This window comes from Ruegeria sp. AL11 (assembly GCF_056540865.1).
The window spans coordinates 1-57,671 of the sequence record NZ_JBQFXO010000006.1 but is presented as its reverse complement, the minus strand read 5'-3'; the positions used below and the strand labels follow the sequence as shown (position 1 = coordinate 57,671).

Here is a 57,671-nt window from a genome sequence, read left to right as displayed (position 1 = left end):
CACGGGCGGATGCGGCAGATGGGCAACGTCGCTTGGTTGGCAGATGATCCGGACGTGATGGACAAGACCGCTGGGCCAGAGCGGGACGACTTTCGCGATGCGCTGAGCGGTGTTCTTGCAGAGACGCCGCGAATGCCCGTGGGCGGCGACGGCAAAGGCCTCTGGCTTGACGGGCTGAAGGTGCTGGATCTGACCAACGTTATTGCTGGGCCGACCATCGGGTCTACACTGGTGCGGTTCGGGGCGCAGGTCACACTGGTACAGCCTGTACGGCCTTCGGTGGATCCATGGAATGCGGTGGTGTTCGGGCTGCATGCGCAGCGAGGCAAGAAAAGCGTGTTGCTCGATCTGCACTCGGAACAGGGGCAAGAGGCGCTCTGGCGAATGGTGGCGCGGGCCGATGTGATAACCATGAACGGCACCGATCAACAACGTGATGCACTGGGCCTGAGCGAAGCGCGACTGAAGGAAATCAACCCGCGTCTCATTCTGGTGCAGCTTGATGCGTGGGGCGGACCGCGTCGGGGGCCGAAATCGGATCACCTTGGCTATGACGACCTCGCGCAAGCCGCGACAGGTGTGATGACCCGCTTTGGTGGTGGCCCTAAGACACCCGAGGAGCACGCTCATTTCGGTACGATCGACGCGCTGACCGGGCATTGTGCCTGCGTGGCTCTCGGAGCGGCGCTGGAACGGTTAAGGGTTACCAGCAAAGGTGGTGTTGCCCGCGCCTCACTGGCCGCTGCAGGTGAAATGATACAGGCGCAATTTATGTATGATTTCGAAGGGCGCCAAGCGTTCGACGAGCCTTCAGGACGCGAGGTGCGAGGTTGGGGGCCGTTCTATCGCTGTTATGCCGCCGCCGATGGCTGGATGTTCTTTGCTGCCCCGACAGAGCGGGAAGCGGCCCTTAAACGGGTGCCTGATCTGTCCGATCTCGTCGGAAAGGATGACACCGAGTTGGAAGCCGCCCTTGCCGAGCGGTTTGCGCAAAAACCGGTGACAGACTGGATGCGCGTCTTTGCCGCCGGCTCGGTGGGTATCACGCCTCTTGGTTCCCTCCATGACACGCGCGACGCAGGCCTGCAGTTCGAAAGCGACGGCTGGATCGACATATCCAAGGCGACTTTCCGCGCGGTGCGCCATAATCAGCATCCGATGGGGAGGTGGGTCGACCTTGTCGCGCCCAATGCGGTGCGGCCCGAGAACGCCTCGATCACGATCCCCGGACCTGCTCCGAAATACGGGCAGGACACGCGCGAAATCCTCGCACGGCTAGGCTATACGAACGAGGAAATCGAGCACATGATCGAAAGCAGCGCAGCTGCCGAAAGCTGGTCAGAGAAGTATTTGCCGGAGTAGACATATGACACAGGACCACCCCGGACCAGCGACCACGCCGCGCACACGTGCAAAGGCGCGCCATATCCTTGACAACTACTATGTCGGCCCGGCGCGTGACGAGGCGGTTCTGGAAATCTGGGGCTACACCCCCGAAATGAGCTATCCCCCCGGGGACCGCGTTGCACTGCACGTGTCCACTACGGCAGCGGAATGGGAGCTTGAGATCGGCCGCGACGGGCAGCTCTATGAGCCACTACTGACCAAGAGCGGCCTTCCGGGGGCGCATCATCCAACGCCCCGGGATTGCTCGGTCAAGGGCTGCGGCTGGCCCGAGACCTATGCCTTCACCATCCCCGATGATTGGGCACCCGGCGGTTATCTGGTCAAATTTCGCGCTCGGAAGGGCGATGATGTGGTTGAGGAACACCATGTCATTCTAATCAGAACCGCGCCAGATGCTGCGCCACCGCCCTATGTTCTGGTTTGTGCAACGGGCACCTGGCTAGCCTATAATTGCTGGGGCGGGTCCAATCACTATGAGGGTATCACAGGGCCGAATGACGATGCATTTTCACCCATCGTCTCCACACAGAGGCCATGGACACGCGGGTTCTGCAAACTGCCCGAGGGCGCACCGCGTGCGTTGCAGGAACAGCCGACCAAGCCCGGCGAGATGGTACGCTATCCCTACATGGAGTGGGCCTATGCCTATGGCTATTCCAAGAAATACGCTTCGGCGGGCTGGGCAAGCTACGAACGTCATTTCGCCCGTTGGGCCGAGGCTGAGGGATATGCATTCGACGTGGTCACACAGCACGATCTGCACCGCGACCCTGCTCTTCTGAACCGCTATGCCTGTGCCGTTTTCGTTGGCCACGATGAATACTGGAGCGCGGATATGCGCGACGCCGTCGATGCCTATGTCGAATCCGGAGGTCATGTCGCTCGGTTTGCCGGGAATTTCTTGTGGCAGACCCGGATCGAGGACGAAGGCCGCACTCAGGTTTGCTACAAATACATCGCAGATCAGGACCCTTTGATGGAGACTGATCACGAGCACCTTGTCTCGGGTGCGTTCGAGGTGAACCCAGTCAATCGTCCCGGCGCGTTGACCTTCGGTGTAAATGCCCTGCGCGGCGTCTATGCCGGACTTGGCAACTGTGTTGGCGGCGGTTCGGGCGGCTTTACGATTTACCGGTCCGATCATTGGGCCTTTGACGGCGCCGGGCTTGGCTATGGCGACGTGCTGGGCGCGCGATCGCGGATTTTCGGCTACGAGGTTGACGGGCTGGACTACCGTTTCGAGGATGGGTTGCCCTTTCCGACCTGCACGGATGGTGCCGTGCCGGAGATCAACATCCTCGCAATGGGGCTTGCAACCAATATCGAGGCCGATCACGGTATTTGGGGTGAAACGCTCTACATCGGGTCAGCGGATGCGGCGTTCAAAGCGCAGGTGCTCTTCGGAGAGGTCACGCCCGAAACCTTGGACGCCTGCAAACGCGGCAACGGAATGATCATCTCGTGGCCGCGTGGCAAGGGCGAGATATTCACCGCTGCGACCTGCGAATGGGTCGCGGGCCTGATCCGGCAGGACGACCAAGTCGAACAGATCACACGCAACGTCTTGAACAGGTTTGGCAAAGCGAGGGAACGCTCAGGGTAACTTCTGCGTCTTACTTGAAGCGGATCTCTGTTCAAACCACAGCATCGGTCAATACGGGCTCTGAGCGGACTCGCGGCGATGCAGCGGGTCGAGATTTAAACCAGCGCCGAAAGCAGAAGTTGAGAAAATCGAGGTGATCCGGCGATTTCATCGGCTTGGCCCAACGTGCTGAACTCTGTCTTCCAGAAGTTGCCCAAGCACAAACCGGGCTGACCAACTGCTTCTTGCCCAATTTGTCTAACGTTGCGGAACAGCCGAATGTCAGCATTTCTCTCAGTCAACCATCACGGCACGCACCATTGCAATAAACTTAAGTCAGCGTGGAATAAACGTCGGCAACTCGCTGAAATGTCCAAAAGCAGGCGATAGCCGCACATCCACCGGCTAGGCCCACTCGTAGGGACATCCACAAACTGGAGTTTACGCGCCGACACACTATCAAGGCAGGCCAGAGCGCAAGAATAATGGCGACCTGGCCAAGCTCGACGCCAAGATTGAAAGCAAGCAGGCTTTGCCAGATGTTTGGAGATGTGACCTGCAAGATCTTGTGCAACACAAAGCTAAACCCAAGCCCGTGCAAGAGGCCAATCAGCGTTGTCAGAAGCACCATCGTGACTTCAGAGCGCGCATTGTCCTTAAAACTCATAAACGCCGCGACGGCTGCAAATATGATAGAAAGCGCGATCCCAGTTTCGACGGCAGGAACAAACCACGCGCCCGATGGCACAAACCCGAAAAACCCCAGCGACAGCGTTACACTATGACCAACGGTAAAACCGGTTGCACGCAGCAATAGCGCCCTGAGGGTCTGCGCTCCAATGACCAAACACACAACAAACAAAACATGATCCAACCCTTCGAGGATATGTCGTATGCCTTCCCAGACGAAACTGAGGAATCCTCCATACCCCTTCTTCTGAATCACCAATGGTTCAGTCATCAGACCCCGAGATCGAAAAATCTGAGGTGTGTCTGACGCGTAGTCGAGAATGAGGTTGGCCGTTTGGTCCTGATCCGGCAAGCCGGGGTCCAGCACGTTGGCAATGCTGTACGATTGCACCGGGCCGATTGTGTCATAATACAGGAGGAGATCGACAACTGTGTCACCAACAAAAAGCGGTGGCGTGAGGGCCGTTTCGGTGTCTACTGCCAGTTGAGCCTCGGCTAAAGTTGCGAATCCGGGCTCATTTCCGACGCGATGCAAGCGAACGGTCTCAACTGTTCCTCTTAAGCGCCGATTGTCGACCAACAGATGTAGTCCACCTTCGGCGAATTGCCCCAGCCCATTAGGATCGCTCATGGCAGCCTGCAAGTCGACAAAGTGGACCAATTGGCCGTCGCTCATGGCATTGGTCGTGAATGGTGCAGCGTCCGGCAAGGCGTCACCATTCTGATCACCGACCTTATCTGCAACCAGATAAGGCATGGGCGTGCGCATGTAGATACGTAGACCGTCTTCGGAATGCTCGACATGCGAAATTCGAACGTTGAGGTTAAGCAAAAAATGCGCCGAGGCTGATAGCGTCAGTGACAAAAGCACACCGACAAAAAGAGCGCCTAAAGCAAAAACCTTTGGTCTTAAACGCTCATGCATTTGGATCGCGAGCCTCGATTACAGTTAATCCATCCAGCTTCCAATGGCCTGACTCAGGTATGACCTCCGCCAGCACCCGAAACGTAACGGCGCGCATATGGGCGTGCCCCCAATGACCGCCTTGTGCTTTCACTGTCCATTTGGCCAGAGTGCTAAATCCACCCGGTGTGAGGGTTGGGTTAATGCGCTCTAATTCCAGTTCGCTGATATCAGTAACCGTAGCAAGACTACCTCCTGGCGTTCGGATCGCGAGCCCACGTTCAACCTCTGTTGCGATGTCACCCAGAGACGCTTCCGACACAATATGTGCCAGCTCTGACTTTCTTGCGGCCGGCGAAACTTCCAGAGTCACCGTGCTCAAGTTATCGACCATTGAGCGCAGTATATCTTCCGCAACCTGCGGCTCAGGGGGCTCGGGCTTATTCCACGGTAATTCCAGCAAATATCCCGAAAATGCCAGGGTTGCCGAAGCAGCGACAATAACGGTTACGCAACTTACGAGCTTTGCAACTTTGCCCTTGCACAGCAGGAAAAAACCAAGTGAGGCGGCACTGATCACCCCGGAGATCAAAGTCATTGCCGGGTTCTGCCGTGTCTGCTGCTCAACTGGAATCTGAGTAACAGATGCTCTTTCGTATTGGAGCAAGTGGTTCTGCCAATGAAACTGAGGGTCTGCTGGTGTCACAGCTCCAAAGAATGGCCCGGCGATATCGTTTGAAATGGTCGCAACGCGGGAAATTTCCTCGTCAAACATATCCCATGTGACCGTTACCTGATCGGGAAGGTCCGACGAAGAGAAAGACAGGATGGCTCCGATAAACGCATTGTTCACAGACACTTGCTTTCCGGGCTGGACAACCTGAAAACCCTGCGATGTGAGCTCCAGAAGTTTTGCTGTAGCGTTTGACGGTTGCACTAATTTGCCATCAATTGACACCGGGTTACGAGAAGCCAAAAAGGACGCCGCCTGATTTACGATCAAGGCGCTATGCTGTGGCGAAAGCGTTTGCCCCACTTCGAAAGTTTCACCAATCCAAGGCGCCAGTTCACGCAAGCGGATCAACGTCTCATGCCGAACTTCACGGGGTTCGATGTAAAGAAAAGTGGAGGTCCCGTCCTGCGCTTTTCGATTCAGGCTTTCAGCAGAAAAGCGGCTATCCCACGGATCAGGCCAGTGAATCTTTAACTCTGCCGGCTTTGACAAGAAGCTGAAATCCGTGACCGGAACCTCACGGTCAAAAACCTGCATCCCGATAGTTACCAGTGGTTCGCCATCCCGCGATGGAGGCACTATAGTCAGCTCCTTGGGAACTGAGTTTTGAAACGGAAAGAACAGTTCGACGAAAAGAACACGCGGATCTTTGGGCGGGCTGGGAACAATTTGACCCGAGAAGGGATCGCGCTGACCTGCAAGCGGCGAGGCCCGGTCGATGCGCGTTCGGTATTCCACCTTTCTGATATCAGCGTTTAGGGCCCGTTCGCCGCTTCCAACAATCGACAGCGCCCGGCTTTCGGCTTGCGCATAAGCTTGATTGGTATCTTGTTCAGCCTCCAGCTCACCTCCGACGAAATCTGATGACCATCCTATTGGCAACATTTCCGCAAACAATGGAATATCTTCGACATAGATCTCAAGGTCGACGTAGACCCCATCATCTTTGACATGAAGGACAGCGATATTGGGGGCAACTTCTGAACCGTTTGTCAGAACGACATCCGCCGAAACGGCCTGTGCACTTGAGGCCATCAGGCCCAGCATCAGGAATAGTCGGTGCAGATACTGCCAAATCGGAATTTTGGTCACCCCTGAAGGTTAATTATCCGGCATTGGCGGTGGCGTGTAACCCTCCCATTTTCCCGCATTCACTTTGTCGGACGGCTCTTTTTCTTTTGAGCGCGGTGCATTGATGTATTCGTCGCTCACAGCTGGTGGCAGAGCATATTCGTCAACACTCGCTTCCCGAACAACGATCTGATCCTTAGTTACGTTTATCACCTGTAGATCTCGCGCCAACGTGAGCGGTCCATCGTATGTCGAACGGACACCTTCCAGGATTGCCTGAAAGTTTTCGGGCGAAAGAACAGAGTGATACCCTAGGGCCATGCGTGGCTTGACAGCGGACATAACTTTGCCGAAAGCCGCAGGTTCCGTATGAACGCGCGTAGCTACATAAGTCGCCTGTTTCATGTCCCAGCCAAAGTAAGGGGCTAGCGCATCCGGTGGTAGAAACGCCTCGTGAGAAGCGAGGTCCGCCCCTTTGGCATATTCTACATACCATTTGTTAGGGTATGTATCGCCACCAAAGACGTATTTCAGCCCATTCCATTCCAGAGAATAACTTACCGAGCCATCTAAGCTGTGGATAGCAGGCCAGGAACGGATAGTTACGTCGTTCTCCTGATAAACAATCTCGTTTTCCTGCATGTAATCGAATTCAGTGACTTCGAGCTTGGCGCCATCATCCGGCAGCGCCCCCGTACGTGTGGCCAAATCCCAAGCATAGGCTTTAGACATGCCCTCAACATAGGCTTTAGTGCCCAGTTCATCTTCTGATCCGGAAGGGCCGAAGATGCGGAGCGGGGTATATCTACCTGAAAGCCAACCCCCAACGTGGAGGCCCATGAAGTCTCCAACGTGATCAACATGCAAATGGCTGAAGAAGACCTTGTCGATCTTTGCGAAGTCCGGTCGCAGCGAGAATAGGTTTCCCGTTGCGCCAGTTCCTACGTCAAACAGAAAGACGTCCCCATTCCCAAGTTCTACATAAAACGAAATCGAAACGGCTGCCTTGGTTTGGTTTGGCATACCCGTCCCCAATGCCGTGATACGCATTTCATCCGCGCCAAGGATTTCAGTGTTGGGAAAGTATGACGCTGGATAAACACCATTTTCTATTGCAGAAGCAGTTCGACCAGTCGGCAGCGCATTTTGCGCGGAAGCGGTGCCAGCCAACGACAATCCCAAAGCCAATACTGCGCCAGTCGTGGAATTCATAATGCTTTTCATTGATCCCCCCATTTTCTGCATGGCGTTTCTGAGAGCACGATGTCGTGAACTTCCAGTTGCCCATAGACTTCTCTACGGTACGACCATAGACTACTCTATGTCAAATAATGAATGCTATAATCTGAATGTCAGAAACTGTCGCCCGAACCTCACCCAAAAACGCCGCGACCAAGGAAGACTGGATATTGCTTGCCTACAAAGTCCTCAACGAGGGTGGCGTTTCCGCGATAAAAGTCGTGCCAATGGCAAAGCGACTGAACCTGACAAGCGGTAGCTTCTACTGGCATTTCAAGAACGTCCGTGAGCTTTTGGATGAGGTTCTCAGATATTGGGAGCAGGAACTGACTGACAAAGTGATCGCACAGGCAAAGACATTTGGCGGTCCCCCGGAAGACCGCATTCTTCTTCTTATGAAAAAGGTCATAGAAGAGGACGCTGCCTTGCCGGATCACGCTGTCTCAGTGTGGGCGAATACCGATAACAAGGTGAAAGAATCGTATCAAAGAACCATCGGCAAACGGTTCCACTTCGCCGCCTGGATGTTTGAACAGGCCGGGTTTTCGAAAGAAGAAGCGAAAGCGCGCGGAAGATTGATGGTGACTTCGCTAATGGGAGACTCTTCGACCGGTCTGAAAGCGCGAGGCGATTGGGAAAAGGTTATAGAGCGGGAACATGCAATTCTTGTCGGAAAGAAGAAGATAGAATAAGAATATTGTCCGGCATTGTGAGTTTCCTCGTATTAGACCGCCAGTTGTTAATTGCCCTTTAGGAAGGTCAAACGCAACAGTGCCAAGAGCCGACATTCAGTCTGTGACCATCAAGGTCCGCGTCTTCCGCGACCCAAACGCTCGACACTCGCGCGGCACACGGCCGGATTTGAATTGCGCCGATTTGGCAGGCTTGAACGTCCGCTTTCGGGAAACCGCGCTGCATTGACGGGACATAGTCCATGATCTGACGGGCGCGCGGCCCCATAGTCCGCTGCGCCAGCATTAGGCTGCTTTGTCCGCGCCTCGGGCATAGCGGAGATTTCGAAAAAAGTCAGGTGCCGTTACAAGCTGCTGTCGAGGTTGGAGTCAGTTTAAAAGCCCTGACACCAGTAACCCGCATAGCAAGTGACTTGGCAGGTAGAAAACCGGCAATGCAATTTTTTTGATATTATTTATCGCTTATTTTGCTGTGGAACGTCACTGATCTTTGATTCAATTAGCAGCCGAAACCTCAACAAATCCTTGAATCACGTCATTCAATTCTGACCCAAACGTCAAGCACGACTAGACCAGCATTTAGGGTGGTCTGCATGGCATCAGCGCCCCGTATCAAAATTCCTGTCAATCGTTCTGCCACCGCCTGATTTCCGCAGCGATCAAAGCCGAGTCCTTGCGCAACCCATGCGTATCGGCCCACTGCTTCGCCTGCGCCCATTCAGCCATGGCAAGGTTGTATTTTCCATCCAGCCTGTGACTTGTGCCCCGCCACATACCAAGCTGCGCTTGTCCGACGATAAATGCTTTGCTGTAGTCTTCCATTTTGGACAGAGCGCTTTTTTCCAGACTGTTCCAGTCTTCGTACCGATCGGAAAACCCCGTTTCGCGTCCGCGCAGAAGCACTTCAAGCACGCTGGAAATACCGACAATTACACTGTGAGATGACGGTCGGCGCATCTTGTCCAGCACTTTCAGGGTTGCAACCGCGGCATCAAAACCTTCCGATTGGTTCCCGATGCGCGTAAGCGCCAGCGCCAGGGCGCCTACGGCAGAAATCTGGGCCGCCAAATCAACAGAGCCAGACATGCCGGACGTGGTTAAGCGCAGAATATCCACAGCTTCGCGCGGCCTCTCGATATGCAGAAGGCAAAGGGCCTTGCACCTCAGTGCCCAAACTTCCTGCTGGATATTGCCGGCATTCTGGGCCCTCAGCAGCAACAGATATGCGGTTTCTTCCAAGGCGCTGAGATTGCCTCGATAATACTGCGACCAGAAACGAATTCCCTGTGCGTTACACCATCGCAACTGATCCCCGGATTTCACGGCAAGAGCCTGCGCCATCTCAAGCCGTTCGTCGACCTTATCCCATTCGCAGAAGCCTAGCCGCCAAAGGGCATCCAAGGTACATACGTGTGCATGCAAAGACGGATCGTCCAGCTTAATCGCTACTTGTTCCGCGCGATTCATCAGCCTGGCATTCAGGGTCCGCCAACCCATCATGCCCAGACCAGCGGCGAGTTGGCAGTTGGACAACACGGTTTCTACCGAAATTCCCGTATTCTCTGAGCGGTTAACAGCGCCGAGAAGGTTGCACATTCCCTGGACGAAGCGCAGTTCGAAATAATCTACCGTTGCGGCCTGGTTCAGACAGCGCGCTATTTCGCCATCCCAATCCGACTTTTTTGATGTCACAACATAATTGCGGGACAGCGGCAAGTATTGACGCGCAACTATGCGAAGACCTCGTTCAACGAGGCAAAAGACAGTCGAGATTTTGGTATTCGGTATTTTTTCCCCGGCCGCATCCAGTGCTTGCCGGATCGCTTTGCCCTGGGCCTGTATATCTCCGCGACCATAATGTGCTTCCGCAAGTTGTCGGCGCCAACGAACCGATCTCAACTGGTCATTTTGCCTCCGGCCGCGTCGATGCGGTTTGTGTTCCAGACAAATTGAAATGAAGGATTCAACCTCGCGATAGGCTCCGGTACGCAGCGCATTTGTGGCAGCGATGTCTGCATATTTGACCGCATGATCTGCAAGCCCGGCCGCTTCAAAATGCTGGACCAAGGCGGCAAGGTTTCGACCTTCGGCATCGGGATGTTCGGCTTCAAGCCAAAGGGCAAGGGATCTATGCAGCGCTCGTCTGCGTTCACTTGGTATCGATTGGTAGACGACATCTCGGATTTGATCATGACGGAACTCGAACCCTCTGTTCTTCCTACGGCGTATTAACTGAGCGTCCGTCAAGTCATTGATGATATCGGTTGGTGCAAATCCCAGCAGAGCTTCGAGCGGCTTGATTGCGAAAGAGCGCCCAACTACGGAAGCGGCCTCCAGAGCGCTTCGCGATCTGTGATCCAATCGATCAACCCGTTCCCGAATGACCTTCTCGACTCCTTCGAAGAAGGCGAGATCGGTCAATGGCAGGATTGATTGCCAACACCCGTCGCGAATCGAAATCAGCCCTTGGTTCTTCAGCGTGAGCGTAATTTCTTCCACAAAAAGCGGATTGCCACCTGCCAGCTCCGCAATTCTCTGGGCGACATCGTCATGCGGAGGGACATCATCCAAGATTCGATCCATCAGCCTTTTGACCGAGACATCGTCAAGCTCTCTGACCTGGAGCGGGCGAAAATACCAGGCAAGATCATTTTCTTCCGAACCAAGCCCCGCATCGATTCTTTCCGCGCGTTTGTATAAAGCGTCGAGCTGCTTCGGCATTTCGCCAACGCGGACACACAGAACAACCAAAATTGAGTCCAGAGACCCAAAAATCCACTCCAGCAGCCGCCATGAAGCGGAGTCAAGCCACTGGCTGTCTTCCAGAACCAAGGTGAAGGGACGGGGAACCAAGAAGTTGATGACTTCGCCGACAAGGCGCATCGCCGCGTCGACTCTGTTTGCCCCTTTCAGATGAAGCGTACTTGCAGTTTCAGGCTGTTCAGCGGCCAAGAGATCACCCAACAGAGGCAAACGGTCAGCAAGATCAGAGGCATCGGGAATGCGGTCGCGGATTTCACTGTAAACCTCAAGTCCCGAATTGTCGTCATCCATCTTCAGAAGACCGGCCAACACCCTGCGCCACACAAGCATCGACGTGCGCCGATCATCCCGTTCGGCATGTGCAACAACGACTTCGCCTGTTTCAATGCTCACGTTGCGCGCAAATGCATTGATCAGTGTGGTTTTTCCAATGCCGGGTTCCCCAATTGCCGCGACCAGTCGCTTCGCTCCGGACTTGACCTCTTCATGAGCTTTCAAAAGCCAGGTCAACTCGTCCGCTCGCCCGATCAATCCGGTTTGACTGCGACTGGTAACTTGACGTTCAACCGGGCGAAAAACGGGAACAAGTTGCCCCAAACCGGCCAGTTGCAGCGCCTCGCTTTCCTGGAAGTTGAATTGATCCCGCGTCACTCTCTGAGTTTGGGAATCGCAATGGACACCATCCAGCGCCTTGTTCATCAGACGCGCCGCGCGGTTGACCGGCTGGCCAAAGAGGATGGGTTCCAAATGACGGGTATTGCCAACGATCTGATGCAGAACATCGCCTGTTGCCACGCCGATTGATGCCTTCAGTTCCAATCGGTGCGCGGCGTTTTCGATTGCAATTGCGAAATCGAGCGCCCGTTGGGGATCATCGCGATGAAAGGACCCGGTTTCTCCAAAAGCCGCAAGACAGGTCAGCCCATCCCTATCCATGATGAAGTCGGCCGTCGGACCGTCCCGATGATTGAGTTCGGACTGAATTTCGAGGCACAGCGTCTGCAGGGTTGGAAACACGTCCAAAATATCGGACGAGCGCAGATAGACGCGGATGAAGACCACGGTCATGGGACGAACTTCGGCCAGCGCTCTAAACGCACTCAGCGCATTTTCCAGCCCCGCCGCGTCCTGAGGTGCATCTTCCCGGAGTCGTTCTAGCAGATGGCATATCCTTGGGGGAAGGAACCCCTTTACCCATTCTTCGGACGGACCGCTGGCTATCTCTGCCGCGGTTGTTGCAGCGGCGTCTTGCATAACGCGGTCATTATTCGCCAGAGCGGCGCTTGCCTCGGCGGAGAGTTGTACCTGACGCGCGCCCGCGCGCCCAAGCGCGTCCGATGCCTGTGAACAGGCATTCCCGCCCGCGAGGAGCTGCCATTGGGGGTCACCGCTCACGGCCGCAATCCAGATATCTCCGCAGCCCAGACCTGCGTGAAATTCGGGCTGAACCGAGCTGTCACCGGTGTCGGTTCCGGCCTGAGGATTTCGACAAATGACCTCGGCGCATGCGGCGGCATCACGCACCGCCTGCGTCGGATTGCCGGGCGTGCTCAGCCAAAAGGCCAGAATAGAATCGCCGGTGAAGCGATAAACATCACCGCCGCGGGATACGATCTGTTCCACGCACAGGCTGTAAGGCTGGTCCAGCGTTTTCGGGATTTGCTCCATCCCTGACTGGCCTCGATGGGACAGGCTTTCGACTAGCGCCGTGTACCGCGACACGTCAATCAGCAATGCCGCACCGGATAACCTGGCGAAATTGGGTCTCGCCCCATCGGCGCCGTGAAGCTGTCGCAGAAGATGTAGTGGCAGTAAACCGCCAAGTGATTGCAATGAAACGTCCAAATCCGATCTCCGTGAGGTCGGGACACTGTTCAAACGCCAAACTGACCGGACAGTGCGCAGGCGACGCAACCTCTGATCCGGCTCGTTTGGGCACTCGCCTTATCGGGGATTGTCGCACATTTACCCCGAAAAACGAAAAGCGGGATTTACGGGCGGGTCTTCCCGTTAAACCCGCCACCCCGCCGGGCCTTGGGAAATTCACGCCAGAATATGCTAAAGTGACAATATTGAAGTGCCCTGGGGGGATGGCACGCATATTTGAACGTCGTCCGCCACATTCAGCCCCGGTGGTTCACCGATGGCGCGTTCCACGGCCCGGAGCGCCTGTCGAATGGTTTCCCCGCATTCGGGCCGGCTGGACCATTTGCCATGACTGATTTCGACTCTGTCTCACGCACCGCCTGGATTTCGCAAGGATTTGAAAGGCTGGTTGATCGTGTTCGCTCCAATCCCACCGACGTGCATTTCGATGTGCTGATCATCGGTAGCGGCTATGGCGGGGCCATGGCCGCGGCGGTTCTGGCCGGGCGCAAGATTGGGACTGACACCGCAAAGGTTGCGGTTCTGGAACGCGGGAACGAATATCTGCCCGGAGCGTTTCCGACCGGGCTGGGTGAACTGGCCAAACACGTTCGGCGGGACGGGAACCGGCAGGGGCTGTTCGACTTACGGCTCGGGCCTGAGGTTAACACGGTCGTCGCCAACGGCGTTGGCGGCGGGTCCCTGATCAATGCCGGCGTAATGGAGACGCCGAAGCCGGGCGTTTTCCAGAATGGCTGGCCTGCGGAAGTGTCCGACCTCACGACGCTGAAACCTTTCTATACCAGAGCCATGAAAAAGCTGGGCGCGCATGTGGACGGAGTGCCGAACAAAATCGACAACCACCCCGACGGAGTACCGCTCAAACACCAGGCGTTGGAAAATATCGCCCCGTATGCGACGTTCAGGTCGGCGGCAATAACCGTTGCCATGAAAGACCGCGTCAATTGTGCCGGTGTCAGGCTGAGTAAATGCCTGAAATGCGGGGATTGTGCGACGGGATGCAATTTCGGAGCCAAGGAATCGCTGGATCTGAGCTTGTTGGCGACTGCCCATCAGGCTGGCGCGGAAATATTCAGCGGCGCAACCGTGCTCTTCGTGTCGAAGGACGACACCAGTTGGGTAGTCAACACGGTTTACACCGACAAGAGCCTGCGGCTAAGGGATGGTGCGGTCGTGAAGATCCGGGCCGACAAGGTCATACTTGCGGCGGGGACGTTGGGGTCGAACGAAATTCTCGAACGCTCCGGCGAAGGCGGGTTGTCTGTTTCGGCCAAAAATATTGGGCAGGGATGCTCGACCAATGGCGACATGCTGGCGGTGGATTTTGCGACCGATACGGTTGTGAACAATGTGGCCGATGAAAGCGTGCAACCGTCTCAGCGCGCCATTGGTCCGACGATCACCGGCATCATCGATCTGCGGGATGCCAAGGGCATTCTGATCGAAGAAATTTCGGTCCCCGCGTCGTTGCGCTTAGCATTCAATGAGGTGTTCGGTTCTGTAAATGCCCTTCAGGCGTTGCAAGAAATTGATTGGTCGATCCATTCCGATGGATTTCCGACCGACGATGGGTACGCGGTTCCGCCGCCACACATCAAGAAAACCGCCGCGTTTGCCATTATGGGCGACGACGGGGCGCAGGGTTCGATTGAATTCAAGGTCGAATGGAATGACACCGAGGTCGATAGCACCGCCGTCATGAGATGGCCGGCCGATGCCGAACCAAAGATTTTTGAGAAGGAGATAACCGAATTATCCAAATTGACCACTGACACGGGAGGGCGGTTGATCGCAAATCCTGCCTGGCGGCCCCTGCCCAAAGATATGGATTTTCTGGTCGGGGATCAGACAGGCCCAGTTACAACCGTGCATCCGCTGGGCGGTCTGAACATGGCCGACAGCGGGGCACATGGTGTGGTCAACCATCTCGGGCAGGTCTTCAGGTCTGAAACTTCGAACAGCGTTTACGACGATCTTGTCGTTCTGGATGGTTCGATCGTGCCCACCGCGTTGGGGACAAACCCGGCACTAACAATTGCCGCACTGGCCATGCGCGCGTCCGAGGAACTGGCGGTGCAATGGTCGTTCGGGGCCAAACCTGACGTCGCGGCCGATACACAGCCTTTCGAGCGTCCGGTCTTTCGCGAGACAGACAGGGCGGCTGCAACGCAGCCGACCGAAGTCGAGGTGATCGAACGTCTTTCCGGACCCGTGGAGTTGACCCCTGCTGGAGGATCACCAGATCAGTACATTGCCGAGCTGACATTGCGGTTTAAGCCCAAACCGGTTCAGGACTTGAATCCGGGGGCTCAGGGGGATTGCACGCTTGTTCTTTCCGAGGACGAACTGGACCCGCTGACCCGAAGCGAAATCCGAATATTCCGGAAGGATGACTGGGAACCACTCAGCAAGATATGGAGCCCTCCTATATGGCGCGAGCGGGAGCTTGACGCCATGGCGATCCTTCGCGCGCCACTGACCGGCCACCTCAAAGTTCTGGAGCGCGAAAGCAGCTGGCCCACGGGGCGGATCTGGAGGGCGGGCAAGGCATGGTTGCTGAACCGGGGTTTGCGGGACATCTACCAGGCGACCTTCGAAGATCACACAGGCGGGTCCGGACCGGGGCTTCTCAGCCGGATCAAATCCGGGATCGCCATCGCCAGCAAGGCCGGTGAAGTCAGAAAACTAGTTTACAGATTAAAGATTGGTCCCGCAGTTTCGGGGTCCGAAATTCAACTTGGCGGCAATCGCATTCGAGGTATCAAGCGGTTCACATACAACCGTCGCGGCAACCCGTGGCGGCAATTGATGGAGGTGACCCTGGAAGACTTCCCGGCGCTCAACAGACGCGGACCGCGTGTCCTGAATCTGGATATGGCATATCTTGCGCGGATAGGCGTTCCGCTGTTCCGGATAACAAAGCAGTCGAATGCCATGACTGCGATTTCGGACATTACCGGATTTGTCGGCTATTTCTTACGTCTGCTGCTTGGCATTCATATCTGGAGTTTCCGGGCTCCGGATACGAATGATGACAGTAAGGTGATCGACTTCGCGCCGCCGGATCAGCTCAGGCTGTCAGAAGGTACAACCGTGAAGGCTGACGCGTTTTGCGACGGTGGCCAAATTGGCGCCGAGGTGCCGGATCTCGACAAATCGCTAGGTCCCATCCAGGGGAAGGTTCGGATCACCCGCTACCCCAATCCGAATGCCACAAGGCCGCCGGTGGTCATGTTCCACGGCTACAGCGCCGGCGGCACCACATTTGCGCATCACGCGGTCAATCCGAACTTTGCTAGCCACCTGTGGGAAAGCGGACGGGAGGTCCTGATCGCCGATCTTCGCACCAGCCCGTATTTTCGCGAAACAACGGCGACCAAACCCTGGAGTTTCGACCAGATCGCCGCGAAGGACGTTCATTATGTGATCAACAAGGCGGTCGAGGTCACCGGAGCCCAGAAAGTCGATGTGGTGGCGCATTGTATGGGGACGGTCGTGTGCAGTATGGCGATCCTGGGCTCGGCATCGGACCCGCCCGGCCCAAATGATCTGTTCAAAAAGGTCCGGCGCATGGCGTTCACCCAGGTTGGACCCCTTGTGGTGTTTTCCCCGATCAATATTCTGCGCGGCTTTATCATGAAATATTTGGTTGGGCTATTGCCTGACAACTACCAGTTTCGCCCTGACCCCCGGTCCCTGGCGGACGACATACTGGACCGCGTGCTGGCAACGTTGCCGTACCCCGTCGATGAGTTCGATATCGAAAACCCCGTGATCCCCTGGAAACGCACGCCTTGGACCAGAACGCGGCACCGGATGGATGCACTGTACGGACGCGACTTCAACGCAGCCAAGATGGACCCCGGAGTCCTGGAGTTTATAGACGAACATTTCGGAGCGCTGAGCATTCGGACCGTCAGTTCCACCCTACACTATGCCCGAAATGACATGATGACGGACTTTCGTGGTCGGAACAAATGGGTTTCGCGGAAAAATTTCGACACAACTTGGAGAGATATTCCGACCTTCAGCGTGCATGGTGGCGAAAACGGGCTGTCTGATCCCGTTACCGTCGACAGAATGGAAAAAATTCTGCATGACGCCGGGATTCAATATCTTATGCCGGAGATCGTCGAGCACGCAGGGCACCAGGACGCTCTGATCGGCGCGGACAGGTTGACCACATTTGAACATATCCGCACGTTCCTGGACCTGGACCTGCCGGTTCATGAGGGTGAACGCAACACCGATAAAGTGGCCCATACCCCCTGGATTGGGCCGGTTATGACCCTTGAGACTCCTGATGGCGCCACGACGCCGGGATATATTGCGCGGATCGGCGCAGCGCCATCGCACAGAAAACCTGAAAGCATTGTGTTGTTGCGAGTTCATTTAGCAGATGACCGGATATTGCGACCTGACACGCAAACCGATGATTGGGACGAAGACTATCTGCTGTTGTCGATGGTTGTGTACCCTGAACAGGAATTCGCGAACGACGGCTGGGCCGTTTTCGAAGTTCCCAAGCCGGAATTCATGCCGGGATTCAATTCTGAGAAACCGGGCAACGCCACATTGGTGTTGATCACTTATGACGAGGCCGATGTATTGGCGCCGGCTGCAGGCAGCCAATATTACTTTGTTCAGCGAGACGGCAATCGCCAGGATCACCTGTTCAAGTTCGGCCGTGACGGTAAGCCTACGCGCGCGGCACCGGAAGAATTCGATCTCGAACGGTTCGTTAACACCCGCAAGGCGGTCTCAAAGTCGCTGCTCCGCGGCGCCAGTCTAACAAGACCCACGGGCGAGACCTTCGGTTCGGGTCTCACCCTGCGTGGTCGGCGGGATGTGAACAGGGTTGCAGTTGATCCCAGGTCGGATACCGGCATGCGGGACGTGACGGTATCCGAGTTGGAGTTCGCGTCCAACCAGGCAGTTGGTGAAGCGGTGTTCGATCAGCTTCGGGATCATGACGATATTTTGCTAGACGGTGTCATTCCCGATTGGGAATTGCCCGACGGGAATGAGCAAACGCGCTTTGTGTTCGGGTCGTGTCAGTACCCGGCAGGGTTGCTGGACAAGCCGGTGGCCTACAATTCCTACGGGACGCTAGCGGAACGGCTGGCATGCTCCACCGCTCCACCGCGCTTCAGTCTTCTTGTCGGAGATCAGGTTTATGTCGATGCGACCGCCGGTCTGTTTGATCCGCGGGACATCAATGACCGCTATCGGACCCCCTACGAGAACTGGTTAAGAGCTCCTGCGGTACGCAAGACGCTCCGGTCAGCGCCGTCCTATATGCTGCTGGATGATCATGAAATCGTGGACAATTGGGAACCCAGGGCCGGAGTGAATGACAAACAATCGGATTGGTTCAAGGAAGCTATGTCTGCTTACAAAAAGTACCAACACGGATTGCATTGGAACCGTCAAGAATTCGAACATGGCAACGCGCGCTTCTTCCTGCTGAATACCCGAACCGATAGAACGCGGCGAGCTGTGGGTGGCCTGGCGAATGCAGACCTTGTCGATGGGCCGACGATGACAAAGCTCAAAGGCTGGATGGAACAAGGCAGCGGTGTCAAATTCATTGTGACGCCATCGATGTTTCTCCCAAGACATCGTCGCGCCATTCAGCGGGACACGCAACTGCGGCCCAAAAACCTCAGTGCCATTCACTCCGACGGATGGGACGGATATCTTGCGTCAATGCGAGAAATATTAGGCCATATCGCAAAAAAACAAATCAAAAACATAGTGTTCCTGTCTGGCGACGAACATCGTGCCTGCATGGCCACTGGCGAAATCCTCAACGCACAAGATCAGCAAGTGGCGCGGTTTGCATCTGTTCACACATCCGCGCTGTGGTCACCGTTTCCTTTCGCCAACTCCTTGGAGGAGGACACTGCCGATCTGGAAACGTTCACGTTCGATTTGGCGGGTGATCAGTTCTCCTGCGTTGTGAAAACTGAAAGGCCGGTGGCCGGTGACGGTCCGACATTCGTCTCCGTGCGTTCGTCGGGCAATGACTGGTTTGTTGATTGCGAATCCTCGGACGGATTGACAAGGACAATAGCCTGTTAGGTTCAGGACCCGTTGATTTCCGTTTGGTTGCGAGATTCACGGCTCAAGAAACGAGCGGTGAACATGTCTGATCTATTCTGGTTGAACGACGCGCAGATGGCGCGGCTTGCACCTTTCTTTCCAAAGCCCCATGGCAAGCCTCGTGTTGGCGACAAGCGCGTGCTGAGTGGAATTATCTTCATCAATCGCAATGGTTTACGGTGGCGCGTCGCGCCCAAAGGATACGGACCGCGCAAGACCTTGTACAATTGTTGGAAGCAATGGAGCGATATTAGTACCGCGGATTTACGATACGCCTAAGTCTTCATCGACCAACGCGCCAGGCAGTGTTGAGAACGCCCATTCTTCGTAGACCATTATGTGTTGCGCTAAGCTGAACTCCATCACAGACACCAGCTTGTTTCATGTTGGACAATAGATGTGAGCCCCTTTTGTGAACACGCCTAATCGGAAACAACATCTAACAGTTGATTGATCAGCCTAATGTGCAGAGGACTTTTAAGTCTGATTTCTGAAATCCGTTATTGGCGCAATGCCACGAGATCACACTCTATTGCGCATTGCGGCATTCGAGGACGGACTGTCAAATGGCATGCATTGCAATCACCGGATGTTCTGCGCCTTTGTATATAAGTATGAACATCACAGTATGGGTTTTATGTGAACCGCCATGATAGCGTCGCGATCCGTGGTATTAAATCTCAATTTTTCAGCATGTTATGCAGATTTTACGCAACATTGATGTCGCACGACGTCTCAAGTTGTAGTACATGTTAGTATAACTTTAGGCGGGTAAGTAGGAGGGTGTAGGCGGACCATGCAGCTTCGTTGCAGGCTGAACCGCCTATCCCGGAGGGTACGCCTGATCCATATGAGCTTTAATAGGTCAATTCTTTAGGCTGCGTTGGGCTCATTGCAGTCGTTCTCTACTCAGTACACCAATGGCCGCTCCGGCACGAGCGTGCTATTCCGCCGCAGCCGCAAGCGTCTCCCAAATATTTTCTATTTGTCTCACCCCACCTATCGTTCCATGATTTCACTGGGAAATAAGCCCGCCAGCTTTTTGGCTACAAAACCCACAACGGCCGCATTTCTTCAAGCCATCCCCCTCGTCGGTCGATTGTTGGAGATATTGAACTTCATTCCATCTAGCAACTCTTCCAGATCCGGACGTGCCGCAGGCCCGTTAGACACAATGACAATCTGCGTCGTGCCATCCGGAAGAATGAAAAACGATGCCGGCTCCGCAAAACGCCGATCCGTTTCGTTTGGCGAAATAGGATCGGTTACATAGACACCCAATTCCCTCATTTGATCTTCACTGAGATCATAAGCTAAATCAAACTCCCAGCCGAATTCATCCTGGTCCGCGAGAGATTTGTCGATCGGATCAGCGGAAGCGACCAGAACATCAATGCCTGCTTCTTCGAATTCTGGCAGCATCTTTTGCAATTTGTTGAGGTGTCGCTTGCAGCGAGGACAGTGCTTTCCGCGGTAGACGACGAAAAACTGATGTCGCTCACGCTTTCCGCCCACGGTCATTGTTCCGCCGCCGACTGTTGGTAGAGAGATATTTGCAATGGGGGTGCCCACAGCGGGTTTGTAGTTTTGCATTCGATTAGTCCTTTTTTAGGTTGGGGGTATTGTACGTCGATTTGAATTTAAAATTTGCCAAAATGACCGAAGTCTGCGGTGGTCTGCCCGATTTGTACTGCAGTCAGCGCTGTATGTGCGCCTGCTGTCACAACAACGGACGTTCGACAGTATTGGAGCAACGACCGAGTTGCGAACAGAGCAGCCATCAAGTTTTTCAGTACCCCTGCTTCACGCGTATTCAAGATGGTCAACCAAACGTCTGCCGCAAATGCTGTGTTCTAGTAGACAAAACCTATCGCGGACCTTGGAGGGCTTTCCAGATTTAAGCCATGGGCATGAAGCGCCTATCATATAAGATCGCCTAGGGACTTTCAGCTCGACGAAATTCGTTTCGTGTCTACCGGAAGAACAACCTAGGCTTGGAGTTAACGTTTCATGGAGCACAACTTGGAAAGACGCCTCGCTGCGATTGTGGCCATGGACATGGTCGGTTTTTCCCGTCTTTTGGGTTTAGATGAAGAAGGAACAATAGCGCGGCAACAACGTCTAAATTCCGAAATATTCGAGCCAATTATTGCTGGAAATAGTGGTCGCGTTTTTAAGAGTAGCGGGGACGGTCTATTTATCGAATTTCCCTCGGCAGTTAGCGCCGCACGAGCTTGCGTAGCGATTCAACAATCAGTATCGGAAGCCGAGAAGTCTATAGATCCCTCTAAACGCATTGCTTATCGGATAGGTTTGCATGTTGGTGACGTAATAGTCGACGGCGACGATTTGTATGGTGACGGAGTCAATATCGCTGCTCGGCTCGAAGCTTTGGCGGAACCTTCAACGATTGTTACTTCAGCAGACGCACATCGCCAGTTTGATGGTAAGTTTGAAGCGGATTTTGCACCAGCAGGATCCCGCACTTTAAAAAACATATCTGAACCTGTTCACATCCTCCAGTGGCCCCTTGACGCCGTTATTCCTGCGATGACTGTTTCCAAGCCGACTGTAGCAGTACTCCCTTTTGAAAATCGATCCTCTGATCCAGAAAACGAATTCATTGCCGATGGCATGGCGGAAGATATAATTACGGACTTAAGCCGTATGCCTTGGTTCAATGTGATTTCGCGAAATTCCACACAGGCCCATAAGGACAAAAGAATGGATTTGACGGCGACGATCAGAGATTTGGGTGTAGTGTATGTGCTGAAAGGCTCTATTCGAAAGTCTGGAGACCGAATTCGGGTCACTACTCAATTAATTGACTTGGCGACTGAAACACAGGTTTGGGCAAACCGCTACGACCGAGTATTCACTGACATCTTTGATATTCAGGACGAAATATCGAACGCGATAGTATCGGCGGTCGGGCCAGGATTTTTGAGTGCCGAAGCTAGGCGCGCCCGTGAAAAAGATCCGACGCAATTAGACGCCTGGGAATGTGTAATGAGAGGGCGACCTCTCGTCATGCGTTTGGGGCAGGCGGAAACAGCAGAAGCTCGACGCTATTTTGAACGGGCAGTTGAACTGTCCGGTGGTGCATTTGGCAACGCTGACCTGGCTCTCGCGCATTTTCTACAAGCATTCTACAGTTGGGCAGAACCCGGCGAGAATTCCGCCGCGGCGATGGTCGCAGCGGCAGATGCGGCGGTGCGAGCCGACAATCAAGATCCCATTGTTTTGGCGATCAAAGGATGGTCTTTGATGTTTGTAGGCCGCTGGGACGAGGCAGTTGACCTCTTTGATCGCGCCATTACGCTAGCGCCATCGTTTTCGACTGTATTGGGCTTCTGTGGAAGCGGATACTGCATAAGCGGCGCATACCAAAAGGGCCTGGATCTGGTTAAACGAGCAGAGACATTAAGTCCTCAGGACGTTTTTACACCGCTTTGGTTGATGGGCGTCTACTTTGCCCATTTTTGCTTAGAGGACTACGAAAGCGCAGAAAAGACGGTGCGTCGTGCACTGGCCTTGGCACCCGAAAACCCAACCTACAGAAGGCAGTTGGTGGCGACGCTACATCTTTCTGGTCGCATTGAGGAGAGAGACAAGGCGTTAGACGCCTACCTGGCAGTTGCGCCGGACGTCAGAGCAAGTGATGCAAGACGAATTCCTGGTCGAGACCGCAAACAAGTAGAGCGCTTTGTTCAAGTCTTGATCGCCGCAGGCGTTCCAGACTGAATTCTTCTGGAAGAATTTGCTAAGTGACAAATGTCCACGTTGGGTGCTGTCAGACGAATTCGAGCCAGTCTTTGTTTGCCGCGGAAACCGCTTACCTATCCGGAACAAAGTTGAGCCACTCGCCAAGAGAAGCGGCGCAGGTCAGCTTGAAGGTGTCTCGACTGGCTAGCGATCTTTCCTGGTTGAAGTGGTTGTAGACAGAGGAATGGACGGAGGCGAATTTCTGTAAACTTCGCATGCGCCTGAACCGTTGCATCGGGCGTTCACGCCGTCGGAAAGGAAGGTGTGAATTCTCGACGCGGTTGTTGAGCCACCTGCCCGTCTGCTGTTTTTTGGTAGCCCCAAGCTCTTTGTAAGCGGCACGATACGATGCGAAGCGATCCGTGACGACGTTTTCCGCTTTACCGTGTCGCTTCATCAATTTCTTGAGGAATTTCAGTGCTGCAGTTTTGTTTCGGCGTTTGGTGACAAGAGCTTCCAGTACCTCACCTTCGTGATCAACAGCCCGCCAAAGATAATGCCGCTTGCCATTCACCTTCACGAAAACCTCGTCAACGTGCCACTTCCATTTGGAGAAGGCGCGCAGTTGCTGAACACGCTTCCGTCTGATCTCAGCAGCAAACATCGGGCCGAACTTGTTCCACCAGTATCGGACGGTTTCGTGGCTCACATCGATGCCTCGCTCGTGAAGCAGATCTTCGATATTCCGAAGCGAGAGCGGGAAACGGATGTACAGCATCACTGCCAAGCGGAGGATCTCGGGACTATTTTAAAGTATCTGAAAAAGGCAGATCTGGTCATCGGAAAAAGCTACGCAACACCCCTGCCCGCCTCAAGACAAGTTCTTCTGACAAGACCCCCTGAACCGCTCAAGCAAGGTTCTTCTGACAAGGCACTTCTGATAAGACCAGATGGTCGCTGGCAGAAGCTTAGTAAAGACCCGCGACCTTTGCCCTCAGTTTTGTCAGTGATGCAACAGTGTCGATTGTGGGTGTTGCGATCCCGATCAGTTGCCCCAATTCCTGCACCGAAGTGACCAGTGCATCAATTTCCATTGGTCGGCTCAACTCCAAGTCCTGCCACATAGAGGTTTTGTGGGCGCCAACTGCTGCCCCTCCGTCAATACGTTTTTCAACATCTACCGGAAACCTGATCCCAAGTTTCTCGGCGATTTCCTGAGCCTCTAGCATCATTCCGCGCGCCACAGACCGTGTACCAGGATCAGTACACAGTACATCAAGTGTTGAGTGGGTAAGAGCGGAAATCGGGTTGAACGACAGATTACCCCACAACTTCAGCCAAATTTCGTCCCGAATTCTTGGTCTCACGGGCGCACGCAACCCAGCGGCGGATAGTGCCGCGGAAAACTTGGCAGCGCGGTCTGATTTGGAACCATCAGGCTCGCCCAAAGAAAAACGATTGCCTTCGACATGCTTGATAGTTCCCGGAGTAGCGACTTCTGCGGCTGGGTAGACGACACATCCAAGAACCCGATCTGGCCCGAAACCATTCCATTGCACGTTACCCGGGTCCACAGACCGCAACCTCTTCCCTTCATAGGGACCTTCCAGTTTGTGGAAGTACCACCAAGGCACCCCGTTCACACCACTTACTAGTGTTGTCTCGGATCCAATCAGCGGCTGCATTGTATCTACAACCGCTGGAACAGAGTGCGCTTTTAGCGTGATGAAGACATAATCTTGTGGGCCAAGATCGGCGGCATTGCCGGAGGCGCGTACCCGCACATTGATCGGGTCCCGCCCACCCTCAAGGAGAGTCAGCCCATTGTCCCGCATTGCAGTCAGATGGGCGCCACGCGCAATGACACTGACGTCGACGTCAGTCTGCGCAAGCTTCGCGGCAACGTAACCTCCGATAGCTCCGGCACCAAAGATGCAAACTTTCATGTGTCTAAGCCTTTGTCAGCCCCAGTTTAGCGGCCAGCCCAATCCGTTGTATCTTACCAGTCGCGCCTTTTGGAATCTCTTCGAGAATGACCACTGATGTCGGCACCTTGAATTTTGCGAGCCGTTCGCCGACAAAATCCCGGACCTCTGTACCCGCGATCGCCGCGCCCTCGGACAGTACCACCGCCGCCGCGATATCCTCGCCCAGTTTTTCGTGTGGGACGGCAAAACAAACTGCCTGAGCAACGTCCGGGTGGCTCAGAAGCACGGCATCGACTTCGAGCGGGCTGATTTTTTCTCCACCACGATTTATCAGCTCTTTAAGGCGTCCGGTCAGCCGCAGGTAATTCTCTTCGTCGAACGACCCTTGATCACCGGTACGAAACCAAAGCTTTCCATCCGCTTCAAAGAAATTGTCTGCATTTGCCTGCGGGTTGCTCTCGTATCCCGGTGTCACGTTCGGACCGCTGATAACGATTTCTCCGACATCCCGCGAAGCGATCAACACATCTTCCGTTTCGTGTGCAATCCTGACTTCGGGTCCTGCAGCTATTCCAACAGATCCGGGCTTTTGCTTTTGCGGAGGAAGCGGGTTGCAACACATTTGGTGCGCGGCCTCTGTCATGCCGTAGGCTTCGATGACGGGCGCACTAAATGTTGCAACCAACTCTTCCATAACTGGTGCGGGCAACGAAGCAGAGGAAGATCGAAGAAAGCGCAACCGCGATTGATCAATGATTGATTGGTTTCGTGCAGCTCGGGTCAGAATAGCTTGGTGCATCGTCGGGACTGCCGTATACCAAGTCGGATCAACTTCAGCGACCTGCGAAAAAAAGCTTAGAGCGTTGAACCCAGGGGCGCAGCTAATTTGCGATCCGGCGCCTAAAGAAGCCGCGACTGCTGCGATCAGCCCATGGATATGGAACAGCGGCATGATGCTTAGACAACGATCATTGATTGTCAGTGTCAAAGACGAAGCCACATTTCTCGCAGATGCGTAGATATTTGCCTGCGTCAGAGGGACGATCTTTGGGCGCGACGTCGTTCCCGAAGTGTGGAGTATCAGGGCGACATCATCTTCACGCGGCGCAGAGGTATCAGCGACTCCAATTGGGTCGCGGGACAAAATCGAAAACTGGCCGGCCTCTGGGAAGCTATCGGAAGACGCCCGCAATATAGCGATGCCGAGATCGGTTGCCGCTTTTACTGCAGGTCCGTCTTCGTTTTCACTTACAAGCAGTGCCTTAGCCCGCAGGTCCTTGAGGTAAAATACGTACTCTTCATAAGTGTAGGCAGGGTTCAGAGGTGCCGTCGTAGCCACTTGGGCAACGGATATGAAAGCCGTCGCCATCTCTGGACCGTTGGGCAAAACGATCGCAACTCGATCTCTACGACCTACTCCGATCTGATATAGATCCGCTTTGACCTTTGCGCAAAGCTCGCGGAGCCCATGGTAATTCAACCAAGACCGGCCAGGAGCACCGATAGCATTTGCAGTGCCGGAATGGGGAGCAATCAATTCAGCGACTAGATAGGGCATCCGGGATCCGTTCACAAAAGCATTGGCCTAACTCGCGGAGAGGGTTTGTTGTAGTACTTGCTAAGTTACGTTGACCGTTATGCTACCCAGTTTGTCGACGGCCAGAACCATAACATCGCCACGGCTCACAGGGCCAACGCCAGAAGGTGTTCCAGAAAGGATGACGTCTCCGGCAGCGAGCTCAAAGTAGTCGCTCAGGTAGGAGATCATCTCTGGGACCTTCCAGATCATCTGGTTCAAATCACCCTCTTGCCGAACGTCACCATTCACCGTCAAAGTAATTGGACCATGGTCGAGATGCCCAACTTCTGATGCCTTGTGAATAGGCCCGCATGGCGCAGAGCGTTCAAACGCTTTACCAATTTCCCAAGGACGGCCCATTTTTTTCATCTGCCCCTGCAGGTCGCGTCGGGTCATATCAAGCGAGAGACCATATCCAAAGACATGATCCAATGCATCGTCCACCGAGATATTCGTACCGCCGGACTTGAGCGCAATGAGCATTTCTGCTTCGTGGTGCACGTCGGAACTGTGCGGTGGGTACGGGAATTCACCCGAGGAATCCAGATTGTTAGGATTCTTCTGAAAGAAAAACGGAGGTTCCCGGTTAGGGTCATGACCCATTTCAATTGCATGTGCGGCGTAGTTTCGGCCGATGCAATAAACGCGACGCACTGGGAATGTGCCGCCCCCCGCTACGGGTATAGTATGCACCTGCGGCGCGGGAATGACATGACCGGACATCGCTTTCCTCCTCAGCGTATAGTTGCCAATGATCGGATTTCCAAACGGCCAGAGACCTTCCGATCGATGCTACGCCAGATACGATCAGACGCGGCTTCCTATGAAGTCATCGCCAAATTTGGGGTGAGTATGCAAGAGCTCCAACCTCGTTGCAGCCCGACCATTTCTAGAATTGGTTGGGCACTTATTCTACATCAGCCGTCAGATTGCATGCTTTTGGGTAGTACGCGCGAATAAACGGATTTCAGGTGATCCACCATGGCACTGGCGGCAAGTTCAGCGTCGCCCTTTGCAATGGCGGATACGATCGCATCATGCTCCCGAAAACTGGAGTAATTTTCAGCGGGCTTCAGGGTTTCGCGTGGTTGCCCCCAAACAATCGACCTACGGACCGAATTCAAAGTTTCGAAAAAGTATAGAAAAAGTTGGTTTCGAGTAGAGCGGGCTATGGCGTAGTGCAAATTGTTGTCCCACGCTTCGTAGGTGCGCCAGTCTTCTGCCGTGCGACATTTGTCAGCGCAAAGCCTCATTTGCTCACGGTCTGAACGAGTGGAATGGAGTGCCGCCAGCCGGCTAAGCTGCGGTTCGACCGTGAATCGCACCGACACAACCTGTTCAGGTTTAATTTGATTGCCCAAGTAAGTTACGTCGGTGAGGTTGAGAACCGGTCTGGAACCAACAAATGTTCCCCGCCCCACATGACGCCAGATCAGCCCCTGGGCCTCGAGTTCTGCCAACGCTCTTCGCAACTGATTGCGAGTTGTCCCAAGTTTTGAACACAGCTCACGTTCAGGTGGGAGCCTGTCGTTATGCCTGTATCCCGCATTGTTAATTAGGTCGCGTACGCGGTGCGCGAGTTCGGTTGGTGCGCTCATATCTCCACCCAATTTAGTGATTGGTTGATTGATTGAAACGCCAAGTCGGAAAAAACTCAAGAGCAAGAGGAAAGCAAGAAACGAGTCGCAGGACAGGTTCCGTGACCACGGCTTGACATAAGCACGAGGGAGGAGTGCCGAGTGCGGTTAGCAACTGTTTCCGTAGAGGGTCACGCCGTTTGCGTGGCAATACTTGAAGATGGCAGCAAGTTGGACATTTTGCGCGCAGCGCAAATGATTGGCAAAACGCTGAACGCCGGTTCAATGCAGCAATTGATCGCGGGTGGAGAAGATACGCTTGGAGTTTTGAGATCCCTCGTTTCATCGGCTGAAGCAGGTAGTCTAAAGGACGCACTGGTTTGGGATGACGCGCCGTTTCTGGCGCCAATTCCCAGTCCGAGTAAGAACGTGTTTTGTGTAGGGCGCAATTACGCTGAACACATTGCCGAGGGCGAACGGGCACAAAATCAAAAAATTGGTGTAACAGAGCATCCGGTTTTCTTCACAAAACCGCCAACCTCGATTGTGGCACCTGAGGCAAACATTCTGATTTTCCCATCGGTATCACAAGCCATCGACTACGAAGTGGAACTGGCAGTTGTGATTGGAAAACCGGGCCGAAACATAGCCAAGGCTGACGCATACGACCATGTATACGGCTATACGATCCTCAACGACATCACCGCACGCGACATTCAACGCCGACATGGTGGGCAGTATTTCAAAGGCAAAGGTTTAGATGGGTCTTGCCCATTGGGTCCCTGGATCGTGACTGCTGATGCGGTCAGCGATCCGCAGTCTTTGTCAATTGGAATAACCGTCAATGGCGAACAGCGCCAAAACGGAACTACGTCGGACATGATTTTCGACATTCCGACGCTGATCGCATCCCTATCAGAAGGCCTGACCCTAGAACCGGGCGACGTACTTGCGACCGGCACGCCGTCAGGCGTCGGATACGCAATGGACCCGCCTCAGTTCCTGAAAGACGGGGACACGGTGGTTTGTGAAATTTCAGAAATTGGCACGCTCAGGAATACCGTGCGCGCCGTGTAAGTGGCTCCTGCATCTCTGAAGCTGCTGGAAGCCAACCATGCAAGGGAGGAAGACTAAAATGATGAACAGAAGGACTTTCACAGCGTCCTTGCTTTCGGCAGTTCCGGTAGCGGGAGCAATGGGAACGAAAGGTTTTGCGCAGGACTTGCGTAAGATCACTTTTGTACAGCCGAGCCCATCGGCGATCAACTCATTTCCTGTTTTTGTCGCCATTGGAGAAGGTTACTTCGCAGACGAAGGTTTGGACGTGACCGTCGAGGCGATCAACGGTTCGGGAGCCGTGCTTCAAGCTTTGTCTGCAGGGCAAGCGCATTTCGGTCGCCCCGGACCTGGCCCCCTAATCGCAGCGCGATCGCGGGATGTGGACGCAGTACATATCTACAACGTTGCGGCACGCAGCAACTTCGGCATCGCCGTGCCAGAAGACTCTGACATCCAAAGTGTTGAAGAGCTTCGAGGTAAAGTTATCGGAACAGGTACGGCTGATGGCGCGGAAGTCGGCTTTGCACGCAATGTGATGACCGGAGCAGGCATGAAAGAGGGTGAAGACTTCACTTTCCTGACTGTCGGCGACGGTGGCCCGGCAACTGCGGCTTTCCTGAACGGTGAAATCGACGCATATTCCGCATCGACAGCTGACACGGCAATTCTGAACCAGCGCGGAATGGCAGTGCGCGACATTACGCCGGCAGAATTTGGGCGTTTCTTCGGGAACGGCATCGCTACTATGGCCGACACAATCGCCAATGATCGGGAACTGGTCGAGGCTTGGAGCCGCGCATTCGCTCGTGGCCATGCTTTTGCACTTGATGATGCCAACCGCGAAGCCGTGTTGAAGCACCTGGCCGACGGCAATCCGCAAGAAGGCGAAGACAAGGAGTTCCAGTCGGCACTGTTCGATGCCGTGCGTTCAAAAACCATAGCGGCGGATCCAAGCAATGGTCTGGGATGGTATCCCGCCGAAGTCTGGCAAGAATGGCAAGACGCGCTGGTCGCAGGCGGCGAAATTCCGGGACCACTTGATGACCTGAGCGCTGCGTGGACCAATGAGTTTGCTGCCATTGGCAACGAGGCTGTCAGTAAATGAACGCTGAAGTCACCCATGAGTTTTCCGGCGCGCCCTTTGGCACGCCGGTCTACGAGTTGACACACGTAAGCAAGACTTATGCGCGCAATCTAGTGGTCGCTCTCGAAGACATTAATCTGACGCTTCGGAAAGGAAGCTTCACATCTGTCATCGGGTCCAGCGGGTGCGGTAAGTCAACTCTGCTCAAGATCATGGCGGGTCTGATCCCGCCAACTAAAGGACGTGTGATCCTTCAGGGGTTGCCGGTCACTGGGACCCGCCGTGATATTGGTATGATGTTCCAGCAAGCGACACTTTTCCCATGGAAAACAGCTGTGGAAAACATTGTTCTGCCGATCGAGATCCGCGATGGAAAGGCAGCAGCCAAACAAGCCATGGCAAAGGCTCACGAACTTTTAGATGTCGTAGGCTTGAAAGGTTTTGAAAACGTATATCCGAACGAATTGTCGGGCGGGATGGCACAACGCGCGTCGATCTGTCGAATGCTGATAACCGAACCAGCCGTGCTTTTGTTGGACGAACCGTTCAGCGCTCTCGACGAGTTGTCGCGCGACATGATGAATATGGAGTTGCAGCGGATTTGCCGGGAACAGGAAGCGACCGCGTTTCTTGTGACGCACTCCATTCAAGAGGCGGTGATTTTGTCCGATGAAATCGTCGTGTTGAAGCCACGTCCAGGCAGGATTGCTGAAATTGTTGAAGTCGACCTGCCTCGCCCGCGCACGCTCGATATGATGACGACTCCTAAGTTCGGCGCTATTGTAGACTACATTCGCAGCCTCCTGGATAAGGGAGAAGAAATGTGAGCCAAGTTCAGGATTATTCGCCTTCCGTAAAGGACGCTGACCCCGCAGAAGACACCGTATGGGAGCAGAAAGTTCACTTTATCGACTCGGTTCCCCGTTGGATTGCGATGACGTTTGTTTTCGTCGTTTTCGTGGGCACTTGGCAGATTGTGACGAGCTTGGGGCTTGTATCGCCGATCATCCTGCCTACCCCGATGGAGACCCTTAGGGACATGATTTTCGTCGGACAAAACCTTTTGACCGGAGGTTACATGCTGGGTGCGCTTTGGATCACTTTCAAAGAGGTCATCTATGGCTTTGCCTTGGCGATCGCGATCGGTTTTTCGCTGGGCGTGCTAGTCGGGGAAACCGCATTTGGCGAAAAAGCAGTGATGCCTTACCTCGTGGCCATAGACACCATGCCAAAAGTCGCGTTCGCCCCGCTGTTTGTGGCGTGGCTGGGGTTCGGCATTGAATCCAAGGTGGCACTTGCCGCATTTATTGCGACATTCCCAATTGTGGTTGGAACAGCCGCTGGGCTTCACGCCGCCGACGAAAACGCGCGCATGTTGTTCAAGACGATGGGCGCGAGCCGGATGCAGACATTGATCAAGATGAAGCTGCCAACTGGCCTGCCGCAGATATTCACCGGTCTCAAGATCGGTGCAGTTGGCGTGATGGCAGGTGCAATTACAGGAGAGTTCCTGGGCGGCGGAAAGGGATTTGGTGAGCTGATCCGTGTTGCAGCCTCGCAGCTCAATACACCTCGGGTGTTCTCGTTGATCCTGTATCTCAGCCTCGTCGGCCTGGCCGTTTTTGCAACGGTGGTTTGGACACAGCGTAAACTAGTGTTCTGGCATAAAGAGCAGGTCGGCAGAGATGACTTCTGAACCTGTGAAAATACACTGCCAGGCCCTGCGCGAGTTTGTGGCGAGCGCGCTCGAAACGCGAGGTGTGCCAAAAGCGGACGCTGTTCAGGTGGCCTCGACGATGGTGGAGGCCGACATCTATGGTTACGGCACACACGGTGTATTTCGTCTGCGCCAGTACCTTGCCCGGTTGGCGGGCGGCGGTTCGAATCCTACGCCAAAAGTCTCGATAGAACATGAGACTGTCGCAACCGCTTTGATCGACGGAGATGACGGACTTGGTCATTTAGCTATGTCGGCGGCGCGAGATCTTGCAATACAAAAGGCGAGAGAGGTCGGCATTGGATGGGTCGGCGTTCGACGCGGCAACCATGCGGGACCACTCGCACTATACGTGCGTCCACAAGCCGAGGCTGGGATGCTTGGCATGGCCGCAGCGGTTGGCAGTGCGAACCACGTTCCGCCCTATGGCGGAAGCGACCTGCTTCTTGGCACCAATCCTATCGCTTTCTCTGCGCCTGCCGATGGCCCCGATCCATTCGTTTTTGATATGGCGACGACTGTCGCCGCGATGGGCAAGATCAAGACCCTGTTGCAGCAAGGTAAGCCTATGCCTGAGGGTTGGATGGTCGGGCGCGATGGAAACCCATTGACGGACCCTGCACGCAAGTCAGAAGGATTTCTTTTGCCGATCGGCGGTCCCAAAGGTTTCGGTCTTTCTGTAGCCATCGGATTGATGGCCGGGGTCTTGAACGGTGCGGCATTCGGCTCAGACGTGGTCAACTTCACCTCAGACACGACCTCATCCACAAACACAGGGCAATTCGTAATGGCGCTTAATCCGGCAGCGTTTGGGATGGAAAAAGACTTTGCTGCCAACGCGGCCCGCGTCTTTTCTGAAATGCGCGCATCAGCCCCACTGCCCGGTCATGACCCAGTGCGCTTGCCCGGAGACGGCAAAATGGCCGCAGCTGAAGCCCGTCGTAAAAACGGTGTAAGGCTTAACCCCGCTCTTTGTCGTGATCTCAACAAACTAGCCCTGGACTGTCGGCTGACACCCCCATTTCCAAGTCTCAGCACTGACTAGCGGCCGATCCGTGAAAAGTTTGCAAGCGCTTTGGAACAGAATTCAGCGAAACGCCTCATCCTCGGCCTCAAGCGCTTTCACAAGAGCAGAAAGCTTGTTCATCATGTGTAGCTTCATGGTTTTGCCAAGCCCATCTGCATCGCGAGCCTTAAGCAACTCCATCATGGCTTCATGTTCGCGAATTGCCTGCGCCCAGCGTTCGTCTGACAGATTGGCCACAAAACGCGCTCGGCGGACCCGCGCCGCCAACAGCTTGTGGTGGGTTTCAAGAATGTCGTTTCGCGCGCCACGTATCAGTGCCTGATGGATGTCCTGATTGGCTTTAAAATAGGCCTGTCGATCACGTGACCTATAGGCTTTCACCATATCGGCGTGGCGACGTTCAATCTGTTTAATTTCCGTGGAGTTCATGCTCTGACACGACAACTCTCCTGCCAGTTGCTCAAGCGTCGCAAGAACTGGAAACGTATTCTCCAATTCCTCTCGCGTGACACTGGCAACGCGCGCACCTCGGTTGGCTTGGAGTACCACAAAGCCTTCTGATGCAAGCACCTTTAGGGCTTCCCGCAATGGTGTCCTTGAGACCCCCAACGAGTCGCAGAGCTGTTTCTCGGGCACTTTCTCTCCCGGCTTCAGAACATCTTCGACAATCAGGTTGCGCAAGCGTTCGACCAGTTCTTCATGTAGTGTTGTGCGCTTGATGCCATCCGTTAGATTCATAACCACGTCCTAATCATCAAGTACCATTTCCAACAAGCGAGCGACATGCATGGGCTGCCGTCGAGTACCCTCAGTGATTTGGTGCCGGCATGATGTCCCATCTGCCACAACAATTGCATTTACGGGTGCCGCGTCCAAAGCTGGAAATAGGTCTAGCTTTGCCATCTCGATCGAGACATCGACAGTTTCCGGGGCATATCCAAACGCGCCAGCCATACCACAACAACTGCTTTCGATCATGTTAACCTGCGCCTCAGGAATACGCTTCAGGAGATTGAGCATAGGCGTGACGACGTCATGTGCCTTCTGATGACAATGTCCATGGACGTAGATCGGTCGATCTATCGGTTTCAAAGGCAAGCTCGGCTGTTCGACCAGAAATTCCTCAATTGTATGTGTGGCCTTCGCCAACATCTCCGTTTGCGGTCCCGGGCAAAGAGCCAAATACTCGTCCCGGAAAGTGAGGATAGAGGAAGGTTCAAGTCCGACTACAGGTATGCCTTTGGCAACCATATCTCGTGTCGCGTCAATCACGCGCTGAGCCTCGTGTCGCGCTTCTTCCATACAACCCACAGCCAACAAGGTACGCCCGCAATCCAACACTCTTTTAGTGCGGTTATCCCGTGCTACGGCGACACGCAGCCCTAGCGCACGCAGGACTCGGACCGCGGCGCGCAGATTGTCAGGCTCGAAACAACGGTTGAATACATCTGCAAACAGAAGAACCTGCGGATCACTATCTTGGGCCTCGTCATCTCGGAACGGAACGGAAGACCATTCTGGAAGATCACGTCGCGCGGCAATACCTGTCGGGCTTTCCAATAGCTTACGCAAGGGTCCAATTTTGTTTCGAATATTCATAAGCCACGCGACTTTTGCAGCTTTTGGTGCATATCTGGGCAGGTAAGCTATTAATTTATCTGCCAATGTTAGCCCATCTTTTTTACGTTTCGCTGACAGTACTTCGATCTTCATTTTCGCCATGTCGACGCCAGTCGGGCACTCCCGAGCGCACGCCTTACAGGATACGCAGTACTTCATCGCGTCCAACATTGCATCGGATTCTAAACCGCCCGGCAACTGCCCGCTGATCACGAAACGCAAAGTGTTTGCACGCCCACGTGTGGAATCAAGCTCGTTTCGGGTGGCACGGAAGGAAGGGCACATAACTCCGCCCTTGAGCTTGCGGCACGCACCGTTGTTATTGCACATCTCAACGGCACCCTGAAATCCTCCTCCGGTACCCGGCCAAGCTGACCAATCCAGCGCTGTTTCGAAATCCGGGACTGAATAGTTTTGGCTGTAGCGGAATAGACGGCGATCATCCATTGAGGGCGCATTCACAATCTTTCCAGGATTGAGCATCCCGATTGGGTCAAACCGGTTCTTAACCTCTTCAAAGGCGGAAATAATACGCTGACCAAACATTTTTTCATGAAATTCAGAACGCACGATCCCGTCACCGTGTTCACCTGAATGAGAACCCTTGTATCGCTTAACCAGATCAAATGTTTCTTTTGCAATCGCCCGCATTGTGCTGACGTCTTTGTCCTGCCGCATATTCAGGACAGGACGAACATGTAGGCACCCTACGGAGGCGTGCGCGTACCATGTTCCCTTGGTGCCATGCCGGTCGAATATTTCGTTTAGGCCCGCGGTGTAATCGGCGAGGTCGGACAACGGAACAGCGCAATCTTCAACGAAGGATATCGGCTTGCCTGCCTCCTTCATCGACATCATGACATTCAAGCCGGATTTCCGGTACTCGGCGATTGAATTCTGCAGCTTGGTGTCTGTAATTGAAACAACTCCACCCCACCGGCTTTTCGTTCCGGTAAAAGACAAGCCGAGATCTCCGATTAGTTGGGAAAGCTTAACCAGTTTTGCGGCATTGTCCTCAGCGTTGCCCTCGGCGAATTCTACTAGTAGCAGGGCTTCGGGATTGCCTTTGACAAAGGCCTCTATAGTGTCGCGAAACAATGGGATATCGCGCCCCAACGCGATCATTGTCTCGTCGATCAATTCTACCGCCTGAGGGTTGAGCGTCACGATGTGTTGGGTGGCCTCCATTGCAGCACGAAATGTCGAGAAATGGCACACGCCGGTAACTTTCTCACCCGGTAACTGCGCCAAGTTCAATTCCAATTCAGTGAAGTAAGCCAGCGTGCCTTCTGACCCCACCAACAAATGGGACATGTTGATGTCGCTACCGACGAGCGCGTCGATATTGTACCCGCCCACACGGCGCTGGACCTTGGGAAAACGGGCGTCAATCTCAGACGCCTCACGACGTCCAAGTGCGCGCATGTCGCCAACAAGATCCGCATAATCGCTAGATGCGGGCGTTTCAGCGCTGAACCGCGCTTCGCTTCCGTCGACCAGAATTGCGTTTATTGCATGGACGTTATCTCGCATGATCCCGTACCGCAGAGACTTTCCGCCTGAAGAATTGTTTGCTGCCATCCCCCCAAGAGTGCAACGAGACGCTGTTGAGGGGTCCACTGGAAACCAAAGGCCATGCTTCTTCAACGCTTCGTTCAATTGATCCAACACAACACCTGGCTGAACGCGCGCAATACGTTTCTCAACGTCTATGTCTAGAATACGATTCAAGTATTTTGTGTTGTCCAGCACAATACCCTGATTGACCGTTTGCCCACATTGCGACGTGCCGCCACCGCGAGGAAGGACCGAAAATCCCTCGTCCCGAGCGACAGACATCACGGCTTTTACATCTTCTGTGGATCGGGGGATCACAACAGCGTCAGGTATCATCTGATAGATTGAGGCATCGGTCGAGTACCGCGCAAGCGACGCCGGATCTGACATCACCTCTCCCCGCACATCAGACAACAGTCGGCGGTACAACGATCCATTCTTTACCATCAGGTTCGCCTTCCCTTCCCAGTAAGCCCATTGAGGCTCTACTTACCCATTGACTGAATAATGAATTCATAATTAACTTTTGCAATGGTTAATAGCACCACTCTTTTGGCACCAGCATAAGGATCATTTCAAATGCGTCAGGCGGGCAGGCACTTTTTACAGATTCCAGGGCCAAGTGCTGTGCCAGAGCGCATCCTGAAGGCCATCAGTACACAGACCATTGATCACCGTGGGCCCGATTTTGCTGAAGTAGGGAACAAGGCCCTAAGTGGGATAAAAACCATTTTCAAGACAAAGCAGAACGTCTTTATTTACCCCTCATCCGGCACCGGTGCATGGGAAGCAGCACTTGTGAACAGTATTTCGCCAGGCGAAAAAGTTCTCATGTTCGAAACAGGACACTTCGCCTTCATGTGGTGCAACTTGGCAGGAAAACTGGGATTGCAGCCAGAACTGATTGAAGGAGATTGGCGTGGCGGTGCGGATCCAAGTCAGATCGAAGACCGCCTGCGCGAAGATAGTCAGCACGAGATCAAGGCGGTATGCGTCGTCCACAATGAAACTTCTACTGGGTCAGTCTCGTCGATCGAGGAAGTACGCAGAGCAATAGATGCGGCAAAGCACCCTGCGCTCCTAATTGTTGACTCCATTTCTGGCCTAGGGTCGATCGATTTTAGGTTCGACGACTGGGGCGTTGATGTCTGTGTCTCTGGTTCGCAAAAAGGACTGATGCTACCGCCTGGTCTGAGCTTTAACGCTGTAAGCGACCGTGCACTGGAACATTCAAAATCCGTGAGTATGCCACGAAGTTATTGGGATTGGCATGATATGATCGAACCCAACCAGAAAGGGTTCTTCCCTTATACGCCCGGCACCAATCTCCTTTATGGACTAAATGAGGCCATCGATATGTTGCACGAAGAGGGGCTGGAGAACGTGTTCGCACGGCATTCCCGCCATGGTGCCGCGACGCGGGCTGCGGTGCAAGCATGGGGACTTGAGGTAATGTGTGCTCGCCAAGGCCAGGAGTCGGGCGTACTGACCGCTGTTAAAGTACCTGAAGGACATTCTGCTGATGTATTTCGCGCAACTACGCTGGAGCACTATGATATCTCACTTGGAAATGGCCTGTCCAAAGTAGCCGACAAGGTTTTCCGCATAGGTCACTTGGGCGATTTCAACGACCTGATGTTGATGGCCACACTATCAGGCGTAGAAATGGGTCTCGCCAAGAGCGGCGTGCCGCATACAGCAGGTGGCACGCAGGCTGCGTTGGAGCATCTCAAGGCCGCGTAAATCCAAGCTGAGTCTCCAATAGCGCGACCGAGTCCCATTGACGGGAAATTACCAACCCTCCGGATCACAAAACTCTTTAGGAGCTTCACCATGACCCGTATGACGGCAAAAGACTTCGACCAGGAACTTCTTGATCTGTATGACTTTTATGCGCACGGCAAAATCACAAAACGCCAATTTCTGGACCGCGCCAGCAAATTTGCAGTTGGCGGTTTATCAGCGGTCGCGTTGCTGAACATGCTTAGTCCGAACTATGCCCTAGCACAGCAGGTGTCATTTAACGATCCCGATATCCATGCAGACTACATCACCTATCCCTCACCAAATGGAACCGGTGACGTGCGGGGCTATCTGGTCCGGCCCGCAGGCGTTGAAGAACCCTTGCCCGCGGTACTGGTAATCCACGAAAACCGCGGCCTTAACCCGTACATCGAAGATGTCGCGCGCAGATTGGCTAAAGCCGGGTTTATGGCTCTGGCTCCAGACGGCCTGACATCGGTGGGTGGATACCCCGGCAACGACGCAGATGGGCGCGAACTGCAAAAGACAGTGGACCGGGTCGAGTTGATGAACGATTTCTTCAATGGATTTGAATACCTATTGAACCGAGATGACAGTACCGGAAAGGTCGGCGCAGTGGGTTTCTGCTACGGTGGCGGCGTAGTCAGCGCAATTGCTGTGGCCTACCCGGAATTGGGAGCAGGCGTGCCGTTCTATGGTCGCCAGCCGGCAGCTGAGGATGTGGCTAAAATTCAGGCGCCGCTACTTATTCAAATGGGCGAGCTTGATGAGCGCATCAACGCAGGGTGGCCGGATTTTGAGGCTGCTCTTCAGGCCAACGACAAAGTATACGAGGCATATATATACGAAAACGCCAACCACGGTTTTCATAACGACAGTACGCCACGCTATGATGAGGAAATGGCAAACCTAGCCTGGGACCGCACAATTGATTGGTTCAACACCTATCTGAAATAATTGGTACAAGCTACCAAGCCAGTCATGCGTTGATATCTTTTCGTTGAAATCCTCGGCCCATCTTGGCCAAGACCTTAGAAGCTAAGGTAACTTGAACTTCGCAGTTAAAGATTCTGCGACAAGGTCTTGGCCCGCTATGCCTACTATTAACTTTTTTAACGTGTCGAAACGATGGAAGGATACTGTCGCAACGGTTTTAGGTGAAGCGATCCATCGTTAAGTGTTCAGCTCATCTGCGGGTCAAAAGTATTATCACTTTTGTGCGTGGTTAGCCGTTCCATTGGTTCTCTTCGGTATCCCGAAACCGCCGCGCGAGATAATCCACAAACGCGCGCGTTTTTGGTGCCAGATTCCGCCTTTCGGCAAACATTACGACGATATCCGTGCTGGGAGGTGCATACTCCGGCATGACATGGACAAGTTCGCCGGAGAGAAACTTCCTGTTTGCCATATAGCAGGGCAGCCGTGCGATCCCGATACCAGCCAGAGCGGCTCTAAAGACAACATCGGTGCTGTTCCCCTCAAAGCTGCCCGTTGCTTCAAATTTTTCGCCTGCGTTCGGTTCGATGCTGTTCCAAGCGTTCCGTTGGCTTCTCCCAGCAACTCTCAAGCAATTGTGCTCAGCCAATTCGGCAAAATTCGACGGTGTTCCACAACGCGCAAGGTATTCAGGTGAGGCACATAGTACCCTTCGACTCTGCATAACGCGCCTGATGACCATATCTGGATTCTTGCGTTGTTCCGCAAAGCAGATCGCCGCATCGAAGCCTTCACTCCGAAGATCAATTTCTCGGTCGGTCAAATCCAAAGACATTTGAACCTGAGGGTTCTCTTTCATGAACTCTGGCAGAGCAGGAATCAGTTGGGACTTACCGAATGCAACAGTGGATGCGATCCTGAGTTCTCCGCGTGGGACACCGTCAAAGCTGTGGATCATCGCTTTGGCTTCATTGAATTTGTCAGCCATCGCTTTGCATTTTTCATAGAAATCTTGGCCTTCCCGCGTTGGAGAGACACCCGTTCTGGTACGATTCAGAAGGCGGTAGTGCACCTGATCTTCAAGTAACCCGATCTGCTTACTTACTGCTGATGGGGTCTGGCCCATTGATCTTGCAGCCGCAGAAATACTGCCCTGCTCGACAACCGTCGCAAAGATTAGCATTTGCGCAGAAATGTCCATGTCATGACCTTTTGCTATTCCAATATGGCATGGGGCCTTTGCCAAAATGGCGAGTTGTGAGCGCTACCAAATACCCTTATCTCTGCATTGCAGCATAAATACCGCATTGCAGCAATGGACGAGGCAATATCATGGCAATTACACGATCAAACAGCGCGCTGGATGTCGTTTTCGAAGCTGGCCGCACGTTCTTTCATCAAAAGCTGGACACGATACGCAAGGCACAGGCCAAACGCAGGGTTTATCGCGAAACTTACTATGAACTCTCGGTGTTATCTGACCGTGACTTAATAGATTTGGGTATCTCGAGAAGCAGCATCAAAAATCTTGCGTTGGAGGCCGCCTATGGCTGTTAACACCCAAGCCCCTGCTACGTATCGCGATCACGCGATCGCCCAATCAATCGCATTCTTGGTGTGGATCAGATCCACGACTAAAGCTGCTTTGAAAGCACTGAAAATGGCCCGGATGCTCTCTGCGCTTTCGAATATGAGTGACTACCAACTCGCTCAGATCGGAATTTCGCGATCTGAGATCCCGGAATATGCCGAAAAACTAATGGTTGACGAATAGAGAAGTGGGCCTTCAGGTCAGAAGATTACACAAGTTTGCTGGTCCTCGCTCCTCCCAGAGTAAGCCAGCATAAGCGGCGGCGAAAAAGCCAACGGGGAGCGCCATCGCAAAGGGCCAGCATTTTCACCTCCTCCCGAAAATGCTGGCCCATACCAACCTGCCAAACAGGAAACGCGAAAACTGAAAGTCATGAGAGCACTACAAGACCCGATCGTTCGTCGTCTCCGTTCTGGCGATCAAAGTAACATCTGCAATCATTTTCTGTAGTTAGATATCGAAACGCGGCGAGCACGGTTTGTGGAGTCGTCGACGCCAATTACGTCTTGAGCTACGCACAGAACATCCTTCGGCATGACAGTATCGCTTGTGGGGCGTTTGTCTGAGGACAATTGAGGGGCCTTGTGGAACTGCGCGGCCTCTTTCATTCATGGCCATCAAAGCCAGAGGCTGCATTCTCTGTCGAAGCCGAGTGCCGAGGCCTTGGGATTGGCGACGCTTTGGTTCAACAGATGTACGCGATGGCGCAGAACAGAGGCGTCCGGACTATCCAAATGATGTGCCTGAAGGAAAACCGCCACATGCGCTATCTTGCGGCGAAACATAACGCGCAGTTTGTAGCCTACGCGGATATTGTTGAAGCAATCTTGCACCTCAACTGGCCGACACCCGCGTCAATTGCCATTGAGATTATCGCTGAAGCTAGGGCACACTCACATCTGCTTTTTACTATGACGACCAATGGCACACTGCGTATTGCGGTCGTTTGATTGGGCTTAAGCGAATGACCTTTTCTAGTGCCTTTATTGTTTCAGTGTTAGAGTTACCTTTCTTCAGATAGTGGCCGTGCGACGCGCATATTCCACCTTAAACACAAGTCGGGATTTACCGCCTCAAGCTGTAACACGCAGTGCATCGACAGGAACTAGCGCTCCTTTGGCTTGGATCACGTAGCTGGCCAATTGGCAGCCCAACGATATTCCCGCGCGGAAATCACTTTTCTCCAATACGCTGAGCAAAACGCCAGCGTTGAAGCTGTCACCAGCGGCTGTTGTATCAATAGCGGAAGTTTCCGGCTTAGTAGGCACCTCCCCTCTAATATTCCCATCTTTATAAACCACAGAATGCTCGCCGTTCTTTACGACGACCCGCTCCACACCAAGTCTTGCATATCGTTCAAGAGTCGCGGTCGGACAGTCGTCATTAAACCACGCGCTTTCATCGTCAAAAGACGGCAACACGATATCCGAGAGCTCAGCAGCGCGCATGATTGAACGCTTCATTTCTTCGGTACTCGACCAAAGTTTGGGTCTGATGTTCGTATCGAAAGCCACGGTTTTCCCTACATCGCGACCCCTTTGGAGAGCACCAAGTAGATTTTCACGCGATTGAGGACCAAGAATTCCCAGCGTAATTCCTGAGTAATAGATCAAATCCGCTTTTTCGATAGCACGGTCAAGCGCATCTGGGTCGTCAGCAAGCCGTTTGGCTGCAGAGCTGTTGCGCCAATAGGAAAAACTGCGTTCGCCGTTGGAAAGGTGGATCATATAGAGACCCACAGTTCCATCCGAAATTTCGCAAATGTGAGAGGTATCGATGCCTGTTCTGTCAATAAAGGCTCGCATTTCGCGAGACAGTTTGTCGTCACCAACTGTCGTGAAATAAGCGACCTCTGTATTTGGTGATATATTCGCTAAATACCAAGCCGTGTTGAACGTATCACCAGCGTACCCGATCTTGAACTCCCCTGGACCGCCTAGGGGAGCAAGTTCCGCCATGCACTCGCCGATTGCTAAGATACGCATGGGTTCTACAAAAAATCGTCACGCCGCGGAGTGAAGCTATCTACGAGCTTTCCTGGTTCCAGGCAAACACATCCGTGGGTTTGATCTGAAGGAATGACAAAACTGTCTCCTGGCCCGAACTCTTGATCACTTTCGCCTAAAGTGAACCGGAACCGGCCACTTTCGACATATGTTGACTGGACATGCGGATGGCTGTGCAACGCGCCTATCGCACCTGCTTTGCTGAACCGAAAGGCAACAACCATGAGATTGGGATGATCAGAGAGAACTTGCCGTGTGACATTCTCTCCTGTCGAGACAACTGGAAATTCAGGCAAGGTGTACCTCCGCTACACTATGAGAAAAGCATTCCACCATTCAGATCGACATTAGCTCCTGTAATGAAAGCACTGTCGTCGCAGGCTAGGAATAGGACAAGGGTTGCGACATCCTCAATGGTGCCCTGACGTTTCATTGGCGCAGCGGCTTCAAAGCCGCGACGTCCTGCGTCCGGTGTGTGGATGTTATGAAAATCGGTATCAATCATCCCAGGGCACAGCCCATTGACCCTGATATCCGGGCCCAGCTCTTTGGCCAAACCCCGCGTCAGCGTCATGATCGCGCCCTTTGAGGTCGCATAGGGAACTGAGCCGGGGCCGCCGCCATCGCGAGCAGCTTGGCTTGCCAAGTTGACAATCGCACCGCTTTTCATATGAGCCAAACAGGCGTTCGTCATCATGAAGTTGCTGGTCAGATTCAAGTCCATCACATACTTCCAATGTTCAAGTGAGGACTCTGCAACTGTTTTGCGGGCAACCAAACCGCCCGCGTTATTGACCAAAACGTCAATACTGCCGAATTCCGCGAGAGATCGCGCCACCAATGCGTCAACGTCGCTTTTCTGCGTTAGGTCTCCTTGAAGCGCGATTGCGGTCCCGCCATTTGCTTTGATTTTGGCCACAACTTCCTCAGCGCCTGCGCTGCTGGCAAAATAGTTTATTGCGACGTTTGCGCCCTCGGAGGCAAGCTTGAGAGCGACTGCTGCACCGATATCGCGGCCGGCTCCAGTTACAATTGCCGATTTTCCAGCGAGTTTCATGGGCATCCCTCATCTTTGCTCAGCTTTGAAAGTTGTCGTGTGCCATTGTGGGTCGCCTAAGCTGCACCGCGTTTGACGAACATGTCGTAGATTTCGGGTACATTGCCTTCGCCCATCCCTGCATCAAGCGCCGTTTGAAGATTTGCGGAAGTGCCTTCAGCGATTTCGGAGCGCGTTCCAATGTCAGTAATCATCTGAACGAAGTAGGCGATGTCCTTGTTGGCATTGCTGATCGAAAACCCAAGATCACTTACGCCATCGACGGCGTAATTCTTGCAAAATTGCATAAATGGAGAATTGGACGGGCCCGCAGACATGATCTCAAAAAGCTGCTGGCCATCGATGCCCGCTTGTTTTGCAACTGCAAATGCCTGGCTCATGGTACACGCTGTTGTCATACCCATGAAGTTGTTGATCAGCTTTGTCGTATGGCCCGCGCCGAGTGTGCCAAGATGGAACACGTTCTCGCCCTGCACGTCGAGCACAGGTTTGACCTTTTCAAACGTTTCGATATCGCCCGCTGCCATGATGTTCAGCAAACCGTCCTTGGCGTGCATAGGTGAACGCCCCAACGGTGCGTCGAGCATCCCCGCCCCTTTTTTCGCAAGTTCCGCGCCAATTTTCTTTGTTGACGCTGGAATGGACGTTCCGAAATCTATGACCACCGCGCCTTCTTTGATCCCGGCGAGAATACCATTCTCGCCGTAGATCAGGCTTTCGACCACGTCAGATGTTGTCACGCAGAGCATGACGATATCACTGGCCTCGGCGAGTTCCTTAGGGGTGCTCACCTCGACCGCGCCGCGCGCAACGGTTTGGGCAACCGCCGCTTTGTTGCGGCCCATAACCATAAGATCAAAACCATTTTTTTGGAGGCATTCAACCATCTTGCTGCCCATTTGGCCTAGGCCAATAAAACCGATTTTTGGATTCGACATATGCGCCTCCTAAGCGTTTAGGTTTTTCATTTTGGAAAAGACATCGGCCCCGGCTTGGGCGACGTCATGATCTTGCGCAGGCGAGCCTGAACTAACGCCAATGCCGCCGACGACATCAGAACCAGAAAGCACAGGAAGACCGCCGGCAACGGTCACCATACGTCCGCCTAAGGCCGAGGCGATGCCATGCGCTGGCATTCCCGGTTGACTGACTTCACCCAAGGCTTGCGTGCTCTTCTTGATGCCGCATGCGGTATAAGCCTTGTCGATCGCCAGATTGACGCTGGTAATCTTGGCGCCATCCATTCGCTCAAATGCGATGAGGATACCGCTCTCATCGGTAACAGCGATGCACATAGGCACCCCGATATCTTCGGCTTTTAGCCTAGCGACCGCGATCAGCCGTCGCGCCTCTTCAATGTCCAATCGTTTGATATTCAGCATAACGGCGTCCTTTGGGCTTTATGGGCCGATTAGGAGAGTGGGAAGTGTGAGCGAGATGGCAGGAACGAAGGTGATCAGCATCAGCGCTGCGAAGATCGCAAGGTAGAAAGGCCAGATCGTTCTGATGGCTTTTTCCATCGGCAACTGGCCAACCGCACAGCCTACAAACAAGCAGGTCCCGACCGGAGGCGTGCAAAGCCCCAGACCAAGGTTCACTAGAAGGATCATGCCAAATTGCAGCGGATCGATCCCCAGCATATTCATCACCGGTAAAAAGATCGGCGTGCAGATGAGGATCAAGGCTGCCATATCCATAATCATGCCAAGCAGCAAAAGAACGGCATTGATCATCAGCAAAATCAGGATCGGGTTCTCGGTTATCCCCAAAAGGAACTCGACCGTTTTGGTTGGTACGCGGTTGTAGGTTAGCATGTAGGCGAAGGCCCCGGCGCAGGCGATCAGGATCATGACCATCGACGTTGTACGCACGGACGAAATTACAGCAGTCTTAAAGGCATCCCATGACAGGCTGCGGTAGACGATCAGCGTGACAACAAAGGCATACATAGCCCCGAATGCACCGGACTCTGTTACAGTAAAGATGCCTGATAGGACACCTCCGACGATAATGACGGCAGTCAGCAAGCCGGGGATGGAGCCGATAAACGCGTACGCCAGCGCCGTCCATCCTGGAAACCGTTCAGCCTGATAGCCGCGCTTTACTGCGACCACATATGCGGCAATTGCCAGGCAACAGCACATCAGGATGCCGGGGACCACGCCCGCCAAGAACAGCTTGGAAATTGACACCACACCGCCCGTTGCAAGAGCAAAGATGATCATATTGTGACTGGGTGGAATGATGATCCCAGCGATAGAAGACGTCACCGTCACATTCACCGCATAGTCAGCATCGTATCCCTTGTCTTTCATAACGGGGATGAGAATTGAGCCCAGCGCGGAGATGTCCGCGATCGCCGAACCTGAAATCCCGCCAAAAAGCATAGAGGAAAACACGTTTACAATGCCAAGCCCGCCGCGCACGGCACCCACAGCAGCTTGCGCGAACCTGACCAATCTAACGGCTATCCCGCCGTGGAACATCAGCTCGCCAGCGAAAATGAAAAACGGGATCGCCATTAGCGAAAAAACGTTGATTCCCGCCACTATTCGTTGAAAGCCGACGAACAACGGCAAACCTTCATACCAAAACGCAGCCAAGGCAGAAATCCCGAGTGCGTAAGCGACCGGAGTGCCGATGATGACGGAAAGGGCAAAGACCCCAAGAAGAACTGCAAGTCCCATGATTAACCCTGATCTATACTGTCTTGACGCGCATCCTCGCCCAGAAACAGGCGGATCAGATGACCGATGGAAAACAGAAGGACCAATGCTCCGCTGATTGTCATAGGCAGGGATCTCAGGCCCTCGGGCCATTGAATAAGCGGGATCAACGTGCCCCATTTGAATTCGGTCAATTCAAGCCCATACCAGAACATCATCGCGCCAAATCCGGCCAGCAGCATATCTGTGATGCAGACAAAGACTGTTCGTACTTTCGGGGGCACCATGCCCCGAAAAAGAACAACAGAGAGGTGGGTATGGTTGTGCACTCCGGCTGCTGCGCCGAGGAAGGCAATAACCATGACAAGTAAAAGCGATACCTGTTCAACCCAAGTGGGCGTGTCATTGAGGACGTACCGGCCAAAGACCAGCCACGCGAAGATGGCGGTCATAGTCACGATGGCGACGCCGGCCAACACGGTACAAAGGCGGGCGAGCAGGTCGAGGAAGAAATCCATCCTCCGTAGAAACTCTGATGTCTTGCCTGAAACTTGCATGCCGCCCCCTTTTTTTGGTTTTACGAGTCCGGCTTCTTTGAAGGAAACCGGACGCGCTTAACTGTATTCGCTTTGGCAAATCACTCAGTGGCCTGAGCCATCTCGACCAACGCTTTCATATCTGGGTTGGCAGCTAGGTAGTCGGCATAGACTACGTCCATCGCGGACTGGAAGGGACCCTTGTCTGCGATTTCGTTGACTGTGATGCCAGCCGCTTCAACGTCAGAGCGCGCTTGCTCAGATCCAACAGCCCACAGTTCGCGCTGATACAGAGCCGCTTCTTGTGCCGCACTACGTACAGCTTCTTGTAGTTCGGGGCTAAGCGCGTTGAACTTGGCTGTATTCACACAGATGCACTCGGGGATGATCAAATGCTCAGACAGCGAATAGTGCGACGTCACTTCGTAATGGCCGACGTTTTTGAACGACGGGAAGTTGTTCTCCGCCCCATCAACAACGCCTGTTTTCAGTGCCTGTTGTACTTCCGAAAAAGCCATTGGAGACGGATTTCCACCCATAGCCGAAATCATCGAAGTGTAGAGATCGTTGTTCATAACTCGGATCTTCAGACCTTCCACATCGGCTGGAGAGTTGATTGGTTTCTGGCTGTAGAATGACCGGGCTCCAGCATCAAAATATGCAAGGGGAAGAACTCCTGCCTCACCCATCGCTTCGGCAACGACCGCACCAGCTTCACCTTCCATCACGCGGAACATGTGCGGCACACTTTTGAAGATGAACGGAAGCGATACAAGGTTTGCCTCTTTGACCATCGGACCAATCGGGCCAAGGTTGAAGTTGCCAACCTCGATGGCTCCAATACGCACTTGCTCCAGCGCATCGGGTTGCGAGCCAAGAACGCCGCCGTGGAAAACATCTACCGTGACTTCACCATCTGTGGCTGTGTCAACAAGCTCAGCAAATTTGTCCATCGCCGCCGTATTGGGGTGGCCGTCATTGTGAATGTTCCAAGCGCGCCAGCTTTCAGCCGATGCTGAAGAGGCGATCAGTGCAACGGTTACTGCTGCAAAAAGCGATTTCGTAGAAGTCATGGGTCTCCTCCCGTTTTTTCTGAGCAGCAACAGGCCAAAATGTGTCGTCTGGAGGATGAAAGTCACAAAACTTCCTGCTTCCTCCCAGAGCCGGAATCACTGCTGAACTAATAAGGACACTAGTATCCAAGTTGTGTCAACAACTCGTTTGAAACATGTGACGGCCTTGACTTCAATGGTTACAGGCTCTTTGATATTAACCGAAAAAGCCTTTCCAAAATACGTACGAACTATGGCTTTTTAATATATAAAACAGTTCCTTAACCACCTCTCAGACTGTGGCGACAGGATTATGAATCAGAGGATGAAAGAAAAAATCGTGGACGGAATTAGAACCCGAACGACCACTGATGCCGTCTACGAAACACTGCACGATCAGATCGTTTCGCTCGAAATTCTTCCCGGCACAAAATTGTCCGAGACGGAAGTCGCACGTCGATTCGGCGTATCTCGCCAACCTGTTCGCAACGCCTTCACCAGGCTTGGAAATGAGGATTTGCTACTTATCCGACCTCAAAAAGCAACCGAGGTGCGTGGCTTTTCAATGGATCGCCTAGAGCTTGCTCGTTTGGTGCGAAGGGCCGTCGAACTTGAAATAGTTTACATGGCGGTTGAGACTTGGGATTCAGATCGGGATGCGAAGCTAAGCGAAAACTTAGCCCTTCAGGAGAATGCTCTGACGCAAGGGGATCTATCTGCCTTTCACGCGCTCGATTACGATTTTCACAAACTAATCTACGTCCTTGGCGGCAACCCGTTAGCGTTCGAAGTTATGCTGGAATGCAAACAAAAAGTAGATCGTCTCTGTATGCTTGGTCTTGAGAAAGATCGCGAGGCGAATTCCATTTTGGAAGACCACTATGAGATCGCAAATGGGCTTGCCTCGCGGGATCTGTCAAAAGCGCAAAACGCAGTCAGAAAACACTTATCCCGCCTCGACGACACTATCGCGTTTATTCACGAACGCCATCCCGAGTATTTTGAATGAATTTGGAAACTCATACCGCTAATTTGGTTCAATATTCAGTACCGAAAATGTGCCTATCGTGCCTGCCGGCTGCTCATTTATCTTAAAGTTTTTTTGCTTGTTAGGGATCATCGAATGTGCAATGCCCGGTTTCGTTTCTGCGGTTTTCTCACGTTCTACAAACGTGATGGTGCTCGGCAGCGAATTGGGGCTTTCCCGAACAATAGACGTTCGCTACACCCAGCAAGAACGTCTGCTCTGCGAAAAAAGCGTCCGTTTAGCCAAGATAGCTTTGCTGGTACGTTTCACACTTTCGGCAGATATTGATCAAGCAGAGCATCCACCAGGCCCTCTTGCAACCGGTACCCTTTCTGCTGGTTTACTCGCAGTATGTCTTCCAATACTACAAACTGTTCCATGCCTGTTGTCATGGCTAAACGAAGAGTCAGGTCATCGTAATCGCTCTGTTTCATAGAGCCACGAACGGGTGCAAGGGCCTCGCCAAATGCTGTAACCCTTCTGGCGCCGCGCATTTTGACAGTACTGTCCTGAAGTGATGCCTTTAGAGACTCAGCCAAAAACTGACGGAAGTACGCCTCATGTTCGCGCGAGAAATCCAGATAATAGCGCGCCACAGCGTGCACACGGCTTCGTACGTCCTCAAGTCCTTCCAGCAGTCCAGAAGTTGGAGTCACCTCTACGTCGAGGGTCGCGTCCAAGGCCAAAACACCGGGGTCGGAGAAGTACCGATATACCGTCGCGCGGCCAATTCTCGCTCGCTCTGCGACTTTAGCAAGGGTCACGTTTTCTCCTTCGGACATGAGCTCACGTGCCGCCGTCAGCAATGCCTCTCTTGTTCTGTTTTTTTGATTGGTTCGAGGAGCCAAATCGCGAGTCCTTAATGATACACTTGTCTCATGAGGAGATTTATGTATCATATAGGCACATTTATCGAAGTAAAGGGAGCCGTTGAAATGACAGAGTCTCGCCCACGCACGTACCACCTTCTCGGTAATCTTCTGACGTTCCACGCGTTTCCTGCTGAAACCGGAAATCGCTGCACCATCGTTGAGATCAAGACCGCCCCAGGTGCTGGCGCGCCACCCAACCATCATGCAGGTGAAGATGAAAGCTTCTATGTCTTAGAAGGTGAGTTTGAATTTTTCCTGAACGGCAAAACAAAAAATGTAAGCATCGGTGATTTCGTGAAAGTCCCGGACGGCGCCGTGCACGCGTTCACATGTATTGGGCAAAGCCCAGGTCGCCTATTGTGCATCAATGCTCCAGGAGAAATGCACGATAAATTTTTTACCGAAGCGGGTGAAGCAATGCCAGACGGCACCACAGACATTCCTGCTCCCGATGGGCCACCCGACATTCCGGCCATCATGGCTGTAGCCGAAAAGACTGGTATGACAATTTTGGCGCCATAAAGTGAGCCTGCCTGAACTTCATCTTCGAAACGGGAGCCCGCGAATTAACGTTTCTGTAAAGAGTTAGAAAAATGTGCCAAACCAAACACTCGGAACCGCACTGGCAACGTCCGCAATGGGCTCGAAGCAGTCGTTGGCGGCGTAGTGCATCAATGACCGCTGTGCGGACAAAGCTGTCGTTGGTTGTTTAGTTTTCGATTTCCGGATTCTACAGGGTGGAGCCCTTTGCAAAGATGCTCTGACACAACCTCTCAATCCGTAGTGTTTGGATTTGAAGCGACGGAAGGACAACTTTCAATCGGTTCGCAAATGCAGTCCACTAATCTAAGGTTATAGAAAAATCAACAGCCTCATGCGGTGTGACCATGAATCCCGAACAAATATTTGCCGTCCTGTCTGCTTTGCTTGGAGAGCCTTCTGATCCGACGGCTTTTGAAGCTCAATTCGCGGGTGGAGCAGATACGCGCTATCCGGTCGAAATCACTCCGTGCACGCGCCCCGTCGTCCCCGATGAGATTGACGGAGAAACTGTAATCTGCGGTATCGTGGCAGTACCTGAGGACCACAGAGATGCTCAAAGCAGGACCCTGGACCTGAGCTTCATCGTTTTCAAGGCTCATTCGCTGGCACCCGTGGCAGACCCGGTTGTCTATCTTCACGGGGGACCGGGCGGCGGTTCTGTTGAATCTGTGCGCTCGCTCAGTCTGTTTTTTGACCATTTGCGGGGGCGAAGGGACGTCGTGGCGTTCGATCAACGCGGCGTCGATGCAAGCGCCCCGGATATGGATTGCTTCGGGACTCTGGCAAAAAACCTGGAGCCAATCGTCGATCAGTTGGGCGGGGCTGACCTACCTCAGCTGGAGACGGCACTTGTTCGCGACTGCATTTCGGAATTGACCGAACGAGGCTTCGATCTTCCGCAGTTCAACACGACCCAAAATGCTTTAGATGTGCGAGCTGTAATGTCGGCTCTTGGCTACGCTGAGTACAATATTTATGGCGTTTCATATGGCACCAAGCTCGCGCTAGAAGTCATGCGCTCTGCGCCAGAGGGTGTGCGTGCAGTCGTTTTAGACAGCGTCGCTCCACCCCAAATCGCGCTTTACGACACTCTGTTCGTCCCACACACCGAGGCCATTTTTAATACGTTCGCACCGTGTGAAGCGGATCCTATCTGTGCGGAGGCGTATCCCGATATAACGCAGCGGTATTTTAACCTCCTTGAAGACTTAGAGGCACGTCCATTGGAGGCTGCGGGGATTGAGATATCCGGGCAAATGCTTTTCAGCATTTTTTCCGGCAGAAACGATTGGTCCGACCCAACGATCCGGGGCTTCACCACTTACGCGCCCGCACTGGTCAGAGAGCTTGAGGACGGAACGGTCGACCTCATCACACAAATCATCAACGGTGACCTTCCACCCCAGCCCTCCGCAGAAACGTTGTTGGCGGGTACGTTGGACCTGAGCGCCGATGAAAAGGCTCTGGCGCAAGCTGCAATCAACGCCATGTCGCAAATGGAAATTGCTTCCGACACTGCGTCCTCGGCTTTGGAGCAACTTGAAGCGGATCGCGACCGAGATCTAGAACCGGCCTCCTTGGGAGAGTTCTTTGACGATGCTCTTGAAGATGCTCTGGCCGGGTTGCCTGATCGGGCGGATCGTTTGGCGTTTGCGCAAGACTATCTAAACCTACGGTTTGAAACGCCGCGTGCTGGAGCGTTGCTGGACCTAGTCCGCGCCCATTTCAATGAAGCGACAGCAGGACGGTTGGCCTCATTGGTCGCTTTGCTCAGCCCCGAAGATGTCGAGCGCGTTTTCAACTTGATCGCAACAGATAACGCAGCTTTGCAAACCATTATGGAGGGTGAATTCGAGCTCTTGCTCTACGCTTGCCAGGAAGATTTTGTAGACGGTTTCAACTCGGCGGCGGGGTTTGGCGCTTTAGTAGCAGAGTTGGGATACGGTCCATTGATGACAGCGGCTCTAGCTGAAATTCCGAGCCTATTTGCAGATTGCAGCGAGTTCACACCGGCACCTCGAGACAACTACCTTGAACCCGTGCTTTCCGACATCGCGGTACTGGTCCTGTCTGGTGAGATTGACATACAGACCGCATCTTCCTGGGGTGGACTAGCGGCAGACACTTTGCACAACAGTCAGTCGTTCCTGTTCCCGGAAACAGGGCACGGGGCCCTTGTTTTCAGCCAATGCGCCCGCGATATTGGTGAAGCGTTTCTGGAAAACCCCGGGGCAGGCATCGATAGCACATGCGTCTCGGATCTAAGGCTACCGTATTTGATGCCGGACGGCAGCTTGCATAGCGTCGAGAATTGAAGACCGCTTAGGCAAATGGAGAGTCCAATGAAGGCCCTGATCACAGCAACGATTTTGGCGATTGGCTTTGCATCGTCTGCCCATGCATTTGACCGTCAAACGACTGACGCGCTTCAACTGTGCCACGACTATTTGTGGGATGTACCCGAATATGCTGACCTGCCAAACGCCGCGATTTCCGTATTTCCGGGCATTTTGAACGATCAAAGTATCGTCGTTTTCTGGAATGTGTATTGGGACGACCCAACAATACGCGCGGCAGGCAACTGTACGATCATTGACGGCGCGGTGAAGGGTTTTGAAGATTATCTGGCGCAGGAATAGGACAAGACCCGTGCCGTCTTTTGCAAAAACGTGGCGCGGGTCGGAGACTTCATGAAGCGGTCAGCGTTTTTCTGGCTAGCGGCTGCGCTTCTTATAGCGGCGGGCATAACTTGGCTTGTATCTCGCCCTCTTTTACGGATTGAAACACTCAGAGACTTGGCTGAGGCAGTACCGCCTGAACCGGCGCTCCTGAACGCATCAGAGTTGGAGCAACGCCTTCTGGCAGTCGGCCTTCACCCGACCGGTCAGCTAAGCGATCTCGGCGTCGATGACCACCTTGCTCGGCTGGAAGCCGACAAGGTCGACGCAGCTACACTGAGCGCGTATGCCGATGCCATAGGAGAATTGTCGGCAGTCAGCGCGGATCGCGGTCAAGCCTTGCCGCCGACGCTTTGGGATGTGAGCACGCCAGCGCTTCGTGAGGCGGGCTGGACTGTATACACACTCACCGAAGCAATGGCATCAGATGCCGGAGCAATTCACGTCGCACTTCTATCTGATGCTTACGCGGCTTTTCTCGAGCGCAAGCCCAATGCATTGGAAGGCGCATTGGCGCTGCTGCCGCTTTCCCGTAACTATGTCGAAACGCTGCCAGAGAGTGCGCGAGCAGAGCGTGAACGCCATGCCAAGACAGAGGGACAGGCCACTCTGTTGATCTGGCAAGCTCTGTTATCAGGCACAAGCAGGTACAATCCCTTAACGCACCGCCCCCTGTGGAGCCACGGCTACATCGGCCACTTTAGTGTGCCGCACATCCATCAATATGCAACGGGCGAAGGCCTAACCGCGAGCCAGGTTTGGGGAGTTGACGGGTTCAATCCCGCGTTCGTCGGCCCCCCTACTAATAGCAACCAAGTGGAACATTTGGGCATTAGCGCATTGCTACAGGGCGTGGCGCATGTGCCGGGCGCAGTCTTAGCCGCCACTGAAGCATTCGAAGTCTTCGTCGATCACGATGACCCAGCCGCTGCCCGAGCGGATAGGGCATTGAACGACGTCGTGAGAACAGTACTTCTCCCCCGCATGGAGGAAGATCCGAACGCGCTGGTCTCTGCATTGACTAAAGCACTCCAATAGCGTTGCCACTTTGTCAGGCCAACTTTGATGCCGTTATCCGCATTATCGAGATAGTCTGTTTCTTTATCCTGGGCGGCAGTCCGGAAGCGGACAGTCGAAATAGGTGCAGAAATCTGCCGGTTTGGGCTCGTAGTCGACCTTCGCTACCTCTCGCATAATTGGCTGGAGGCAGCCCAAAGCGGACCTTCACTATGAGCTTTGCACCCTCTGAGATGCGGACATAGCCGCCTTTGGTTTGAGCGACTTTTCTATGGAGGTTTCGACGGAACTGAGATTGTTTTGAGTCCATCGGTGGCGGTATGCCCAGACAAGCAGGCGGCGGCAGCTTTCTCACCAAATTTAAGACAACTCTCAATGGGCCAATCTTCATGGAGACCATGAACAACGCCGGAGCAGAAAGCATCACCCGCTCCCACTGGGCTGATGATGTCTTCAGCAGGTATCGGGTCCGGCGCGAAGGCAATTTCAACCTCGGTTTCACAACATACGATTTGCGTTGGGCTATGAATAATGACCGCTCGATTGACCCCACCGGATTTTAGAAAGCGAGCTGCTTTCATCATTTCGTTGGGATCAGACTTTTGCGTGAGATTAATGCCTGTTGCCGCCTCGGCTTCGAGCTCATTCGCAAACAGAAAATCGATTTCGGCAAGCGTCTTTGACACAATATCCGCGTAGGTGTCGGACCTGAACGATGCGAGGTCAACGCAAGTGCTCATGCCTTTGGCGCGGGCAGCTGACAACAGCAATGCGGCTCTAGTTTTGCCCTCTGGCAGGACCTCATCCAGTTTGTCTAGTAACGTTAAATAGCCAAGATACAATAACTTAATCCCGGCGTCCGATAGCTCATCAATATTAACCGACGCCGCATCAAATAAACTGTTAGCACCTCGGTGGTGAAAGAAGGTGCGGCTGTCACCTTGCACGTTCATCACATGGGTCTGGGATGTTGTTGCACGCGTTGTTCGCAGTAGGCCGTCTAAAGGCAACCCCGCTTCTGCGCATACACGCAAGACTTCGTCGCCCAAAGCGCCTGCGCCTATCAGACCAATTGGAATTACTGGGTAAGACACGCCCATGGCTTTCAGGCCCAAGGCTACATTGGCGGGTCCGCCACCAAGGTCGACATGCTGGTTTTTTATGAGTGCTAGACCTGACTTTTCAGGCCAATGCGAAATTGAGTGAACTGTATCAAGTATCCAATTCCCCGCACATGCAATGCCTTGTCTCTCTTTTTTCGGCTGAATCGGATCGAGCACGATATGTTCCCACATAGAAAATGATGCTGCCTTTAGAGTATCAGACCTCTTTAAGCCTCGCACTCTAAAGCCACAGCACCGGTGGGCTTTCCAGTAGCTCTCAAGCATGTATCATGGGGTGTTTGATAACGCAGCGGCATTGAGCACTATGGGCTCAGTATTGCCGTTCTCTGCGGTTTGCATGGTTGGCGGGTCGCAGCCCCAAGCGGACATTTTATGAGCTACTGCACTTCGCAGTCAGGCACAGCTTCAAGGCTGATGCCTTATCTAGACTTAACAATCGCTCTTTTTGGAAATGTGTGTTCGGTTAGCGCATCTGGCCTAGAAGCAATTTTGCGTTTAGCGTGGTGCCCACTGTGGGAGTTCAGTCTTTGGAAAGACGTCTAGCAGCGATACTTGCCGCCGATGTGGTTGGCTATAGCCGTCTTATTCGAAATGACGAGGCCGGCACGCTTGCAAGGGTCAAAGCCCATCGCGAGCAGTTTTTTGAACCAATTGTCGCTTCACGACATGGGCGCATCGTCAAATTGATGGGCGACGGTTTGCTTCTTGAGTTTGCAAGTGCAGTTGAGGCCGTTCGGTGCGCGTTGGACATGCAACACTATGTAGGCGTCGCTAATGCGGACCTGCCGCAAGATTCGCAGGTGCGATACCGGATCGGTCTCAATGTTGGCGACATTGTCGTCGATCAGGATGACATTCACGGCGATGGTGTAAATGTCGCCGCACGCATTGAAAGCCTGGCTGTCCCGGATGGCATTTACATGTCGGCTAGCGTTTTCGAACAGGTTCATACCAAGCTCGATCTCACCATCGAAGATTTGGGGATGCGAGAGGTCAAGAATATCTCCGAACCCGTTCACGTCTACAGCCTTACAATGGATGAAAAGGCAAAAGCCATCGTTTCTCCTATCGTGCCACTTACGAACAAGCCTTCGAAAAATCGCCTGATCACGGTTAGTTGCACCGCAATTGTCCTGGCGTTAGTAGTCGCGGCATGGCTTCAACCTTGGTCCGTGGTGCAATCTCCGGACACGGATGAACAAGCCGCCGCCCTGTCTGGCAAACCCTCCATCGCGGTCATGGCGTTCGACAACCTCAACAACGACCCGAGCCAAGATTACCTCAGCGACGGACTGAGTGAGAACATCTTGACCGCCTTGTCCCGTTTTTCAGACTTCTTCGTAGTCGCCCGAAATTCGACATTTTCATATAAGGACACTCCGGCAGATATACAGAAAGTGTCAGAAGAATTGGGTGTTCGCTACATTGTTGAGGGGAGCGTTCAAATTGCCGGTGAGCGTTTGCGCGTGACGTCTCAACTCATTGATGCGACGACGGGCCAAAATATCTGGGCAGACAGCTATGACCGAGACCTACAGGACATATTTTCAGTACAGGATGAGATAACGCGAACGATAGCTTCGCTTCTCTCCACTAATATCGATCTGGCGGAGTACAGCCGCCTCAAGCATCAGCCTACTGATAGTCTTGGCGCATACGAATTGCGCAAACGCGCGCAGGAGGAGTGGTTTACCTTCACAAAAGAAGGAAACATCAGGGCGGAAGAGCTTAGCGCAAAAGCCATTGCTCTCGATCCGAACTATGCCGGGGCGTATGTCGAAAACGCTTGGGCACATATTAACGGGTATCGTTGGGGGTGGACGAACTCTTTAACGCGCGAGGAATCACTGGAGCGCGCGTTTGAGATGGCGCGGAAAGCCATTGAACTGGAACCCTTCAATTTCAAAGGTCATTGGGTCTTAGCCAATGCAACCACTCAAAGCGGTAACCTTGAGCGGGCTGCTTCGCTTTACGACAAAGCAATTGCTCTGAATCCAAATTCGGCATCCGTTCTGGCAGATTCCATCGACCCTCTCGTCTATGGCGGCAAGGCGCCTGAAGCCGTTGAGCGCATGAAACTGGCGATCCGGCTGAACCCACATCACCAAGACTGGTATCTTTGGAATCTGGGTTGGGCTCAGTACTTCACCGAGGAGTATGAAGATGCAAAGGCTTCCGTTGAACAAATGAACGAAATACCCGACGGCTTGAAACGCACCTACGCGCCAATTCTTTTACGCCTTGGTCTTCCCAGTGATGCGCAGACTATTATCGATGAGTTTCTAGCGGCCAATCCCGAATTCACTATCCAAGAGGCGATGAATGCGCCATTCGAGAGTGAGGCGTATCTCAATCGGTGGGTAGAGGATCTGCAAAAATTGGGTGTGCCTGATACCAAAGAATGAACGATTTTTCGAGTTTGCTTTGCGGATGTCGCTACCAGACTCAGACACCCACAACTATCGCGACAAACTTTAATCCTGCGATTTGCGGCTGTGGCTTTGTAGTGTTTTCAGCCCAAAACGGGCCTTGCTCGTCGGGCTTTGCAAACGCCTATTTGCGGACAAACGCCGCCATTCAGCTTCAAAGACTGATCCGTCAGGATAGAGCAGTCTCCAAACGTTCCAACGAATTCTGCGGCCACACATCATCGAAGCTGTAAAATTCCTCGAAGATAGGAATTTCCTCGCTGAGTCGCACCCAGGCCTGTCTGCTGCTCGTGAAAATCTGTGCATCCGGAGGACATTGATCCGGGTTGTCCAGTGTTCCGACGCGCACGTACCTAAGCTTTCCAAGGCGGATCATGTAGCTGCTAAAAACGCCGACGCCGCAATCCCTACAGCGCGTAATAATCTGACCTTTCCCGCTCGGAGTGG

Annotated in this window: 48 protein-coding genes and 1 pseudogene (1 of these 49 running past the window's edge); 24 read left to right on the top strand and 25 right to left on the bottom strand. The window is 53.6% G+C overall.

What is annotated here, in order from left to right; genetic code table 11:
• Both ACR0IP_RS11135 and ACR0IP_RS11130 read left to right on the top strand, forming a co-directional pair.
• Nucleotides 1–1,362 carry the 3' portion of a CoA transferase gene (locus tag ACR0IP_RS11135; protein ID WP_480525537.1) on the top strand. 459 nt of this gene lie to the left of the window's left edge, so the window shows 1,362 of its 1,821 coding nt (coding positions 460–1,821); its start codon lies beyond the left edge, outside the window; the stop codon is at nt 1,360–1,362.
• A 4-nt stretch (nt 1,363–1,366) separates the two neighbouring features.
• Nucleotides 1,367–3,010: a N,N-dimethylformamidase beta subunit family domain-containing protein gene (locus ACR0IP_RS11130; protein WP_480525535.1), complete on the top strand. Its 1,644-nt coding sequence runs from the start codon at nt 1,367–1,369 to the stop codon at nt 3,008–3,010.
• A gap of 310 nt (nt 3,011–3,320) precedes the next feature.
• Here ACR0IP_RS11130 and ACR0IP_RS11125 read toward each other — a convergent pair whose 3' ends face one another.
• The 3 genes from ACR0IP_RS11125 to gntH all read right to left on the bottom strand — a co-directional run bounded on the left by ACR0IP_RS11125 (nt 3,321) and on the right by gntH (nt 7,611).
• The gene (locus ACR0IP_RS11125) at nt 3,321–4,511 is read right to left on the bottom strand and encodes a HupE/UreJ family protein (RefSeq protein ID WP_480525534.1); all 1,191 of its coding nucleotides are present in this window, start codon (nt 4,509–4,511) and stop codon (nt 3,321–3,323) included.
• 85 nt (nt 4,512–4,596) lie between these two features.
• On the bottom strand, nt 4,597–6,408 hold the full coding sequence (locus ACR0IP_RS11120; RefSeq protein WP_480525532.1) for a hypothetical protein: 1,812 nt from the start codon (nt 6,406–6,408) through the stop codon (nt 4,597–4,599).
• 9 nt (nt 6,409–6,417) lie between these two features.
• Nucleotides 6,418–7,611, bottom strand: coding sequence for a guanitoxin biosynthesis MBL fold metallo-hydrolase GntH (gntH, locus tag ACR0IP_RS11115; protein WP_480525530.1), 1,194 nt, complete (start codon nt 7,609–7,611; stop codon nt 6,418–6,420).
• Between the two features lie 125 nt (nt 7,612–7,736).
• Here gntH and ACR0IP_RS11110 point away from each other — a divergent pair, with 125 nt between their 5' ends.
• Nucleotides 7,737–8,318 carry a TetR/AcrR family transcriptional regulator gene (locus ACR0IP_RS11110; RefSeq protein ID WP_170375877.1) on the top strand — a complete coding sequence of 194 codons (582 nt, stop codon included), beginning with the start codon at nt 7,737–7,739 and terminating at the stop codon, nt 8,316–8,318.
• A gap of 624 nt (nt 8,319–8,942) precedes the next feature.
• Here ACR0IP_RS11110 and ACR0IP_RS11105 read toward each other — a convergent pair.
• Nucleotides 8,943–12,017, bottom strand: a complete 3,075-nt coding sequence (locus ACR0IP_RS11105) for an AAA family ATPase (RefSeq protein ID WP_480525805.1) — start codon at nt 12,015–12,017, stop codon at nt 8,943–8,945.
• On the opposite strand from ACR0IP_RS11105, the gene ACR0IP_RS11100 reads away from it, so the two are divergent.
• From ACR0IP_RS11100 to ACR0IP_RS11085, 4 genes and pseudogenes are all read left to right on the top strand, one after another.
• Nucleotides 11,961–12,239 carry a hypothetical protein gene (locus ACR0IP_RS11100; RefSeq protein WP_480525812.1) on the top strand — a complete coding sequence of 93 codons (279 nt, stop codon included), beginning with the start codon at nt 11,961–11,963 and terminating at the stop codon, nt 12,237–12,239. The genes ACR0IP_RS11105 and ACR0IP_RS11100 overlap by 57 nt on opposite strands.
• A 219-nt stretch (nt 12,240–12,458) precedes the next feature.
• A complete protein-coding gene (locus tag ACR0IP_RS11095; RefSeq protein ID WP_480525810.1) occupies nt 12,459–12,755 on the top strand; it encodes a hypothetical protein in 297 nt (98 codons plus the stop codon).
• Nucleotides 12,756–13,295: 540 nt separating this feature from the next.
• A complete protein-coding gene (locus ACR0IP_RS11090; protein WP_480525528.1) occupies nt 13,296–19,052 on the top strand; it encodes an alkaline phosphatase D family protein in 5,757 nt (1,918 codons plus the stop codon).
• A gap of 63 nt (nt 19,053–19,115) precedes the next feature.
• A pseudogene (locus ACR0IP_RS11085) lies at nt 19,116–19,322 on the top strand (transposase); the annotation flags it as partial.
• An 825-nt stretch (nt 19,323–20,147) separates the two neighbouring features.
• Here ACR0IP_RS11085 and ACR0IP_RS11080 read toward each other — a convergent pair.
• Nucleotides 20,148–20,666 (bottom strand): redoxin domain-containing protein, encoded by a 519-nt coding sequence (locus ACR0IP_RS11080; protein WP_170375879.1) that lies wholly within the window; start codon nt 20,664–20,666, stop codon nt 20,148–20,150.
• Between the two features lie 429 nt (nt 20,667–21,095).
• On the opposite strand from ACR0IP_RS11080, the gene ACR0IP_RS11075 reads away from it, so the two are divergent.
• Complete coding sequence (locus tag ACR0IP_RS11075) at nt 21,096–22,817, top strand: adenylate/guanylate cyclase domain-containing protein (protein WP_480525526.1); 1,722 nt, start codon at nt 21,096–21,098, stop codon at nt 22,815–22,817.
• Nucleotides 22,818–22,908: 91 nt separating this feature from the next.
• Here ACR0IP_RS11075 and ACR0IP_RS11070 read toward each other — a convergent pair whose 3' ends face one another.
• The 5 genes from ACR0IP_RS11070 to ACR0IP_RS11050 form a co-directional block, all read right to left on the bottom strand.
• A complete protein-coding gene (locus ACR0IP_RS11070) occupies nt 22,909–23,556 on the bottom strand; it encodes an IS6 family transposase (protein ID WP_480525803.1) in 648 nt (215 codons plus the stop codon).
• 190 nt (nt 23,557–23,746) lie between these two features.
• A complete protein-coding gene (locus ACR0IP_RS11065; RefSeq protein WP_170375883.1) occupies nt 23,747–24,724 on the bottom strand; it encodes a 2-dehydropantoate 2-reductase in 978 nt (325 codons plus the stop codon).
• A gap of 4 nt (nt 24,725–24,728) precedes the next feature.
• Nucleotides 24,729–26,264: an acyl--CoA ligase gene (locus ACR0IP_RS11060; RefSeq protein ID WP_170375885.1), complete on the bottom strand. Its 1,536-nt coding sequence runs from the start codon at nt 26,262–26,264 to the stop codon at nt 24,729–24,731.
• Nucleotides 26,265–26,324: 60 nt separating this feature from the next.
• Nucleotides 26,325–27,008, bottom strand: coding sequence for a fumarylacetoacetate hydrolase family protein (locus tag ACR0IP_RS11055; RefSeq protein WP_170375887.1), 684 nt, complete (start codon nt 27,006–27,008; stop codon nt 26,325–26,327).
• A gap of 194 nt (nt 27,009–27,202) precedes the next feature.
• Nucleotides 27,203–27,883, bottom strand: coding sequence for a FadR/GntR family transcriptional regulator (locus tag ACR0IP_RS11050; RefSeq protein ID WP_170375889.1), 681 nt, complete (start codon nt 27,881–27,883; stop codon nt 27,203–27,205).
• 183 nt (nt 27,884–28,066) lie between these two features.
• On the opposite strand from ACR0IP_RS11050, the gene ACR0IP_RS11045 reads away from it, so the two are divergent.
• The 5 genes from ACR0IP_RS11045 (at nt 28,067) to ACR0IP_RS11025 (ending at nt 32,767) form a co-directional block, all read left to right on the top strand.
• Nucleotides 28,067–28,939 (top strand): fumarylacetoacetate hydrolase family protein, encoded by an 873-nt coding sequence (locus ACR0IP_RS11045; protein ID WP_480525523.1) that lies wholly within the window; start codon nt 28,067–28,069, stop codon nt 28,937–28,939.
• Nucleotides 28,940–29,057: 118 nt separating this feature from the next.
• Nucleotides 29,058–30,026, top strand: a complete 969-nt coding sequence (locus tag ACR0IP_RS11040) for an ABC transporter substrate-binding protein (RefSeq protein WP_480514259.1) — start codon at nt 29,058–29,060, stop codon at nt 30,024–30,026.
• The gene (locus tag ACR0IP_RS11035; RefSeq protein ID WP_170375893.1) at nt 30,023–30,832 is read left to right on the top strand and encodes an ABC transporter ATP-binding protein; all 810 of its coding nucleotides are present in this window, start codon (nt 30,023–30,025) and stop codon (nt 30,830–30,832) included. The genes ACR0IP_RS11040 and ACR0IP_RS11035 overlap by 4 nt, the downstream gene beginning before the upstream one ends.
• Nucleotides 30,829–31,701, top strand: a complete 873-nt coding sequence (locus ACR0IP_RS11030) for an ABC transporter permease (RefSeq protein ID WP_170375895.1) — start codon at nt 30,829–30,831, stop codon at nt 31,699–31,701. Before ACR0IP_RS11035 ends, ACR0IP_RS11030 begins: the two co-directional genes overlap by 4 nt.
• Entirely contained in the window at nt 31,691–32,767 is a 1,077-nt protein-coding gene (locus tag ACR0IP_RS11025; RefSeq protein ID WP_170375897.1) for an Ldh family oxidoreductase, read from the top strand. The genes ACR0IP_RS11030 and ACR0IP_RS11025 overlap by 11 nt, the downstream gene beginning before the upstream one ends.
• A 42-nt stretch (nt 32,768–32,809) precedes the next feature.
• Here ACR0IP_RS11025 and ACR0IP_RS11020 read toward each other — a convergent pair whose 3' ends face one another.
• Both ACR0IP_RS11020 and ACR0IP_RS11015 read right to left on the bottom strand, forming a co-directional pair.
• The gene (locus ACR0IP_RS11020) at nt 32,810–33,487 is read right to left on the bottom strand and encodes a GntR family transcriptional regulator (protein WP_480525520.1); all 678 of its coding nucleotides are present in this window, start codon (nt 33,485–33,487) and stop codon (nt 32,810–32,812) included.
• Nucleotides 33,488–33,496: 9 nt separating this feature from the next.
• Nucleotides 33,497–36,373: an FAD-binding and (Fe-S)-binding domain-containing protein gene (locus tag ACR0IP_RS11015; protein WP_480525518.1), complete on the bottom strand. Its 2,877-nt coding sequence runs from the start codon at nt 36,371–36,373 to the stop codon at nt 33,497–33,499.
• 132 nt (nt 36,374–36,505) lie between these two features.
• On the opposite strand from ACR0IP_RS11015, the gene ACR0IP_RS11010 reads away from it, so the two are divergent.
• Nucleotides 36,506–37,669, top strand: coding sequence for a pyridoxal-phosphate-dependent aminotransferase family protein (locus ACR0IP_RS11010; RefSeq protein WP_480525517.1), 1,164 nt, complete (start codon nt 36,506–36,508; stop codon nt 37,667–37,669).
• A 90-nt stretch (nt 37,670–37,759) separates the two neighbouring features.
• On the top strand, nt 37,760–38,647 hold the full coding sequence (gene yghX / locus ACR0IP_RS11005) for a YghX family hydrolase (RefSeq protein WP_480525515.1): 888 nt from the start codon (nt 37,760–37,762) through the stop codon (nt 38,645–38,647).
• A gap of 268 nt (nt 38,648–38,915) precedes the next feature.
• Here the strand turns inward: yghX and ACR0IP_RS11000 are convergent, their stop codons facing one another.
• Nucleotides 38,916–39,827: a LysR family transcriptional regulator gene (locus ACR0IP_RS11000; RefSeq protein ID WP_480525514.1), complete on the bottom strand. Its 912-nt coding sequence runs from the start codon at nt 39,825–39,827 to the stop codon at nt 38,916–38,918.
• A gap of 131 nt (nt 39,828–39,958) precedes the next feature.
• Between ACR0IP_RS11000 and ACR0IP_RS10995 the strand changes: the two genes are divergently transcribed.
• The 3 genes from ACR0IP_RS10995 (at nt 39,959) to ACR0IP_RS10985 (ending at nt 41,167) form a co-directional block, all read left to right on the top strand.
• Nucleotides 39,959–40,183, top strand: coding sequence for a DUF1127 domain-containing protein (locus tag ACR0IP_RS10995; RefSeq protein ID WP_170375908.1), 225 nt, complete (start codon nt 39,959–39,961; stop codon nt 40,181–40,183).
• On the top strand, nt 40,173–40,400 hold the full coding sequence (locus ACR0IP_RS10990; protein WP_480525513.1) for a DUF1127 domain-containing protein: 228 nt from the start codon (nt 40,173–40,175) through the stop codon (nt 40,398–40,400). The genes ACR0IP_RS10995 and ACR0IP_RS10990 overlap by 11 nt, the downstream gene beginning before the upstream one ends.
• A 401-nt stretch (nt 40,401–40,801) precedes the next feature.
• A complete protein-coding gene (locus ACR0IP_RS10985; protein ID WP_480525512.1) occupies nt 40,802–41,167 on the top strand; it encodes an N-acetyltransferase family protein in 366 nt (121 codons plus the stop codon).
• Nucleotides 41,168–41,290: 123 nt separating this feature from the next.
• Here the strand turns inward: ACR0IP_RS10985 and ACR0IP_RS10980 are convergent, their stop codons facing one another.
• The 8 genes from ACR0IP_RS10980 to ACR0IP_RS10945 all read right to left on the bottom strand — a co-directional run bounded on the left by ACR0IP_RS10980 (nt 41,291) and on the right by ACR0IP_RS10945 (nt 47,555).
• The gene (locus ACR0IP_RS10980; RefSeq protein ID WP_480525510.1) at nt 41,291–42,202 is read right to left on the bottom strand and encodes a sugar kinase; all 912 of its coding nucleotides are present in this window, start codon (nt 42,200–42,202) and stop codon (nt 41,291–41,293) included.
• Between the two features lie 5 nt (nt 42,203–42,207).
• Entirely contained in the window at nt 42,208–42,519 is a 312-nt protein-coding gene (locus ACR0IP_RS10975) for a cupin domain-containing protein (RefSeq protein ID WP_170662651.1), read from the bottom strand.
• A gap of 17 nt (nt 42,520–42,536) precedes the next feature.
• Entirely contained in the window at nt 42,537–43,280 is a 744-nt protein-coding gene (locus ACR0IP_RS10970) for an SDR family NAD(P)-dependent oxidoreductase (protein ID WP_480525507.1), read from the bottom strand.
• Nucleotides 43,281–43,336: 56 nt separating this feature from the next.
• The gene (locus ACR0IP_RS10965; RefSeq protein ID WP_170662653.1) at nt 43,337–44,218 is read right to left on the bottom strand and encodes an NAD(P)-dependent oxidoreductase; all 882 of its coding nucleotides are present in this window, start codon (nt 44,216–44,218) and stop codon (nt 43,337–43,339) included.
• 9 nt (nt 44,219–44,227) lie between these two features.
• Nucleotides 44,228–44,662 (bottom strand): heme-binding protein, encoded by a 435-nt coding sequence (locus tag ACR0IP_RS10960; protein ID WP_170662655.1) that lies wholly within the window; start codon nt 44,660–44,662, stop codon nt 44,228–44,230.
• A gap of 18 nt (nt 44,663–44,680) precedes the next feature.
• The gene (locus ACR0IP_RS10955; protein ID WP_170375920.1) at nt 44,681–45,967 is read right to left on the bottom strand and encodes a TRAP transporter large permease; all 1,287 of its coding nucleotides are present in this window, start codon (nt 45,965–45,967) and stop codon (nt 44,681–44,683) included.
• A gap of 2 nt (nt 45,968–45,969) precedes the next feature.
• Nucleotides 45,970–46,503, bottom strand: coding sequence for a TRAP transporter small permease (locus tag ACR0IP_RS10950; protein WP_170375922.1), 534 nt, complete (start codon nt 46,501–46,503; stop codon nt 45,970–45,972).
• 80 nt (nt 46,504–46,583) lie between these two features.
• The gene (locus ACR0IP_RS10945) at nt 46,584–47,555 is read right to left on the bottom strand and encodes a TRAP transporter substrate-binding protein (RefSeq protein WP_170376061.1); all 972 of its coding nucleotides are present in this window, start codon (nt 47,553–47,555) and stop codon (nt 46,584–46,586) included.
• Nucleotides 47,556–47,859: 304 nt separating this feature from the next.
• Between ACR0IP_RS10945 and ACR0IP_RS10940 the strand changes: the two genes are divergently transcribed.
• Nucleotides 47,860–48,543 carry a GntR family transcriptional regulator gene (locus ACR0IP_RS10940; protein WP_170642894.1) on the top strand — a complete coding sequence of 228 codons (684 nt, stop codon included), beginning with the start codon at nt 47,860–47,862 and terminating at the stop codon, nt 48,541–48,543.
• Nucleotides 48,544–48,827: 284 nt separating this feature from the next.
• On the opposite strand, the gene ACR0IP_RS10935 is transcribed toward ACR0IP_RS10940, so the two are convergent.
• Nucleotides 48,828–49,409, bottom strand: coding sequence for a TetR/AcrR family transcriptional regulator (locus ACR0IP_RS10935; RefSeq protein ID WP_170690909.1), 582 nt, complete (start codon nt 49,407–49,409; stop codon nt 48,828–48,830).
• A gap of 42 nt (nt 49,410–49,451) precedes the next feature.
• Here ACR0IP_RS10935 and ACR0IP_RS10930 point away from each other — a divergent pair, with 42 nt between their 5' ends.
• Nucleotides 49,452–49,955, top strand: a complete 504-nt coding sequence (locus ACR0IP_RS10930) for a cupin domain-containing protein (protein ID WP_170690911.1) — start codon at nt 49,452–49,454, stop codon at nt 49,953–49,955.
• 350 nt (nt 49,956–50,305) lie between these two features.
• Here the strand turns inward: ACR0IP_RS10930 and ACR0IP_RS10925 are convergent, their stop codons facing one another.
• Nucleotides 50,306–50,575 carry a hypothetical protein gene (locus tag ACR0IP_RS10925; protein ID WP_480525503.1) on the bottom strand — a complete coding sequence of 90 codons (270 nt, stop codon included), beginning with the start codon at nt 50,573–50,575 and terminating at the stop codon, nt 50,306–50,308.
• A 12-nt stretch (nt 50,576–50,587) separates the two neighbouring features.
• Between ACR0IP_RS10925 and ACR0IP_RS10920 the strand changes: the two genes are divergently transcribed.
• Genes ACR0IP_RS10920 through ACR0IP_RS10910 form a run of 3 tightly spaced genes read left to right on the top strand, consistent with a single transcriptional unit; the run spans nt 50,588 to nt 53,692 of the window.
• A complete protein-coding gene (locus tag ACR0IP_RS10920) occupies nt 50,588–52,291 on the top strand; it encodes an alpha/beta hydrolase (protein ID WP_480525501.1) in 1,704 nt (567 codons plus the stop codon).
• Between the two features lie 27 nt (nt 52,292–52,318).
• On the top strand, nt 52,319–52,615 hold the full coding sequence (locus tag ACR0IP_RS10915; RefSeq protein WP_170768558.1) for a hypothetical protein: 297 nt from the start codon (nt 52,319–52,321) through the stop codon (nt 52,613–52,615).
• A gap of 51 nt (nt 52,616–52,666) precedes the next feature.
• Complete coding sequence (locus ACR0IP_RS10910; RefSeq protein WP_170768559.1) at nt 52,667–53,692, top strand: hypothetical protein; 1,026 nt, start codon at nt 52,667–52,669, stop codon at nt 53,690–53,692.
• A gap of 248 nt (nt 53,693–53,940) precedes the next feature.
• Here the strand turns inward: ACR0IP_RS10910 and ACR0IP_RS10905 are convergent, their stop codons facing one another.
• A complete protein-coding gene (locus tag ACR0IP_RS10905) occupies nt 53,941–54,951 on the bottom strand; it encodes a carbohydrate kinase family protein (protein ID WP_480525499.1) in 1,011 nt (336 codons plus the stop codon).
• Between the two features lie 371 nt (nt 54,952–55,322).
• On the opposite strand from ACR0IP_RS10905, the gene ACR0IP_RS10900 reads away from it, so the two are divergent.
• Entirely contained in the window at nt 55,323–57,200 is a 1,878-nt protein-coding gene (locus ACR0IP_RS10900) for an adenylate/guanylate cyclase domain-containing protein (protein WP_480525497.1), read from the top strand.
• A gap of 193 nt (nt 57,201–57,393) precedes the next feature.
• On the opposite strand, the gene ACR0IP_RS10895 is transcribed toward ACR0IP_RS10900, so the two are convergent.
• Nucleotides 57,394–57,671, bottom strand: a 278-nt coding sequence (locus ACR0IP_RS10895; protein WP_480525495.1) for a GFA family protein, incomplete at its 5' end; no start/stop codon positions are given.

Coding starts and splice junctions, on each gene's coding strand:
- ACR0IP_RS11130 (WP_480525535.1), top strand. CDS start 1,367: ATGACACAGGACCACCCCGGACCAGCGACCACGCCGCGCACACGTGCA.
- gntH (WP_480525530.1), bottom strand. CDS start 7,611: ATGAAAAGCATTATGAATTCCACGACTGGCGCAGTATTGGCTTTGGGA.
- ACR0IP_RS11110 (WP_170375877.1), top strand. CDS start 7,737: ATGTCAGAAACTGTCGCCCGAACCTCACCCAAAAACGCCGCGACCAAG.
- ACR0IP_RS11100 (WP_480525812.1), top strand. CDS start 11,961: ATGAAAGGACCCGGTTTCTCCAAAAGCCGCAAGACAGGTCAGCCCATC.
- ACR0IP_RS11105 (WP_480525805.1), bottom strand. CDS start 12,017: ATGGATAGGGATGGGCTGACCTGTCTTGCGGCTTTTGGAGAAACCGGG.
- ACR0IP_RS11090 (WP_480525528.1), top strand. CDS start 13,296: ATGACTGATTTCGACTCTGTCTCACGCACCGCCTGGATTTCGCAAGGA.
- ACR0IP_RS11080 (WP_170375879.1), bottom strand. CDS start 20,666: ATGCAAAACTACAAACCCGCTGTGGGCACCCCCATTGCAAATATCTCT.
- ACR0IP_RS11070 (WP_480525803.1), bottom strand. CDS start 23,556: ATGCTGTACATCCGTTTCCCGCTCTCGCTTCGGAATATCGAAGATCTG.
- ACR0IP_RS11065 (WP_170375883.1), bottom strand. CDS start 24,724: ATGAAAGTTTGCATCTTTGGTGCCGGAGCTATCGGAGGTTACGTTGCC.
- ACR0IP_RS11060 (WP_170375885.1), bottom strand. CDS start 26,264: ATGCCCTATCTAGTCGCTGAATTGATTGCTCCCCATTCCGGCACTGCA.
- ACR0IP_RS11055 (WP_170375887.1), bottom strand. CDS start 27,008: ATGTCCGGTCATGTCATTCCCGCGCCGCAGGTGCATACTATACCCGTA.
- ACR0IP_RS11050 (WP_170375889.1), bottom strand. CDS start 27,883: ATGAGCGCACCAACCGAACTCGCGCACCGCGTACGCGACCTAATTAAC.
- ACR0IP_RS11040 (WP_480514259.1), top strand. CDS start 29,058: ATGGGAACGAAAGGTTTTGCGCAGGACTTGCGTAAGATCACTTTTGTA.
- ACR0IP_RS11035 (WP_170375893.1), top strand. CDS start 30,023: ATGAACGCTGAAGTCACCCATGAGTTTTCCGGCGCGCCCTTTGGCACG.
- ACR0IP_RS11025 (WP_170375897.1), top strand. CDS start 31,691: ATGACTTCTGAACCTGTGAAAATACACTGCCAGGCCCTGCGCGAGTTT.
- ACR0IP_RS11020 (WP_480525520.1), bottom strand. CDS start 33,487: ATGAATCTAACGGATGGCATCAAGCGCACAACACTACATGAAGAACTG.
- ACR0IP_RS11015 (WP_480525518.1), bottom strand. CDS start 36,373: ATGGTAAAGAATGGATCGTTGTACCGCCGACTGTTGTCTGATGTGCGG.
- ACR0IP_RS11010 (WP_480525517.1), top strand. CDS start 36,506: ATGCGTCAGGCGGGCAGGCACTTTTTACAGATTCCAGGGCCAAGTGCT.
- yghX (WP_480525515.1), top strand. CDS start 37,760: ATGACCCGTATGACGGCAAAAGACTTCGACCAGGAACTTCTTGATCTG.
- ACR0IP_RS11000 (WP_480525514.1), bottom strand. CDS start 39,827: ATGGACATTTCTGCGCAAATGCTAATCTTTGCGACGGTTGTCGAGCAG.
- ACR0IP_RS10995 (WP_170375908.1), top strand. CDS start 39,959: ATGGCAATTACACGATCAAACAGCGCGCTGGATGTCGTTTTCGAAGCT.
- ACR0IP_RS10990 (WP_480525513.1), top strand. CDS start 40,173: ATGGCTGTTAACACCCAAGCCCCTGCTACGTATCGCGATCACGCGATC.
- ACR0IP_RS10980 (WP_480525510.1), bottom strand. CDS start 42,202: ATGCGTATCTTAGCAATCGGCGAGTGCATGGCGGAACTTGCTCCCCTA.
- ACR0IP_RS10970 (WP_480525507.1), bottom strand. CDS start 43,280: ATGAAACTCGCTGGAAAATCGGCAATTGTAACTGGAGCCGGCCGCGAT.
- ACR0IP_RS10965 (WP_170662653.1), bottom strand. CDS start 44,218: ATGTCGAATCCAAAAATCGGTTTTATTGGCCTAGGCCAAATGGGCAGC.
- ACR0IP_RS10960 (WP_170662655.1), bottom strand. CDS start 44,662: ATGCTGAATATCAAACGATTGGACATTGAAGAGGCGCGACGGCTGATC.
- ACR0IP_RS10955 (WP_170375920.1), bottom strand. CDS start 45,967: ATGGGACTTGCAGTTCTTCTTGGGGTCTTTGCCCTTTCCGTCATCATC.
- ACR0IP_RS10950 (WP_170375922.1), bottom strand. CDS start 46,503: ATGCAAGTTTCAGGCAAGACATCAGAGTTTCTACGGAGGATGGATTTC.
- ACR0IP_RS10945 (WP_170376061.1), bottom strand. CDS start 47,555: ATGACTTCTACGAAATCGCTTTTTGCAGCAGTAACCGTTGCACTGATC.
- ACR0IP_RS10940 (WP_170642894.1), top strand. CDS start 47,860: ATGAAAGAAAAAATCGTGGACGGAATTAGAACCCGAACGACCACTGAT.
- ACR0IP_RS10930 (WP_170690911.1), top strand. CDS start 49,452: ATGTATCATATAGGCACATTTATCGAAGTAAAGGGAGCCGTTGAAATG.
- ACR0IP_RS10925 (WP_480525503.1), bottom strand. CDS start 50,575: ATGAGCCTTGAAAACGATGAAGCTCAGGTCCAGGGTCCTGCTTTGAGC.
- ACR0IP_RS10915 (WP_170768558.1), top strand. CDS start 52,319: ATGAAGGCCCTGATCACAGCAACGATTTTGGCGATTGGCTTTGCATCG.
- ACR0IP_RS10910 (WP_170768559.1), top strand. CDS start 52,667: ATGAAGCGGTCAGCGTTTTTCTGGCTAGCGGCTGCGCTTCTTATAGCG.